Genomic DNA, 57671 nt, shown 5'->3' on the forward strand with positions numbered 1-57671 from the left:
TTTGCTTATCTGCCCAAATAAAACTAAGTATTTTATCATAGAAAAATTAATTTTACAGAAATAATCTCACACTCTCTTTTAACGTAAATTAATCTAAAATATACACTACACAACTTCTTCTGCCGAAGTCGTTGGCATTAGAATTGTAGCATAAATCAATCTTGTTACCCTTAATTGCACCGCCGGTATCTTCAGCACTTGCAACGCCGTACGACCATGAACCGTCGGCTGATGTTACATACACTTTTGAACCCAACGGAACAACGCTCGGGTCAACTGCAACTATACCGTATCCAAGCGGATTACCCATTGCAGAAACCGTATAACCGCCGTTTTCTGACGGTGAAGTCGAATAAGCTGTAGCAGTCATTGTGATTTTCTTCTTATATTTATATCCGTTTACAGTACCGCCGTTATCGCTTACTGTCGACTTTGTCGCAAAGGTGTCCTTAACGGTTGTATTCTTAGGTGCAGGTGTAGGTTCCATTGTACCTTTTGCAATAACTTTGTTACGCATTTCAGTTGTAACTTGTTCGTCTATCACCTCTCTTGTCGCCTCTTGACCGTCTTGGTATGTAACCTTGTAAGTGATTGTTTTCACACCGTCTTGTCCTTCGTCAACGACTTTTTCCTGTCCCTTGATCAAAGTCGCGTCATCAACATATTCAACACCTTTAGGAATTACTTCCGTTTCAGTTTCGTCTGTATGGCTTACCGATACAAGCTCGATTGTGTCACTGCTTGCAACAGTTTCGCCGTTGGCTGAAATTTGGTCATATTCGCCCGGAATATATCCTGCCTCAACAAGTGCGTCCTTAACGTCCGCCTTTGTTACTGTTACAACTTCTTCCGATTCACCGACTTTAATTGTAACACGCTTACCACGCTTGATAACAATATTTTCATTATCCTCAACAGGCTTTTCTGTTGAAACATTAATCTTATCGGTATCCGAAACATTCACGCCGTGTTCTTCAAGAGCACCCTCAACGCTTTCGCTTCTTGTCTTTACAGTTTTTGTTTCATTTGTTCCCGCAAATTCGTTTATTTCCGTAATTGTGATTTCCTTCGCCGATGCGCTGTATACACTACCGAATATTACCGTCATCATTGCCACAAGCGTAATAATTGCAATCGTACATCTTCTGTGTTTTGCTTTCAATTTTGCTTTTTTCTTTTCTTCGCGTTTTTCACGCAAATTCATTATCATTTCTTGTTTTGTCATCTCTTGTGTAGTCATAAAAGTTAAACCCCTTTCATTACTTGTTCCATAGTATACTACAAAATTGTTACATTGTCAAGCTTTTTATTACATTTTTATTACAAAATAATTTCAAATATTGCAATATGAATAAATATATTACTCGACTTTTCCCACATATTACTATTTATATGCACGATATTTACATATTATTACATTTATTTTTGATTAATGTTACAAAAATAAAGCAGGTATATACTTTTTCATAGTCGGAAATAATGGAAATAAAACAAATTGAAATGATTGGAGATTAGTAATGAAGGAATTGACAAAGAAAGTAGTTATTTTAAATAATTTTTCATCACCGTATGTGAGCCAAGCAATAATAATTCTCAAAGACTATAATCCAAAACTTGAAAGCAGAGCAATAGCAGACGCGGAAACAATAGTCAGTCGCTACATCGAACGAATACAAAAAAACGGACAACCCACAAAGGCTGTCCGCTCGAAATCTAAAATATTAAAAATATTGATTTGCTTAATTTTGATTGCGTCAATATGCTTTGCAATCAAATATCTTTCTTAAATTATTTGAAATTGCTGTCCATATAGTCAATATATTCAGTATATTTTTGAGCTGTTGAAGTCATTGAAGAATATGAGAAATCATAATATACCGCAATTCCGTTTTTCAACACGCATTTTCTGTGGTAAACAGTATCATCTGTTGTCACAGTGACTGCATACCAATCGTCACCGGCACGAGAATATGAAACTTCGCCGCCCGTTTGACGTGCATAGTCACGCATAAGGTCAGACGGAGCACCGCTCTTTCCCTCTTGCGAAACAGTCATAGTTGCACCGCCAAGCGCATCAGTCAAGTTAAGTTTTTGATTTCCTGTTGTCGGATTTGAATTAAAAGTAGACGGATAAACGCATGTTACACCGCTTATTGTCATTTTTGAATAACCGTTTTTGCTTGCTGAATTTGACGGCGATGATGTTGATGATACGTTGTTTGCTGTATCTGTTGGCATATTCGTTGCACTTGCAGGCGAATTTGTTGAAGTAGGAGCAGTGCCTAATCCGTTATCGTTCGGAGCCATCATATTATAGCCGATAATCACACTTACTATTGCGATAAGCAGTGCTACGATTATGAAAATCATAACACTTCCCTTACTTTTTCTACGTTTTTTATTACGGACTTGTTTTGCCTCTTTTTCCTGTAAACGACGTTTACGATTAAGACGTTCAGCCTTCAGTTCCTCGATTTCTTTGCGTTTTGTAGTTTGGCTGTTCTGGTTGTTTTTTCTTACTGATTGACCACATCTGTCACAAAAACGTGTTCCCTCTTTCAGTTGTCTGCCACAATTTTTGCAGTACATAAAACCCCTCCGAAATTACTTTTTTGCTATCTAAACTATTATACTATATATTGTATATAAATGCAAGTAATTTTCGTAATTTTGTTACATATAGATTACACATTAAACGCAAAATACGAAATATTTTTGAAATATTTGTTATTTAAGCGCAAAATTCCATATTTTTATTATAAGAAATTATCATATCATTTACATTTATCGACAAATTCTTCCCTCTATGATATAATAACATTCTGAAATGGTTGCAAACCATGCTGACACCACCTTAAAGGGGGTGTGCATATGAGTGAAGCTATTGTTTATTTAACTTTGGTTTTACTGCTTTGTATAGTGATAATAAAAAAATAGTTACCTATCTCACAAATAGGTAACTATTTCGTAGAAAATATTTCTTTCTACTAAATTATTAACATGCAGCATGGTTTGTTTACCATTTCTTTTATTATATTATCACACAACGCTAAATTTGTCAAGCAAAAAGAACGGTCATACGACCGTTCTTTTATTGCTTTATAAATTATTCAGTTGCAGATGTTGTTGCATCACTTTCTGTTACCTTGATATTATCAAGCATTGCACAATGGCTGTTGTTTATATAACCAAAAATATCAATTTGTGTTGCTTTTAAGTTTTCTGTTGTTGCATCAACAAAAGCCACATCTGTTGCTTTTGCTATTTCTGCACCATCTGCTTTATTTGTGATAGTATAGCTTACTTTCTTTGTTGATTGATTAACAACTACATTGACATGCATCCATTTATTTGTATAGTCACCTATAGCTTTAGAGCTGTCACCTTGAACTAATGCATTAGTTTTATTCGATCCTAAATTAAATATAGCACCTGTTGAATTGTAAGTAACTTTTGTACTACCACCAGTAGTTCCTCTTGTTGTTGCATCACCAATGCTCAATATTGCTCTACCACCGTTTGTATTATAATAATCAAAATCAAATGTTACTATATCTTTTGTTACTGTATCTGGTAATGCATAATGTGCAAATGAATATCCATTACCTGCATTACCTGCACAAGTGAATCCGACAACTTTTGAATTTAATGTAGCATCATCTTCAATTTTTACTGTAATTCTTGAATCTGCTTTGAATAATGGCTTTTCATCTTCAAACTTTTCATATACATTATATGATGCGTCTTTCTTGACAACAATTACAACTTTATTTTCTCCTGCTGCCAAAGTAATTTTATCAGTACCACCTGATACATAACTATATACATCATATAGTCCTGTGTCTGAATTTGTTACTACTCTTTCTGAAAGATATGATTCAGGAACAGTAACTTCATCTGCTTCAAATTTGTTATCGTCTTCAGTATATACGTCAACAGTTTCAACTACACCTGTTGTTTCATCACCTGTTGTATATATTGCCTTTAAAGTACCTTTGCTCTTTGCAACAACTTCAAAGTCTGCTGTTGCAGATATTTCTGTATCAGCGATTGTAGCCTGTACTTTGTATTTTCCGCCTATAACTCCGTTTGTTACTGATACAACACCATTTTCTACTGCAATATTAGCCGGTGTATCAACAACAGTCCAATTTACAGTCTTGCCTGTCATTACACGACCATCTTGGTCTTTAACTGTTGCTGTAAATGTAATAGGGCTTCCAACTACAACAATGTTATTTTCAGGAGACGTAATTTCAACTTTCTTTGCTTCATTTGCAACTACAGCAACATTTTCTGCTACAGCTGAATCTGCAACTTTTATAGAACCTGTTTTAATTGCATAATCAGCACTTGTTACTGTATATGTGTAATCACCTGATGGTAGAGCAACTTTTGCTACACCATCAGTATCAGTTGTTTCTGTTGCTACAACTGCATCGCCATTCTTAATTTCAACAGTTGCTTTTTCAACTTTTGTTTCGCCACTTGCAACATTAAAAGTTACCGCTTGACCTATTGTAAGAACTAACTTTGGAGCTTTCTTAACAACCTGTGTTCTTGCTGTTCCTACAGCTAATTCTAAAGAAAGTTTATCTGTTGTTGCAGACTTTACTAATGATGTAACAGGAACATTTGCTGTTACAAATGCACCGTGAGCTTCAGTGGAGGCTGTAGTTGCATCCTTTGTTCCTGTCCATACCTTTGTATCTGTTAAACTATCATTTCTTATACTTTGATAATCTGTATATACTGCTGTTGACGCATCCCAATCATTGCTTGAAAGTGCACCTATAAAGAAGTAAGAATCTACCCAACGTTTTTGATTTGCATCATAGCTTGTTGATGCAACATCAAAATTCAAATTAGCTGAAACAACTCTATCCTTATCTACATCTGATAGACCTGCATATCTAAGAAGTGTTGTTTCATTTGTGCTAAGTGTACCATCTTTACCCTTTGCCCATTGACCTAATTTTAGCAATTCATCACTGCCATGAGCTGTTGTGTCATCAGCTTTTACCCATGTTGATGCTTCTGCATCAAAAACTTTCATTGTTGGGTCTGCTGCATATGCAACTGTTACTGTTACAGGGTATGTAGGCATTGTGAACTTGCCTTCTGCTACAGTTACTGTTGTTTCGGCATCGTCTGTCTTTGTTACTGTAATTGTCGGATCAGCAGCAAGGTAACCCAAAGCAGGTGTTTTAGCTGTTATTGTAAGTTCTGTACCTTCTGCAACGCTTGTCAAATCTGTTGCGCCTGTTACTGTAGCAGTACCGCCTGTTACTGCAGTAGTTACTGCACTCTTAACTTTAGCAGTTGTTGTTACTGTGAATACACCTTCTAGATTGCCGCTAACTGTAATTTCTTGAGGAGTTACTGTTAAATCTTTGTAATCATCTTTAGCTACAGCTGATACTGTATATGTACCAGCTTTAACACCTGTAAATGTTACAGCTGTATCTTCGATTGTACCTGTAATTGTATTTTCAGCTTCTGCTTTATCTGTAAGAGTTACAGATTTAACACCTGCGTCTACAGTACCTGATACTGCATAAGTAGGAACAGCTGTTGCTGTCGGAGCCGGTGTATCTGTCGGAGCAGCTGTTTCTGCCGGAGCTTCTGTCGGCTCAACTGTCGGAGCACCTGTTTCTGCAGGAGCTTCTGTCGGCTCAACTGTCGGAGCACCTGTTTCTGCAGGAGCTTCTGTCGGCTCAGTTGTCGGAGCAACTGTTTCTGCCGGAGCTTCTGTCGGTTCAGCTGTCGGAGCCGGTTTAGCTGTAGCTTGAGCGGCACCGTTCTTTATTGTATAAGCACTTGCAAGCGGTGTCATAGTCTTTAGACTATCCCAAACCATTATCTTATCATTTGTTGTGAATGCATCTAAATCTGTTGCAGGAACTGTATAAGCTGTACCTGCCGTTAGAGCAACATTAACAACTTTCTTAACTGAATCCAATGTATTATCAGTTCTGTATGATGCTTGAACAAGAACTGCATCTGTATCCTTATCTGATGTCAATGTAACTGTATTTGCATTTTCATCAACGCTCATTGTAACCTTTGCAGGTATCGGAGCAGGTGTCGGAGCTGCTGTTTCAGTTGGAAGATACTTAGCATCAAGTGTATCTGTAATCTTATATGCAACTACATTATCAATCAAGGCTTTTGAATAAGCTGTACCACTGTCTGACTTTGTATTTTCAACTGCGAAGCTTGGAAGATGAGTTACTTGAGCTGATGTTGAACCGGAACCAACCTTAGTACCCTTAACTGCAGGGCTAAGTTTACCTTCACCATCTTTATATTTACCGTCAATAAATACTCTGTATGTACCTTCTGATACTGCAACAACTACAGTGTGCCAACCTTCTGTTACCTGAATACCGATTGGTGTATCACCGTTTGTATATCCGCTTGCATCTTCGGTTGTAATAACTGCAAGTATATCTCTTGCACAACCGTTACCATCAATATTTGTTGTGTTGTCAATCAAGAACAATCTCGGAAGACCACCTTCATCAGTACCCTTTGCGGCTGAAAGATATGTTGTAAATCCCATAATTGCAGTTTCGCCTGATGAAATTTCTTTTGTATCATCAAGAGTTACAACCGGTCCTCTACCATTTGTTGAGAATTGGTTTGCAGCAAGTTTTAGTGCATTATCGCCTGTAGCAACCTTTGCGATTGCGGCATATGTCTTTGTATCAGCACCTGTACTTCTTGAACCAACTTTAACTTTCATACCATCAACAACTGTTTTTGCATCTTGATCTTCTGTTTCGATTGATGCAACAGTTCCTACAGTAGCATTGTTAAAGTCAGCTGTATAAGCATCTGTTACTGATGCCGGGGCTGCAAGAGTTTGCGCTGAACCGGATACTGTTTCAGGTTCAGGAATTGGTGTGGCTGCTGCTACAACGCCTCTCAAACCATCTGTTGTAAGTGTTTCTGCCTCACCCGAATAAATTTTGATGTTATCAAGGCATACTTCACCAGGTCCTGTAACACTGTCATCACCACGACCGGCTGTTACATAAATAGTATCAAGTTTTGTTGCACTGTTGATATAATCAACACCATCAACTATTTTATTATTATTTACATCTATTACTGTTACTTTAGCTACATCACCTTTAACGTATGTCTGTACTCTAACCCACATATCATCAGCAATGCCTGTTACTGATGTATTATCAGCAGCCAATGTTTCTGTACCAGGGTCATTTACGATTGTACCGTCAAGTTGGTATCTTGCAGACAATGAAGATGCCACACCTGCTGTATATCCTTGACCTGTTTCAGTACTTGAATTACCGCCTGAGAACAATGCACCGTATGGGCCATAGTCTCTGGAGTCTTTAGCTGCATTTGACGAATCGATGAATGCAACTTGAGTATATCTTCCGTATCTACCCATACCATTTGACTTATGAAGTCTTGCATCGTATTCGATTGTGTAGCCGTCAGCACTTGTTAATTGTGCATCTGCAGGTAAAGTCAATGTTGCAGAATATGTACTGCTGCCATTAGCTTTAATTGAGAAATATTCACCCTTGTCATCACTCACTTGTGCAAGAGTTCCATTACCTGAAAAGCCTGTGATGTCACTTCCATCAAAGGTGTAAACAGGTGTTGCCGCGCTTGCTGTTACTGTCAAGCCTGCGAAAGCAGATGCTGACATAGCAGCGGCGCAAAGTAATGAAATTAGTTTTTTACTTTTCATTTCTTCTCTCCCTTTCTTTCCTTAACTTGTTTCCAAGTCTTGTTTAATTTAACAGGTACAGGATGTCGATTTGAGTAAATCTGCACAATCCTAACCCATCTATATGGTATATATTGTATCATATTTTTTTTGTATGTGCAATATTATTAAGAAACTTTGAACAAAAATATTGCACAAAAAAGCACATCATTTTTTATATAAAATGCAAAATTCAAGTTGTACATTTTTTATTTTTGTAGATTATTTTTACCAAAAAAGACCGCTTTCGCGGTCTTTTTTGGATTGTTTAGTATTCCGTTTGCAATTCACTTGCAAAGTTTATTCTGTATATTGGTCTGCACTGAATATTTCTATATTATCCATTGATACAGAACCGCCTGATGATTTACCATACTTACAATATAGTCCCGATAATCCTGTTGCACTTGTATCAGCCATATCAACTTCACCGTCAAAATAAGTTTTACTTGAGTCAAGTGATTTTGCTACTACATTTACTTTGTGTGTTGTAAAATCACAAACTGCAACTACCGATACCCATTCATTATTCGGAATTGTAGTCGTTTGTCCGTTTGCTGTGATTGCACCGTCCTTTGTTTGCTTCAAATACAAAACATATCCGCCTGTACAACCATAATTTTTATTTCCATCATTATAAGTCATATTTCCCGAATGAACGGCAAATTCATTAGGATCAATATTTGCTTTTGTAAACTTAATATTCATTGCATATACAAGTCCATTATCAGATGTATATGTTTCTCCGAATGATTTTTCTCCGCCTCTTGAATTAGTATTTGCTCCAAATCTCAAATAATTGCCAAGACTTGAATTTTCATCATACTCAACCGTCATTGCACTTTGTTGATTTGCACTAACCCATCCGTTTGCTGCCAACGTTGATGTTGTTAATGTTTTGAATGTTTCATGATACAAATAATTGTATTTATCCGGTTCAGATACTGTAAACACCGCCGTAAACTTCGCAGTGTCATGTGCTCTTACAGTAATTTCACTTGTGAATGCAAAGTTTTCATTACTGCCGTCCTTACGCCAAGCCAAAAGTTCATAGCCTTCATTTGCAGTCGCAGTCAAAGTCACCATATCGTTCATATCTACTGTTTTTTCAGTAGTTCCTGCTTCTCCTATATATGCACTTCCCATTGTATTGTCGCTTGATTCTACTGTAATTGTCTTTTTAGGAAGAGCTTCTTGTTCAAGAGTTCCTACCTTCAAATCAGATATTTTAACATCAACTGCCGCTTTACTTGCCGATAGCAAGAAATAAGTAAGTTGTGTAGGTGAAACTGTACCAAATGTACTGTAATTACTAAATTCATATGTAACAGGGTCGAAACCGTCTATTTGAATAGTGCCTGTTCCGTTATCCATATCAAGAATATATCTTACAGTTGACCATTTACCCTTATTTATTGAGCCTACTTCTTTACCACCAGCCTTAATTGAGCCGTTACTTGCCACATTAAATAGTGTAATTGACTGTTTTCCACCCGGATTTCTATTATCTATACCGTCTGTCAAGCCGAAATTAAGATCTCCGCCCGAAACGTATGACAAATCCATTTCTATAAGGTATTTTCCGCTTGTGCCTATTACTGTTTCCGATGAATCGTCTGCCACATCAAATTTCTTTGAAGCATAGAATGAACCATCTGAACTGTTATCAGCTTTCTTACCTGTCGATGCAAACTCGGCATATCTTCTGTTTATTACATCATCTGCACTTTCTGCACCAAGTTTTCCGGTATTTACAGCACTTCCTGCCAAAGCCCAATTACCGTTTCCTGCCAAATCTTCATCACCGCTATAAGTTTTACCTTCGTAATTAAAGTTTTCCGATATAATCGAACTCTTTATTGTCATAGGTTCATATACGGCTGAATATGTATCCGGATTATCTGTATCAACTATCAATCCTTCATCTCCACCCGCATCTTTTGCTCTGTAAACTACTGCAGTGTATGTATCACCTTCACCAAGAACAAGACCGTCTGTTGAAGTTCTGAATTCCGTAATTGTTTGTGTTCCGTTTACAGTGTTGTCAACCTGTGCATTTGCATAGATTTTACCCTTTTCTGTTCCGTCGGAATTTTTAATGGTAATAACTACAATACCGTATGCACTCATATCCTTTTCAGATACCGAATGTTTCAAAACATCAACAGATTGTATTGTTCCGTCTTCTGCAAATACTACATTTTTTATAGTAGTAGGATATTTTGTAGGTAGCAACGAAACATATACATCAGGATATGCCTTGTTAGGTGCAGCACCTGCTTTTACAACAGTTTCAGAAACTTCATACGGTGTTGCGGTACTTCTCATACCTGTTACAAGAGGTTTTATTGAATTTGCTTCTACTTCTGTAATCGCCGACTGAGCCTTGTTAGTTTGAAGTTTTAGTGCTTCTTGCATAAATAAGTATGCACCGTTATCGGCACCAGCGTCATTAGGGTGAGTACCGTCAATTCCGCCGCCTCGTACTCCACGGAAATAGTAGTCAACTGCATTTTTCTCATAAACTTCAGAACCGCGTATTTCCTTTACCTTTGCTCCGGCAGCTTTCATCCAATCAAGCCAAGGTTGATTTAGGTCAATAAATACTACATCCTTTGCTCCGGCTGCAGTAATACCCTTAGCAATAACCGTGTCTGCATACTCATAACCCGCATCTAATCCGTCTGACACTGCCTTAGCAACAAATTTATCTGCTTCTGTTTTTCCGCCTGTTATAAGCACTTCTGTATAATATTTTGCAGCTTTACTGAATCCGTTAAGTGTTGATTTCCATGTATTTGTTTCTGCATCAAATTGGTCTGTGTTATGACGGTCAATAGGTCCTACATAAATCGTTGTTGCTCCTACAGAATGAGCCTTTTCATAATACTTCGGTATTGCTTTTAAATATCCCAAAGGTCCGTCATCCTTATGGTTATGTCCGTATTGAACATATACAAAATCGCCCTTACCGATGTTTGCATTTGCCATATTCCAGTGTGCAGAATCAGTTGCATTTATACCTCCGTCACCTTGATTGGATATAGCAACTCCTGTCGGCAAATATTTCGATAAGAATGTACCTGTTCCGCCATAGTTTTGTAGCGGGAAGAACGGTTGTAATGCAGCATAATCACAGCCTGTTGAATCTGTATACATCCAAACAGTAGGACACGCTTCAACTTCTTCAACTTCTATCGCTGAAATTGCAACATTGTCACCAACTGCTACTACATTTAGCATATCATCAGCATATTTAAAATCTTTTGCTCCGTCACGTCCTTTTATGTATACGTTTTGAAGTGTTGCAGTAAATTTAACTTCCTTTGTTTCTCCTGCGGCAATTTTTTCTTCTGTTATAATAGGATGACGTCTTTCAGAAAATACAGTTGCAACAGCGTCTTTTGTCTGATTCAATCCCGTAACATAAACTTTTACTTTATAATAATGGTCATTTTCCGCATCCATACTGAAACGAATAGGATAATCACCCTCTATTGCAGGCTCGCCTTTTATCGGAGCACCGCCAACAGCCCCCAAAAAGTCATCTGTTGCAGATGTAACCGTATTCTTTTTACCTGAATTTACAACAACAACCTGTCCTTCTTGAGTATCTATACCATCGATATGAGTTCCTACTTCATATGCCTTTTCATCAGTTCCTAACAAACCAAACTTTTTACCGTCAGATGTCTTTGTGGTGTTTGTTGAATATGCGGTATCTTTTGTTACCGAATAATATCCTGTAGCCACATTATCGCTGTCGCCAAAGTCAAACTTCCACATTTTTCTCGGAACATTTACAGGCTCGATAAGCAACGGACGCATATTTTGCAAACTGTCCCAAAGCATTATTCTTGCACCTGAAGGTACGTTTATTTTACTTCCGTCAGACACCTGCTGATAATCAAGTTTTTGCAATGTACCATTATCAGAATCGTAAGATGCAATAATCGCATATGCATTACTCGATGAATGAATTGTTGCAGTATTACCGTCAAGCGTTACTGCATAGTTTCCGCCTGTGGTATCGTCTGCACTTGCCGTCATAGGCAATACGATACTTCCCGCAATCATTGCCGTTGACAATGCCGCACAAAGCAATTTTTTTAGATTGTTTTTCATAAAACCTTCTCCTTTTTTATAAATTTCCTCTCTCAAATTTGCCGTTATAAATTATATTATCATATTCTCTCAAAAAAGAAAAGCAGATTAATAAAAAAAGTAGTTTTTTTATTAAATCTGCTCTGTTTTTTTACTTTTTCTTTCTAAGCATTGCACCCTCGCAAACAGGCTGTGCCGTTTTAAACTTAACTATCTGCTCCGCATGGTTTGCAACTTCGATTTCGTTACCGTTTTCGTCGCACATACTTTCAACCGTCTGTACGAAAAACGGTTTCATAGGCTGAATTATCTCTATTTCGTCCCCCTTAAAGAAACGGTTTCTCTGCGTAATTGTCGCAATACCCGTTTTTTCATCATAATCCTTTACTATGCCGATAAGGTCATAATCTCTGATATACGAACTTGACGTGTAAACCTGTGAATTTTCATCCGGCTTGCCGAAATAAAAACCTGTTGTATACGGTCTGTGACTGACCTTGCAAAGCTCTTCATATTCCGCTTCATTAAACACATAATTTTCGGGATCGGCACAATATCTGTCAATCTCACGTCTGTATGCTCCGACAACCGTTGCAACATAATAAGAAGTTTTTACTCTGCCCTCGATTTTAAGGCTCGCAATACCGCTTTGCACAAGCTCAGGTATATGACGGATTGTACACAAGTCCTTTGAATTAAATATAAACGTACCTCTTTCGTTTTCAAACACGTCCATATATTCACCCGGTCTTGTTTCCTCGACAAGTTTGTAATTCCATCTGCACGGATGTGCGCAAGCACCCATGTTTGAGTCACGTCCCGTCATATAGTTTGACAAAAGACATCTGCCAGAATACGATATACACATAGCGCCGTGTATAAATGCTTCAAGCTCCAAGTCCTCAGGAATTTTCTTTTGAAATTCCGCAATTTCTTTAAACGACATTTCTCTTGCAAGCACGACACGCGTCGCACCCATCTTGTACCACTTTATTGCCGAGCGATAATTAATGTTATTTGCCTGTGTACTTACATGAATAGGTATTTCCGGTGCAAGTTCCTGCATCATATCAAACAATCCCAAATCTGCCACAAGCACTGCGTCAAAGCCGTAATTCTTTATATCTTTGACAAACTCCTCAAATTCTTCAATATCATCATTATGCGGAAGAATATTTGCGGTAAGGTACACTTTTTTGCCTCTGTCGTGAGCGTACTTTATACCCTCCTGCATATCTTCCTTTGAAAAATTTTCCGCCGCAACACGCAGCGAAAACATTTCACCGCCGATATACACCGCGTCCGCACCGTAATCTATCGCTGTTTTCAATTTCTCCAAGCTGCCGCCGGGAGCTAAAAGTTCTGGTTTCTTCATAAATATATTCCTACCCTTTATTATTTCTTTACCGATATTGTAACACCGTCACCAAGCGGTAAAAGCGATGTTTCAAGTTCCTTATGCTCCATAAGCATATCAATATATTTTCTAAGACGTTTAACTATTGTGATTTTTCTTCTCACAACGTGGTTATCATCCGCTGTCATTCCCTTGTAAAGCACATTGTCGGAAATAAGCACACCGCCTTTTTTCAGCAATCTCACGCACTCGTCAAGCATATAAATATAATGTGCTTTCGGACCGTCAAGGAATATCATATCAAAAACTTCATCATCGTCAATATACGAAAGATAATCCTTTGCGTCTGCCTCAATAACCGATATTTTTCCCGCATATCCCGAAGTTTTAATATTCTCCCTTGCGATACGCACCATATCTTCGTTACATTCAAGTGTTGCTATTTCGCAGTCATCATCTGTAGCCTGTGCCATTAATATAGAAGAATACCCAATCGCACAACCTACTTCAAGTATTTTTTTCGGTTTAACCGTTCTGCACATCACCGACAAAAACCTTGCCGTTTCAGGCTCTACTATCGGAACACTGTTTTCTTCCGCATATTTTTCAAGCGAGTGCATAAATTCATCGTTATGCACTGTTTTCGCACGCAAATATTCCGTTATATACGGCGGAACAATCGCGTCTTTATCATATTCTATCATTTATCAAACCTCTTTATTGTTTTAAACTGTCTTGATTTTCAATCGCACTGTCATCGACCGAAATATTTTGCTCAGTACTCTGCATTGCCGCAAGGTGTTCTTCATATGTCTTTGAAAAGATATGCGAGCCGTCCTTGCCAAGAACAAAGTAATACGCATCGGTTGCCTCCGGATAAAGTGCCGCCTCTATACATTCCGTTCCCGGATTGCATATAGGGCCTATTGGGAATCCCGCATACATATATGTGTTATACGGCGAATCTATCTGCGTGTCGGCAATAGAAAGTACAGGCTTTCTTTCACCTAAAATATACTGTACCGTTGCACACGATTGGAACTTCATACCCGAGTTTCTTCTATTATAAAATACTCCCGCAACTTTTGCTCTTTCCGTTCCGCTGTCCGTTTCACGTTCAACGATTGACGCCATAGTTATAACTTCATCAACCGTCAACCCAAGCTCTGTCGCACGTTCATAATACTCCGGTTTAAACTGATTGTCAAATGCCGCAAGCATTAAATCAACAATATCGTGTGCCGACATTCCGTTCGGAATTTCGTACGTTGCAGGGAACAAATACCCCTCCATACGTCCGTCACGTTCAGGCAAGTTTTTCAAGAACGCATAATCATAATCGTCTGGATTTAAAGCCGCATAAAAGTCCTGCCAGCTTACAATGCCTGCCTCATCAAGTTTCTGTGCTATCTGCTTGATTTCATAGCCCTCCGGTATTGTAATTTTCGCAGCCTCACGGCTCGGCGTTATTATAAGATTAAGTATGTCACTGTAACTCATTCCGTCATCAATCGTTGCCGCACCCGGCTGAAAATTACCGTCATATCCGCCGAGCTTTGACTGCACCTTAAACAAAAGCGGATACTTTATTATGCCGTTGTCCTTTAACAGTTTTGCAACAGATGACGTACCGTCACCTTCTGCAACCTCTATTCTCTTACTTCCTTCTTCTATTGAAACACCAAGGCTGTCGCTTAATAGTATGCCCGTTCCCGCAAGACTCAAAACAACTATAACAGCTATGATTATCACAGGCACTTTCCATTTGCCGTAACCTGTTTCATGCACCTTTACTGCCATAAAAGTGTCCTCCTTATTAATACATATTACTGCTATTCTATAACAAAATACACTTTTCGTCAAGTTTTGCGTTTTTTTTGTCAATTTATACGATAACTTTTCTTTAATTTTTACATATTCATAATTGAAAATTTTGAGAAAGTATTATATAATATTAATATGAGATTATTTTTAAGGAGGAGTTATCAATGGGATACAAGGAAACCTACAACCGTTGGCTTACAAGCGACGTGGTTGATGATGACACAAAAGCAGAGCTTAAATCTATTGAAAACAACGAAAAAGAAATAGAAGAAAGATTTTATCGTGAACTTGAATTCGGTACAGCCGGTATGAGAGGTATTATCGGAGCGGGTACGAACAGAATCAATATATATAACGTAAGACGTGCAAGTCAAGGTGTTGCGAAATACGTTCTTTCAAACGGTGAGGACGCCGCAAAAGCAGGTGTTCTTATTGGTTACGATACACGTAATTTTTCACGCACATTTGCTGAAGAAACAGCTAAGGTTCTTACCTGTGCGGGTGTAAAGACTTATCTTTTTCCTATCGTTCATTCAGTTCCGGAAGTTTCATTCGGTATTCGTGAACTTGGTTGCAGTGCCGGCGTTATGATTACCGCCAGCCACAACCCTAAAGAATACAACGGTTACAAGGTATACGGTCCCGACGGCGGACAACTCCCTCCGGACGCGGCTGATGTTGTTGTTGCCGCAATCGACAGCTACGATATATTTGACGACGTTAAGTTTATTTCGCTTGACGAAGCAAAAGAAAAAGGCTTGCTTGAAATCGTAAGCAGTGACCTTGACGAAAAATTCCTTGACGTTGTTCAAACACAACAGCAAAATCCCGAGGCAGTAGCAGAAGTTGCAGATACATTCAAGCTTATCTACACACCTTTCCACGGCACAGGCTCAAGACCTATCAAGGCAATACTTAACCGTATGGGCTTTAAAAATGTGCTTGTCGTTAAGGAACAGGATACAGAGGACGGTAATTTCCCGACTGTTAAGTCACCTAATCCGGAGGACAAGGAAGGTTTTGAAATCGCTATAAAAATGGCAAAGGAAAATGACGTTGACGTTATCATCGGTACAGACCCCGACTGTGACAGAGTCGGTATAGTTGTTCGTGACGCCGACGGCATATACAGAACACTTACAGGCAACCAAACAGGTGCTTTGCTTGTTGAATACATACTTTCATCAAAGAAAGCCAAAGGCACTCTGCCTGAAAACGGCGTTGTTATCAAGACAATCGTTACAACAGAGCTTGCCGCCGCAATCGCTCATTCATACGGTATCGAAATTATGAACGTGCTTACAGGCTTTAAGTACATAGGCGAAAAAATGACAGAGTTCGCAAAGACAGGCGACCATACATATCTTATCGGCTTTGAAGAAAGCTACGGTTATCTTGTAGGTACTCACGCACGCGACAAAGACGGCGTTGTTGCGACAATGCTTATCGCAGAAATGGCTGCTTACTACAAAACAAAGGGTAAGTCACTTTACGAAGCACTTATGGATATATACAAGAAGTACGGATATTATTCAGAAAAGACAGTTTCATTTGTAATGCCGGGTAAAGACGGTATGGAAAAGATGTCACAGTTACTTACAGACCTACGTCAAACACCGCCGACAAAAGTTGCAGGTATGGACGTTGTACTTTACACCGACTATCAGTCACAAACAATTAAAGATACAAAGGGCAATGTTTCACCTCTTAAAGGTTTGCCTAAGTCAAACGTATTGAAGTACAACCTTTCAGACGAAAAGACTTACTTTATCGTAAGACCGTCGGGAACAGAGCCGAAAATCAAGTTGTATCTCGGCACATTCGCAGAAAGCTTTGAAACAGCCGAAAAGACTATCGAAAAAGTTCTTGAAGATTGCAAAAAACAACTTGGACTATAAACCAAAATGCCTTTCTCAAAGAGAAAGGCATTTCAGATTGTAGACAAAACCGTTATGGTTTTGTCTACTTTGTTCTTGGGTGTTTGAGGTGCAACCTCAATTTATAATCATTTTTGGCGACCTGTGCGGCAGAAATGGCTTAAAATCTAAAGTTTCGACTTTGGAGGAACTTTATGATTTTTTCTCTAAAAACACTCAAAAATTACATCACAAGATGTGATTTTTGGAGCTGTCGACATTTTGTCGACAGACTCATTAACTTGTGGTATCATTAAATTATATTACACTTTGGGGTGATTGCAATGGGGAAATCATTTAATCAAAAGCTGAAATTACTGTACATAATGCAGATGTTAAAGGAAAATACAGACGAAAATCACGCAATGTCCGCAAATGATATTATTTCGGCACTTGCCAAGCAAGGTATAAGTGCCGAACGCAAGAGCATTTATGATGACATTGAACGGCTTAAATTATTCGGTTGCGATATTTTGAGCAGAAGAAGTGAGCCGAAAGGATATTATCTTGCGTCAAGAGATTTTGAAATTGCAGAATTGAAGTTATTGGTTGACGCAGTTCAATCTTCAAAATTCATTACAGAAAAGAAATCAAATCAGTTAATTCACAAAATCGAACAGCTCGCCAGCCGTCATGAGGCTCAAACGCTTCAAAGACAAGTCGTTGTTTCAAACAGAATTAAGACGATGAATGAGAGTATCTTCTATAATATAGATAAACTTCATTCCGCAATATCTTCAGATGTTAAAATCACTTTCAAATATTGTTCATGGACGCTTGCCAAAAAGCTTGAACCGAAAAAGGACGGTGCAAATTACACCGTAAGTCCGTATATTTTGATATGGGACGATGAAAATTACTATCTGATTGGTTTTGATGATGATAGCAAAGAAATACGCCATTACCGCGTAGACAAAATGCTTAACATAACAATAACCGCCGAAAAACGTGACGGCGGTGACCAATTCAGCAAATTCGATATAGGAAACTATTCAAAAAGAACATTCGGTATGTTTGCAGGTGACGAAAACACACTCGAAATTGAATTTGACAACAACCTTATCGGTGTTGTTATGGATAGATTCGGCAAGGATATTATTTTAAACTCAAATACCGAAAATACGTTCGTTGCCAAATTAAATGTAAATATCAGTTCACAGTTTTACGGTTGGCTTGCAGGACTCGGAACAGGTGTAAAAATCCTTTCTCCGCAGTCTGAAGCCGAAAAATATTTAAAATATATTAAGGATATATCCTCAAAATATACACATTTTTGATGTTTTGTTATATTGTATCCTGTAAGCATATAACTGTTAATACATTTAATGGTTATTTTTTCTTTCACTTTTCATAAAAAACATTTCGTATTAATCGGATTTTTTATCTATTTAATGGTATTATTATTCATTTTGTTGACAAATCAATCGACTGTGATATAATGTAGCCAATGTACAAAGTTGTGCATTTATTTTTATACCGCCGGGTATAGAAATAACGTATCTGGAAATAATCATATTGATATTTCCGAAGGATAGGAGGTTTTTACCATGAAACAATTTTCTTATACAATTCAAGGTGAACACGGACTTCACGCCAGATGTGCCGGCAAACTCGTACAAAAAGCACAAAATTTTACGTCGAACATTAGCATTGAATATAACCAGAGAATTGAAAACTTAAAAAGACTTTTTACAATAACTTGTCTTGGCATCAGTAAAGGTGATTTCGTTACAGTCAAAGTTGAAGGTAACGACGAAACTGAAGCCGCAAATGTTCTTGAAAATTATTTTAAAGAAAATCTTTAAAGACAAAAAGCACGTCTGATACAGTCGTGCTTTTTGATTTGTTTGCACAAAAAAATCGAAACAAGCATAACCTGTTCCGATTGGAGCTAATGGGGGGAGTCGAACCCCCGACCTACTGATTACGAATCAGTTGCTCTGCCAACTGAGCTACACCAGCGAAAATGAAATATAAGAGAGAGCCGAAGCTCTCTCTGTAATATTTTTAGTTAAACAAACTTTTAGCAATCGTGCTGACTGCTTTTCCGTCTGCTCTTCCCTTAACTTTCGGCATAACGTATTCCATAACCTTACCCATGTCTTTCATGGAGGTTGCTCCTACTGCTTTAACGCCTTCTTCTACAATCGGACGTAGCTCGTCCTCTGTAAGCTGTTTAGGAAGATATTCCATCAAGCATTCCATTTCCTGTTTTAACTGAGAGATTAAATCCTCTCTGCCACTCTTTTCATATTCAGGAAGAGAGTCCTTGCGTTGCTTTAATTGCTTTGCAATTACCTCCAAAATATCCTCGTCATCAAGAGTTACTTTGTTGTCCTTTTCAACCTGCAATATTGCAGTACGGACAAGTTGTACTGTATTTTTGCGTACAGTGTCTTTGTTTTTCATTGACGATTTTAGATCTTCTGCTAATTTTTCCTTTAAAGACATTATCGTCATCTCCTTATGTTGCTAATTAAAAATTAGAACTTTCTTTTTCTTGCAGCTTCTGATTTCTTTTTACGCTTTACGCTTGGCTTTTCATAGTGCTCACGCTTTCTGATTTCAGACATGACACCTGACTTAGCACATTGACGCTTGAATCTGCGAAGTGCGCTATCTAATGATTCATTATCTTTTACTCTTACTTCAGACATTGTTTCCCCTCCCTCCGGCAAGTCAATTCTAAAAACGGACTTGATGGACTCAGTTATACACTGTTTGTACAACAATATCTATTATACCTTATTTTACATAGATATGTCAAGATATTTTAGTGATTTTTATAAAGATTTGTTTGTTTTTTTAGCTGCCGACAAATTTATCGGCAGCTATATTTATTATTTCAATGTTTTTGACAAACGATACATCACTACGCAGGTCCAAAGTTTTGTATCATCAAGCCCCAATCCGCTGCCTGTGCCGACAATTATACCGTTATCCACGCACCACCGAACAGCCTCTTTTGCCCAGTCGGGCATATTATCATCGATATAATTATAAATCATAGGATTTTCGATTTTGTAAACCTCATTCTGCAAAACATCAACTCTTGCAGTCTGTTCCGAAATCATTTGTTTTAATTCTTCATATTGCGACATTGTAAGTTCCTCCTCCATTTTTTCGCCGACTATCGCGTCACTTATTGCCTCGGCAATTCTGTCTGCGCCGACTTCATTATATAAATCCGCGTCCGATTCGGTGTCGACAAAGCACACTTCTATAAGCATCGACCTCGCATTACTTCTGCGAATGACATACAAATTTGAGCCGTTTTTTATACCTCTGTTTATAAACCCAAGCTCCGCCATATTTTCACATACCAGCTCCGCTTGTTTAAAAACTTCTCCGTTATAGGTATAAACCTCAGTTCCTCTGCCGCCGCCGCTGTTAAAGTGTATCGAAACGAACAAATCAAGCGGCTGTGCATTTGCTTTATCAACAATCTTTTTCAAATTTCCGCTTACCGTAGAAGAATAATCATCAGTGCAATCAACCACCGTAACACCTTTTGCCCTGAGATACTCCATTACTTTATAACCGACTCGGCGCGTTTCGTTGCTTTCGTTAAGGAATCCGACCGCACCGCTGCCGACTGTACCGCTGACAGTGTGTCCGCAATTTATTCCTACTATCATATATCTCACTCCCCATATATTATATTCACTCACTGTCCGCACTGTTACTGTCACGAATTTGGAGCAATATATCTTTTATTGATTTCGGCATTCGCGGGTAAATCACCGCCACATTTTCCAACACACTTATACCCTCATTCGCTACGTAAAACATAATAACTATTTCCCGAATTGCAACATTGTCACCTGTAATCTGTTGCAGAACATTTGAAAGTGCTACTATAATTAATATAGTAATCTTTTTGAGTAATCCTTTAAACCCAATCTCACTTGACATTGTTTTTGTATAAATTGCTTTAATAACACCTGTCAAACAGTCAAGCACCATTATCACCAACAGTGCCCACAAAATACTGTCCCATTGACCGAAAATTGCGGCGAAATATCCGCCCACAATTCCGATAACCGTACTTGTCCAATTAAAAATCTTATCCATAAATTACTCCTCCGTTTTATTTATTTTCAGCTTGATTTTTTAACTCCGCCACCGTTTTTACAACCTCGATCGGCTCTTGGAAACCATAACTGCAAAGTGCATTATACATTTCATAAACATCGCTGATTATGTAGTCAAGTCCCGGATAATTAACTGAATTGCTTTTTTCTAAACCTCCGGCCACCCACTTCAGCAAATCCGTCACACGATAACTTGCATCTTTACCATTTACAATATCATTCGTGCCGACTTTTCCGCTTACAAGTTCATTTATTGCCCCAACAAACGAATCTCTGTTATTCGTTTTGAGAGCGTCAAGCGTGTTCAATCCATCAAATTTGATTATACCAGCATATATTTCGGCAACTTCCGCTTTCATATATGTTACATTCATCTTTGCAACATTACCCGATTCAGGCTGTTCCGTAACCTCCAAGCCCAAAGTACCGTTATCGCAGTCATATAACAAATTAATCCACTTTTCTCCTTCTTCACCTTTTTCCGCCGAAAACGAGGCAGAAATCGGTGCTGTTTGTATATATGCACGTCCGTCCCTAAAAATTTTAGTCTGCACGGGTAAGCTGTTTATCGTTACTGTACCGTTTCCGTTTCCTGCATTTATGTTTATAATAAAATCAGACTTTTTCAGACTGTGTGTTATCTTATGCGTAATATTCTTTTCTCTTCCGTACAACTCGGTTTTGTCTGCTTTTTCAAAAAATCTTGACTTGTTTTCTTCATTATCTGCCTGTCGCTCCATTTTTTCATATTCGATACGACCGCTCAATTCATCATCCGCCTCTTGACGCGAATTTACCTCGTTTGAAATTTTGATTTCAAGCGAATTGTCCGCTTTCTTTCTGTCCGACGTTTCCTTTGTTATTTTCTCAGTCAAATCATTACCTATATTCACACGTTGATTTATTTCTTCACTCAAATTATCCTCTAACGCATTATATTCGTCCTGCACCGTCTGAAAATTCGATTTCACCTGTTGCCACCATTTTTTCAGCAAAGTTTTTCCGTCAAAATTAAAATCTAATTTCATTCTTATTCTCCTTCCACCAATATCCTTTTACCGTTAATACACAACACACCGTTACTGTCCTGTGTAATAACATTATCCCCCACAATCAATTTTTCCGTTTCAAAATCACCCTTAAAATTCATATTGCCCTTGTCCGTAATATTCACAGCCGAATTACCGTTGTTGTCCGTAATATTAAACACAAACTGACCGTTCACATTGCCAATCTGCGTTTTTACGTCACCGCCCGTTGACACCTCAATAATGTCCGATAACAACGAAACCGTACCGTTTTCACCGTCTATTTTCATTCCGGACTGTGAAATAACACCGCTTACCGATTTCGCCTTGACTTTACCGCCTGTTGTCGATACTTTTTTGTAACGTTTTGCAAGAGTTCCTATTTGTTCAAGATAGAAAAACAAATCCTTTTTTACCCTGCCGACAGATATAACGGTATCGTCACTTTGATAAGGATAATATTCAAGCCTTATGACGCGTTCTCTAATCTCGTTTCCGCGGTCGATTACAGTCACCGTATCACCGATATTAATTTTCTCGTCCGCATAATCCGCCAGCTTTGAAATATCAGCATATCCGCCTGTTATATTAACACAAGGCACGTCAATTCTTTCCTCATTTTCGCTGTCAAACTCCCACTGTGCACGTCTTAATATTTTACTCGGTTCAATATAATCGGTATAATCACGATACCCCTCACGAACACCGTAAATATCGGCGTTTTCACTTATAATATACTGCTTTCCGCTGTTCACACTTCCGATATGTGCGTCATCTTTTCCGTAAGGGTACAACTTCGTCACCATATCGGTTATATCCCTTTCTATCGAAATATCTTTCATATTCTTTGAAAGGTCAAGCCTTAAACAGCTTTCACTGCCTATACGCTCCACAAGGGCAATCTTGTAATTGTCGGCATAAATCTCGCCTTTACCGCAGTTTTCGATAAGAGCCTTAACCGCCTCATACGGATTGGTCTTATCCATAGAAAAGAAATCAATCTTAAAACCGCTGTAATCAACTCGTTTCAATCCGACTTTTGTCAATTCACTGTCCGTCATAATCGAAAACTTCGTATTTTTAAATATCTGCCCCAAAACATAAGACGGAGTTTTTCCGATTAAATCGGGAATATTTTGAATATGTATGTTCGACGCGTCCGCATTGTAGACGTGACTGCATTCCGCCGCAATAAAATTCTTTTCACCGATTGTTTTTGACACCTTTATAATTCTGTATGCCTGACCCTCGCATACAACGATTTTATTTTCACTTATAATTTCCGACTTCTCGTTTATCGGATACGAAAAATCAAGCCTGCGTTCACCGTTTATTTCATATGTAACACGCACATCATACGCATCACCGATTACAATACCCTTGTCAAACGTGACACTGTTATACGGTAATATTCTAAGCATTTCCGTCACCCCATTCCAAGTCGTCAAAATGTTCACCGTACATAAAATACGGTGTATATGAAATTTCAACCGTCATATTCTGACTGTATGAATTTACGATATGAAGTTTGTTTCTTCCGGACGGAAATTCAAAAAAATCACCCGACACCAATATATTTCCGCTTGTATTTTTGACATTTTGTTTTTCAAAATCAATCGTTGTCTGACCGTTTGACATAAACGCAAGCAATTTGCCGTTCATAGACAGAGTTACATTTCTTGCACTCGCTCCAAGCTTTACAATCGGTCTTACAGGTCTGTCACCGAAATTGTATACACTTATATCACCGCTGCCGGAAATATTAAATTTAAACAAACACGAAATATCAACAGGTATATTTGCACCTAACATAAAAGGCATTTCCAAAGTCGGACCGTCCGTATTAAAAATACACTTGCAAAACGGTTCTGCCCTGAATGACACCTCCATAACAGCCTTACGACCGCTGTGTTCAGGCATATATATAACCTCTTCCGACACTTTCCCCCGCCATTTTGAAAATGGCATATCATCAAAAATCAACTCACCCTCACCGCAAAGCCACAGAGAAAGCAAAGACAGCTTCCTCTGTATTTCCGCAAGATTATCGGCATATATGTTAAACGTAACCGTGAATATCCTGTCATTATAAAACTCACGTCCGAAAGGATTAGCTTTTGAAAAATCATATCCGCCGTCACGGTACGGCAAATCGACAATATTCTCTTTTACGCTCGGCAATATCGGTCTTGATTTAGTCCTCACCGTCACACCGAAATCGGAAGAATGACGGTCTTTAAATATAAAACCATTCCTCATATAATCCCCCTTTAATTGTAATTACCGTATGATACAGCCAGTCCGACTCTGTTTTGAAGTGCGTTCAAAATATCACGGCTGTCCCCTCTTATGCTGATATTTCTGTTGTCAGAATAAGAATTTGACGATACCTTAATCGACTTTATCGCACTTATAGTCTGATTGAACAACGATGTAATCACACTTTGCATATTCTTTACGTCAAAATTCACGCTTTTCACGATTTTTTCTATATTCATTCCGTTTTTTTCGATAGTTGCAAGAAGATATTTCTTATTTGCCTCAACGGTGTCATAGCTGTTTTCAAGACTTGTTAAAGTTGCGGTATGTGTTTTTTGTAATTTGTACATTTCCTCTTCACGTTTTATCTTTTTCATCTGCTCCTGCAAAGATTTGTATGTATCCATACCTTTTTGAGTAACCGCATTTTTGTATATGCTCAATTTGTGTGATATTTCGGACTTTGACTCGTTCCTGTCCTCAACCTCCCACTTCGTGCCAAGTGCCTTTTCTTCACTTGAAAACTGTTCTTTCAGATTATTTATGTATTCCTTTTGCTTATCAAGAAGTGCGTCCGTTGCCTCTATTTTTGCATTATACAAATTCAAAACCGCATACATAGTATCGTCACTGTATTCCTGCCAACCTACAAAACCGCCGTCATACATTTCCTGAATACGTTCGATACTGCGTTCGTAAAACTGAATATGACTGTCGCCTGTTTCGTCCCAATCATCATATGTATCGCGGATATTTTTCCAATTCTTCGCGTCACTTTTCCACTTTTCATAAACGGCATAATTCTTTTCATTCTCAAGCTTGCCGATTTTCAAATCGACATCGGCTTTGTACTCATAGAAATCCTCCCAAATTTCTTTAATTTCCTCTGCCGAATATGCGGTTGAAGTAACCATTTCCGACACCATAGCATTATAGTTGTAAAGCTGTCTTTTGTACGATTCAATCTGCTCGTCAACGCCCATATCATTCACTTGCGCCTGATATTTAATCCAAGCGTCGGAATGTTTTTTGTAGTTTGAAAGTGCGGTTTCACTCGCCTTTTTTTCTTCTTTCCAAATTTTCTTCTGCGACGCGAAAATCTCCTCTTGAATTTCTTTCACAACCTCGCTGTCATAACTGAATTGCTCCATCAATTCATTCCAAAGCCTTAATTCCTCTGTCGGAGATACATCGTTTGTTTTTTTGTAATGGTTTAAATCAGCCTTTTTTATTTCAAACATTTCATTGTTTTTGCCGGACGCATAATGCGGAATACCCATACCGTTCATTATCGCCTTTGTTTCGTCAGCCGTATAAACCTTGTCACCTTGCGACAGCGGAACAACCACATCACGCCCGCTAAACATCATAAGTCGCCCGTTATGCTCGATAAGCTCACGCGGATCACTTACGCCCCTTTCATCATTTACAACCGCCAAATCGCTTTTTGCATATTGTGTTCCGTCTGCCAGTTTCGGCATTCCCTGCACATTGTACTTAACAGTAACATTGACTGTTCTGTCCTTCAAACTGTTTATACTTGCTCTTGCCGAACTCACACCGCTTGCGGTATTGTCAACTGCGGTAATATTGATTTTTGCGTTTTTGCCGTCAAATTCACTCATTATTTTACCTGCCGATGAATTAAGTGTAACAAGTGCATTTTGTGCCGTTGCCAAAGCATTTATAAGTCCCGACGCGTCACCCGTTATGCTGACCGATAAATTAGCCGCCTCTGCCATAACTATACCTCCTCTCCGTAAAACATTCTCAAATGTTCGTTATCGTAATCCTCTGTATCTTCATTCAATCCGTCAAGCATTTTAAACAGTACCCACGGATTTTGTCTGCCAACTTCGTCAGGCAGTATGTGGTGGTACGTTAGGAACATCGTATAGATGTCCCTAAGCACCCCGCTGCCGCCTGACGTTACTCGTTTTTTGAAGAAAGAGCGTCAACGTAAAACCCCCAAAGTGCAAGACACATCTTTGCACGTTCGTTCACGTCAACGGAATCGATAATATCCTGAGTTGCGTCCGTACCCTCAAACATATAGTCAAGTGCATCTCTGCAAATGCTGAGCGGACCTTTCTTATTTTCATCATTATGTGCGTCATTAATAATGCACATCGCCTCAAAGTCAAACGGCTTTGAAACGTATTTAACCTTATCTTTTACAAATGTTAATGTATGTTGCATAATTTTCTCCTTATACCGTCTGCGGATAGTAATTCATATCCGTAAACCACTTGTTTTCAAATTCATCTCTTGTGATATTTGACGGCAAATCGCTTTCATCAAAGTACGCATAATAATTGTTGTCAAAATCACGTTGTACCGCCGTGTATGTTGCCTTAGCGGTTTGCTTGTCGATACTTCCGCTTGACGGCTTTGTCTTTCCTCCAACATTCGATGCAAAACTGTATGAACCCTTGTAGTATCTTACATAACGGTACGAGCCGTCGGACTTCAAAATTCTCCATGCCACACCGAAATATACTGTTTTAACATCGTTTCCGACTTCAACCACACCGTTTTTGCGTGTCAATCCACGCCACATTGCGTCAACCTCCGGCGGAATATCGGCATTTGTAATATCGTGTCCCAATTTTTCGATATAGCTTGACGCCTCATACGCACCGTTGTCCGCATCAAAAACATCACTGCCGCCGCTGTCGGTCGGTGCAATTTCAACCGTTCCTTTCAAATTATACGCTTCTCCGTATTCCGTTCCGCTAACGCTGTCCTCATTCACTTTAAAAAAAGTATACTTGTCCACACCTATTGTAGGTAAAGGTTTCTTGTTCATAATTTTTCCTCCATTTTTTCATATTTTGTCTTAAAGAGATATATTTTTATAACGTAAAATACTTCTGAAATCTCATTGTCTTATGATATATTTTTTTATCATTTTCGGGAATGTCCATAGACATCTCCCTCACCCAACTGTCTTTTGTCATTACTTCATTGACCTCTGCCGCCAAATCACTGCATTCTTTCGGAATTTCCGCCCATATGTCAATTTGAATATGCCCGTCTTGAATACTCTCGTCATTGTCGGCATAAAATCCGCCGCACTCCGTCACCGTATAATAACTTATAATCGGCAGATTATTAAAATTTTTCGGATATTGAAATACTGCCTTGCATTTAACATCACTGAGTGACTTTTCAGCCTCCGCATTAATATCAATCATATAATCACCCCTTTATCGCCTCTGCGATTGCAGACAATATTGCTTGCGTGTTTGATAAAAGTGCCGGCACAAGATACGGCTGTGCCGCCATTTTCGACGTACCGAATTCAACAAATACCGCATATTCCGTATCAGCCGATATAACCGCCGTATTTCCGCCGGGCTGTACATTAATTGATGACTGCAGCCGTCCCGTATCGACAGGGCAAAGACTTTTTGCACTTTCACATACCGTTTGAGCACCCTGACCGATTATATCCGCAAAATTATTTTCTATATTATTTGCAATATCCGAAAGTCCGTTATCATAATTAATATCAATCTGCATTTTTCTCACTCCGCATCATCGCCGTCATACCGAAATTCCAACATTCAGCCTTTATAATCTCAAAAAATTCGTCACCGAATTTAGCATATCTGCCTATTTTTATAAGGTCTGTTTTGTCACAGAACACTTTATATTTTTTATTTTCGGTCAAACCGTATATACGGTTTTCGAGTTCATTTTCATATGGCTGAATATCACACACAACACTCCCCAAAAGTGTTTTTTCACCCTTTTTTTCATATGTATTTTCACCGACTTCGTACACCTCGATTTCGGTGTCATAAAATCGTTCAAACGGATTTATCATCGGCAATCACCTCCGACGGCACTTTAACTTTTCTGCTGACAAACGGCTTTAGACGTATTGCATATTCTTTCAAATAATCATAGTTGTCGTCAGAGTATTCGACCTTCCTCTCCCCCTCCGTAACCGACTTAACACCGCCGTTTTGATTTGCCGTATATCTCTTGACCGTAAGCGTCGGAATAAAGCTTACAATCTGTCTTGGCAGAACATCAATACGACAGTACGCCAGCACAGAATTAACAGTATCCTCAATCAAAAGCATAAGAACACCGTCCTTGTCATTGTCTTTAATTCCGAGCAGTAATTTCACCGCGTCAAGAATTTCATTTTTAGTGTCCCCCATTTTCAACACAGCCTTTCTGACCTATTCTTATTCGGCAGTTTTAAACACATAAATCGCACTCTTTTTATTTTCAAGCACAAATGCGTCATAATACACTCTGCCTTCAACCAGCCAGCCGTTGATTCCCGGCGGATTATCGTGGATTTTGTATTCCGACAATTTAACCGGAGAAGTCGTTGCGGCTTGATTTGTGATAATAAATTCTACGTTTTCAGGGAAGTAAGACTTCGGCACAACGATAAGCGGAATACCGTCAATCGTTCCGACTTGACCTTTAATCAAAATTTCCTGCGACATATCGCCGTTTCTGATAAAGCTCGAATCCTCCTTAATGTTCTTGTAAAAATCACTTGATACAAATGCACAACTTCCGACAAGCGGAACATTATTTTCAATAAGAGTTGTTGCACCGGTCAAAAATGCGTCATAAGCATTTGCCTTTGTCACCTTACCTGTAACGGTAGTTTTTGCCCCTTCGCAAATTTTCCCAAAACGATACTTGTCGATTTCAGGCACAACCACTTCTCTGATTTGTCTTTGAAGTGCCGCACCTGCCGCATTTGACATTTGAGTATCGTTATATGTCCCCCTGTCAATAGTGAACGTGAAACTTCTGTCACGCGTCATAGTCATTTCCTGTACAGTGTTTTCGATTTCCTGCGGTGTACCGTATCTGCTTGTGCCTGATACCGAATAGTCGTTCATCTCTGCGGTAGGCACTGAATATACGTTTACCGTCTTAACACCGACAAAGTCGTAATCATTGTTTACCGCCGCCGAAGTCATAGACTCCCTTGCGAATTTTTCATCAATTTTTTGAGCATACTTACTTGCATAATTTATAGCCATTGTATTCATCCTTTCATAATCACGTTATTTATTACATTCCCAAACCGCTTAAAAACGGGTCTGTTAAATTTTCTTTTTCTCTTGAAATTTTCGGCGGAACACCCTTTAATCTTTCGGATAAACCGCTTTCGATTGCTTTCATATATTCTGCTTTAAATCGCTCGATATTTTCCGCCATAATGTCCTTGTCTGCATCTGCGACCATTCTTGCGAAATTCACAGGCAGATTTTGAGCCGCCAATTCCTTTGCCGCCTCAAATTCGGCTCTTTCGGATACATACTGCTGTCTTTCATTTTCAAAATCCTTTTGTCTTTTGTCCATTTCAGCCTTTGCTCTGTCCTCTGCCGACATTGTAGCCATCTTCGCGGCGTCCTCTCTTTCCGATACGATTCTGTCTGAAAAATCTTTTTCCCACGTTGCTTTTTCGTTTTTAATCGCCTCCGCAACATAGCCTGCAATGAGATTTTTTAGTTCATCGTTTTTGTGTCCCCCGTTTTCGTTTTTCGTGTCACCGTTTAGTGTCCCCTGTTTCTTCTTTTCGTCCATACTTTTTTCCTTTCTTTACATTAAAATAAATCACTATGTTTTTTATTCTTGAATTATTCCTGTACATATTTTAATTTTTCGCTAAGCATTTTTTCTTTTGCGGCAAGCTGTGCCTCTTCCTTCGGATCGCCCACAAATGAAAGCTGTGATAAAAGAGTTTCGCTTGACGCAATACCGACTAAGTTGTTTACCATCTGTGAAATCTCCAACTCATTAACAGGCAAATTTCTCGTAAACACAACATCAATGCGATGTATCGGCACATACTCCATAGCACCTTTTAACGACAGAAAATTAACATACAATTCAAATCTCTGTTTTAAAGCTTTCGTCAAGTATCGCTCCTTGTTTCTGACGTGCTGTTCAAAACCCATAAGCTTATACTTAATCGCGACACCCGATAAATTTGTACCGAACGTCTGGTCTGATAAATCGGGAATCATAGAAAATCTGTGAATATCGCTTTTCAGACTGTCCTTTAACACTTCAATATCGCTTTCGGACATAACCTTTGAAAGATATTGAGCCTCCGCACCCTCATATCCCATCAAAATGCGTTCTTCCCTAAGTTTCTTCGCCTGCTCACTGTCAAGGTCGATACCGGTAAGGAATAAGAATGCGTCAACAAACTGTTCCTTGTCGTTAACTCTGTCCGACTCCAAAATATTGTAAGCGTCAATCAGCGGAATCATCTGTTCAAAATCACCTTGCTTTTCTTCATTGTTGCGATACTCCACCATAGGCATTTTACCGAAATAGTGGTGCTGAGAATTTGTCATAGTCATATGCAAAAAACTGTCCGCAGTGTTTTCATATGTATAAATCATCTCCCTGTCACACACAATACAGCAAACACCCGTAACCGCGCCGTCAATGTCACGCTTTTTGTAATAATGTATGCCGTACAGCGGAATTTCGCCAACGCCCGCACCGTATACAATAAACGTGTTGCTCGGCGGCAAACATACACTTTTCGGCTGTGATTGCTCGTCCGCATAAACCAATTCATAAGCTTTACCGAAAATGCTCATTGTCTTTTCAAATTCCGCGTCCAAACTCGGCATATCCTGAACGGCAAAGCAATTTTTAACCGCCTCAATATCGTATCCGTCCGAACAGCTGTACGCCACAGGATTGCCTACAAGATAGCTTTTTGCAATATCCACGATATACTTCGCGTGATTGCACACAATTTTGTTGTTCGCGATATTGTCGCTTGAACGTCTGCGTTCACAAATTGCGTGTTTGCCGATATAATAGTTGTAAAGTTTTTCGTATCGCTCCTGTTCAAGCGAATGTTTCCCAATCAGCTTAGCAAGCAACACCTCGTCTATACCATCCTTTAAAATATCCTCGTCAATTATCATAAATCAAGTTCACTCCTTTTAATTACCCTCGCTTTTTTCTTTGTGATTTCGTCCTCAAGTGCATAACGTACCGCATCAATGGTGTGATTGTTCTTGTCGGGATAAACCGACTTAAATTCCCCGTCCGTATCGCGTTCAAGCTCATATTCCGAAAATTCTCTTGTGACATTCGGACACCTTTCGGGATCAATCACGATTCTTTCAAGACTCTGCAAAAATCTGATACCGTACTCGATACTGTCCGGACCTTTCCTTGCACCGCGGACACGCAAACCGAACATTCGCAAATCATTGATACTTTTCGGCTCGGCACTGTCGCATACAATCAATTTATTAGCAAACCCTTTTTCAAAAATCTTTTCAGCCGCATTGTGATTTGTCATCCCTTTCGCGTAAATTTCGTCAAAGATAAACAACTTATTGTTGTGATAAAAACACACCACATACACAAACGGATCTGCCGCGAAACCGAAATCGACACCGCATTTAATATTGTCAAAACTTTTTACTTCCTCATCGCTAAGTTTTACAACTTCAAGATTATCAAAAATTTCACCGCCTGTTCCCGTCACTTCGCCGAGATATTCGTGATTATACTGATTAATATGTAGCTTTTTAAGATACTTTGCTTCTAAAAAAAATTGTTCTCCCAACCAGTTTTTCGGTACATCAAGATACGTACTCTTATGCACAAGCATATCGTCACGCTTTTTGAGTGCCTCACGGTTTACCCAACTGCGTCGGTTTTGCGGAGGATTGTACGAATAAAACACGGTAAATTTTTCACCGCCACGCATCATCGACTGATTTATCGAGCGGATTTCTTTCATACCGCAAAACTCGTCTAACTCCTCATACCAAATATATCGAATATATCCGTGCGTAACCTTTGTGGATTTCAATTTCTGCACCTTGTCCGCACCGCGAAACAGTATTTTCTGACCTGTTTTTTTGTAGACCATTTCCGGCACACTCGCCTTTATATCCCACATATCCGATACGCCGAGCTTTTCAATCGCCCATTCAAGCTGAGAGAATACGCTGTCTTTTAAGTAAGCACCGACCTTACGCAGTACAACCGCATTTGTATCGGCATTTTTCATAATACCGAGTATAATTTCAACGCTCACAAAACTTGATTTAGTCGACCCACGACCGCCGCAAAGCCAAAAATGCGTATAATCTTCAATAGAGTTATGCACCTTGTAGAAAGATGGTGCAATCAGCCTGTCAAGACTGCACTGCATTTTTCCGCTCCTTGATTTGTTCGGCTTTTTCGATATTATCGACGATTATAACATCACCGCCTCCGCTTTCGCTCTTGCCTCCGAACATTCCGTAATGCTTACCCAAAAGCTCCGCCGCTTTAAATGAATCCGCCATACGAATTGCCTCATCTTCACGACGCATTATGTACGTTAGAAATTCAAGAATTTCCCCTTCATTTGCAATGCCCAATTTAATCACCCTCTTTTTCATTTAATATTGATTTTTCATCAATACATAACGTCCGACTTTCTGACACATTCGCTGCAGCCGATACATTCTTCATCATCATTGATATAGTAATGTTCCGGTTCAAAAGCACCGCATACGGGACATACCGTTTCCCCGTCATATGAGTCATACTCACCGTAATTATCCGTCCTTGCAATTTCCATTGCCAAAATTGCCATTGGATCATCATTTGAATAAATCATAAGCACTCCTTTCTATCTTTTTAAGATACTTTATTGTTAAAAAATATATGCCAATCATTTGGCCATCTCTTTAAGACACCGTTATTATATCTCATCAAGATACTTTTGTCAAGTATAAATTTCTTTTTAGGATACTTTTAACAACATTTTGTTTACTTTTTAGATACTTTTATGTACAATGCTTGCAAAAAGTTTCAAAATATGATACTATATAATCAGTTACGAAATATGATTAGAAAGATTTTGGTGATTAAAATGACTACGGGCGAAAGAATTAAAATGCTCAGAAAAGAGCATAATTTAACCCAGGAGGAGCTTGGAGCAAAAATCGGTGTGCAAAAAGCGGCAATCCAAAAATACGAAAAAGGGACAGTAAAAAACATAAAACGCGACTCGCTTATAAAGCTTGCACAATGTCTTGATACTTCCCCCGAATATCTTCTCGGTTGGGAGGATATGCCGAATAACGTTGAAGTAGCCGATACGTCAAACTATGTAAATATTCCGATAATCGGCAGAGTTGCGGCGGGTCTGAGCTGCTTTGCCGAAACAAATATCACAGATTACGAACCTGTCAGTAAAAATGACGTTCGCGGTGACGAACCGTTCGTTTTTCTCCGTGTTGTCGGTGACAGTATGTATCCGCTTTTTATGGAGGGCGACCTTGTGCTTGTCAGATGTCAGTCGTCGGTTGACAGTGGCAGTTATGCGGTTGTTATGATAGATGAAGAGGACGGCGTTGTAAAGAAAATCGTATACGGACCCGATTTTATCGAACTTCACTCCATAAACCCAATGTACCCTGTCAGACGTTTTGAAAACGAAGATGTTACACGTATTCGTGTATTTGGCTTGGTACGCGAGATAAAGCGAAAATTTTAGTCGAATTTGGAACAAATCAGTATAAATTTACGTCTAATAATATATATGATAAAGGAGTATAATATTGTATCAATATAAAACACTTTCAAACGGTATAAAAGTAGTTGCCGAAAAGATTGATTACCTAAAGTCAATCTCAATCGGAGTATGGGTAGGCAACGGCTCACGATATGAAAATAAAGAAGTAAACGGAATTTCTCATTTTATCGAGCATATGCTTTTTAAGGGAACGAAAAATCGGTCGGCGGCACAAATTGCACACGAAATAGATTCGGTCGGCGGTCAGCTTGACGCATTTACTTCGCGTGAATATACTTGTTTTTACACAAAAACACTTGATTCGCATATTCCGATTGCACTTGAAATTCTTTCGGATATGCTTTATAATCCGAGTCTTTCACCTGATGATATGGCACTTGAAAGACAGGTTATAAAAGAAGAAATCCGTATGTATGAGGACAGTCCGGAAGATCTTGTGTATGACCTTTCGTCATACGCCGCATGGGGCGACACACCTATGGGCAGAACGATTCTCGGCACATATGAAAGTCTTGACAGCATAACGCCGGATATAATGAGAAACTATATGAATAATCATTATACAAGTGCGAATACTATAATATCAGTATCAGGAAATTTTGACGATACGTTTTTTGAACTTCTTGAAAAGTATTTCGGTACAAAAAAAATGCTTGACACAAAACCGTATCTTCCCGACGCACCTTATATAAGCAAGAATAATATCGTAAAAGAAAAAGATATTGAACAAGTCCAGCTTGTCGCAACGTTCAAAGGCATTGATGTTATGGACGAATCGGTGTACAGTCTGCTTGTGTTTAACAACGTGTTCGGCAGCGGAATGTCGTCAAGATTGTTCCAAAACATACGCGAACAGCGTGGTTTGGTGTATTCGATAAGTGCGGGACACAGTGCGTATATCAATACGGGCGTATTTGATATTTCTGCCGGAATGAGTCCCGAGAGTCTTGGCGAAGTCGCACATCTTATTTCAAAAGAAATCAATACGATTAAACGCAATAAGCTGACATCGGCAGAAATCACAAAAGCAAAAGAACAGCTTAAAGGTAATTATATACTTTCAAGCGAAAGCACAGGCGCAAGAATGCAAGGCGCAGGTCGCTCATTGCTTTTGAATAAACCGATATACACACAGGAAGAAGCACTGAAAAAAATCGACGCAGTAAATGCCGATTCGGTTGCGGAAATAATAGACAGAGTTCTCGACAGTTCGACTATGTGTATTTCAGCAGTCGGACCTGTCAATAACGTTGAGAATCTGTTTGAACTCGATTAAATAATGTATAAATATTAATTTATTATAAAATTTTAGCTAAAGCACTTGCAATTTTATTGTATTTGTACTATGCTATAAATAAATGATATGCTATTTTTAGCAGAAAGGGTGAATATCATGGAATTTAACGAAACAATGAAAATCAACCTTGAGTTTGATAAGGAAAAGGAAGTCAGAGAAATAGTTGCCAAAGTATATGAGGCACTGAAAATCAAAGGCTATGATCCTATCAGCCAAATAGTAGGATATATCCTTTCAGGCGACCCGACCTACATAACAAGCTATAACGGTGCAAGAGGTCTGATTGTTAAAATAGAACGTGACGAACTTTTAGAGGAGTTTGCAAAAACATATATTAAAACGCTTTAATCAAATAAAAGGTATTTTATACATACCTTTTATTTGTACGCAAAAAATCCGTCAAATGACGGATTTTTTTAGTTTCATCACAATATTTTCTTTAATACCTGCATTACACCCTCATCATCATTTGACGGTGCGATGTATTTTGCAACTTTTTTAATTTCATCGTGTGCATTTTCCATGGCGTAACTTTCGCCGCAATTTTGGAGCATTTCATAATCATTCATATAATCACCGAACGCAACACATTCTTCGGGCGAAATACCGAAAATTTCCTGAATAACCTTAATTGCGTTGCCCTTATTTACATTTGCATTAATAACATCAACCCAACTTTCCGCCGATAAAACAGCTTTCAAATCACCGCTTATATCCGCGAGTTTGGGAAGTATATTATCCTTTGCTCTTTTGTGGCAGTAAAGCGCAAGATTTAAAATATTATCCTTGCCCACCACCGATTTTATGTCATCAACAGTTTCCAAACGCACATTATATTGTGCGACATCGTTCATAACATATTCAGGCGGGTTTTCTATATAAGATGTCTTTTCGCACCCAAGCACAGGATAAATCCCTTTGTCCTCACTCACCAAATCAAGCACTTCCAAAGCCTTATCGTCAGGAACGGGCATAATATGAATAACCTTGTCCTTTTCCATTATAATTCCACCGTTTTCAGAAATAAAAATCAATTTATCCTTAATCGGATTAAATATATTCAAAAGACTGTAATACTGCCTGCCGCTTGCGACAACAAATTTCACGTTGGGATGTGACTCAATCATTTCAAACAGACCTTTCGGCAAACGCAGTTTACTGTCTAAAACAGTTCCGTCCATATCAAATGCAACAAGTTTTATTGATTTTTCCACACTAAAAAACCTCCTTTTGCTTATTATATACCGCAAAGGAGGTAATGTAAACATTTATTTTTTGTCAGTCTTTTTTATTTTAATTATGTATTCCGTTCCCCATTCAAAAGAATTTTCTTCGATTCTTGCGTCTATGCCGCTTTTTTTCATCAAATCAACCGCACGTTTTACGGTGTTTTTGAATACTTTAACATCTTTTGCAGTTGTTATGCGAAGGTCATTGATAGGTTTCGGTTTCGGAATATTCATGGTGCGTACAAGTTCTTCTGCTTGTGTAACATTCATATTGTCACGGCAAATAAGTTTGACAGCCTCAAGCTGTTTTTCTTCATTGTTAAGCAACAGCAAAGCTCTCGCGTGACGTTCCGTAAGGTCGTAATCTCTTATTAATTTTTTCACAAGCGGAGGCAGTTTTAATAATCGTATTTTGTTTGCAACCGATGCTTGACTTTTTCCTACTTTCAAAGCCAACTCCGTTTGTGTAAGTCCCTGTTCACGAATAAGACTTTTATAACTTTCCGCTATCTCAAAAAACGATAAATCCTCTCTCTGCAAATTTTCAAGTAAAGCCAAAATTGCCGATTTATCATTGTCAGCCTCAATTATAACCGCCGGTATTTCGTCAAGTCCCGCCATTTGTGCAGCACGAAAACGTCTTTCACCTGCTACAAGCTCATATTCACCGCTGCGCCTGCGTACCGTTACCGGCTGAATTAAACCGTATTCCATTATAGAATTTTTCAATTCCTCCATAGCTTGCGGTTCAAAATATTTTCTCGGCTGATTAGGATTTGGTGCTATCATATAAAGCGGAAGTGATACAATCCGCATTTTATCTTGTACCGTTGATTTTCTAAGGAAACTAATCATGGAAATTTCTCCTATGCTAATTTACATTATTTTACACTGAATAGTTAAAAAATATATCCCACACACCCTTTGTTTGTCCATGTGCGTTTTCTGAGCCTCGCGAAGAAATTCTCGCACGGACATTTTAATCACTACTCTTTTTAAATTCTTAATTTATTAAGAATTTAAAAAGAGTAACCAGCGATAATGTTCGGCATTGATGTTTACACTTGATGTAACAACATTATCGCTGTTTACCCTCGGTGGTGGAAGGTGTAAGACATTTTGGGGGTAGAACAAGGCCTTGGGGAAACCTTGTTAGAAATGTACCGTATCGATACTATCTGCCTTACATTTACTATTATAGCATAACATTTCCATATTGCAAGCACTTTTTGCAATTATAATTCGACAATATTCAATTTAATTTTTTTATTTCACCAAATTGTAACAAGTTCCGATAGGAGTTTTTGTTGCAATACCCGGTTTTCTCGGATATTTAAGCGGAGTTTGTCCTACTTTTTTTATAACTATTATCTTGTGTTTCAATTCGGTGAACGGAATTTCCGCCTCAACAATGTCCTCAATCTGTCCGCCGAGTATTTTTATGGCACGTTTAGCGTCCTTTACTTCCTGCTCTGCCAACGGGCCTTTCAAAGCAAGGAAGTAACCGCCTTGTTTCAAAAACGGAATACACCACTCCGAAAGCACAGTCAAATTAGCCACTGCACGCGACACAACGGTATCGAACTTACCTCTGTAATCTCTGTTTTTACCGCCGTCCTCCGCACGCGAATGGACAAATTCCACATCATTTATATCAACTTTTTCACAAACGTCCTTTAAAAAGTTAATTCGCTTATTAAGACTGTCAAGCAAAGTCAGCTTAATTTCAGGCTTTGCGATTTTCAGCACAAGTCCGGGGAAACCCGCACCTGTTCCGACGTCAATCACTTTTCCCTTGACATATCCCGTCTTTATTGCGGTCAGCGAGTCAAGAAAATGTTTTGTTACAATGCCCTCATCATCTGTTATCGCAGTAAGATTAATCTTTTCGTTCCACTCAACCAAAAGACGCGCATATTCCATAAGTTTATCAACTTGCACATCATCAAGCGGTATATCAAGCTGTCTGCTTCCGTTTATAATTAAATCCTTCATCATTCACCTATCCATTTTATAAAGATTTCAGCCAAGGTATCATCGGCTCAACATAAATAGCCTGATAACCGAGTTCGTTCGGATGAGTGCCGTCACCGTCAGGCTTACTTTCTGTTCCAAAATACAGCTTGCGCATATCATCGTCACGCACATTTACACCTGTATCGGAATTATTTTTTGCATACAAATCAAGATACGAAACATCCCACTTGTCGCATACTTCTTTTATACGCTCATAATACGATTCAAAATTACCTTCGGCGTCATATGTAAACGGATCATGTGTAATAACAAACCCTACTTTCGAGTTAGGAAAATCATTTCTAATTTCAAAAAACATTTTTTCCATACCGCCGGTCATTGTGTTTTCATCAAAATCACCGCTGAAACCGTCTGTAATTTCTCCAAGTTCCGAATGGCCCCAAAAATCATTCAAACCGCCCTCGGCAATGATATATTCATAATCGCCGTCAAGGTTATCGAGCATATCCGTAATATACGGTCTGTATCCGTCTGAATTTTCCGACCAATGCACATTGTCAGCAAGAGTAGCACCGCCCTTGCTGACATTTGTAACATTCATATTATATTGTTCCCCAATCAACTTGCCGTAACCGCCTTGCCAATTAGTGCCGTAACTGATACTGTCACCAATAAATGCAATTCTTTTGCCGTCAAGCGGATTTTCACCTTTAAAACTGCACGACGTAACAGTCATAACAGCAGTTATCATTAGTGAAATTATTTTATCCATATTTCTTACAACCACTTTTATCCCAAGATTTTTTCAATAAGTTCTGCAAGTTCCTCAGCTTTCTTTGTGATGTATTCTTCGTCCTTACCCTCAATCATAACACGAACAAGCGGTTCAGTACCCGAAGGTCTGATAAGGACTCTGCCCTCGCCGGCAAATTCATCTTCAAGAGCCTTGCAAGCCGCAGCTATTTCTTCATTTTCCATATAACTGTTTTTATTTTCAAGTTTTACAACGGCATTTCTAAGCACTTGCGGCATAACCGTTACAATGCTTGCCGCCTCAGACGCTTTCATACCTGTCTTTTTAAGTACCGATAAGAATTGCAAAGCACTTACAAGACCGTCACCTGTTGTGTTGTGGTCAAGGAAAATGATGTGACCGGATTGTTCACCGCCGATATTGTAACCCTTTGCAAGCATTTCTTCAAGTACATATCTGTCACCTACTTTTGTTCGCGGAATGTTGATACCGATTTTTTCACCTGCCATAAATAAGCCAAGATTACTCATAACCGTTGCAACAAGAGTATTTTGCTTCAATGTACCGTTATCACGCATAAACTTTGCACAAGCCGCCATAATCTGGTCACCGTCAATAAGCTTGCCGTTTTCGTCCACAGCCAACATTCTGTCCGCGTCACCGTCAAAAGCTATACCGATGTCCGCACCGATTGAAGTAACGTAAGCCTGTAAACTTTCCATATGAGTAGAACCGCACATATGATTGATGTTTACACCGTCAGGAGTGTTGTGTATAGCCTCAACGTTTGCACCAAGCTTGTTAAGAGCTTTGAAAGCAGTTTCATAACTTGCACCGTTTGCACAGTCAACAGCGATTTTCATACCGTCAAGACGGCAGTCAATCGTAGAAACAGCAAACGCAACATAATCCTCAACAGCGTTGTGGTTAGCACTTACATAACCGACTTTGCCGTGAGTAGGCAATTCTTCGATCGCCTTTTCACCAAGTATATAACTTTCAATTTCGTTTTCAATTCCGTCACTTAGCTTGTATCCGTCACTGTTAAAGAACTTTATACCGTTGTATTCGCATGGATTGTGAGATGCAGAGATAACAACACCTGCATCAGCCTTGTAGTATCTTGTAAGATATGCAACAGCCGGTGTAGGAACTACACCCAAAGGAATAACCTTTGCGCCCATCGAACAAAGTCCGGCAGTAAGAGCCGCCTCAAGCATATCACCTGATTTTCTTGTATCTTTACCAATAAGTATTCTCGGTCTTTTTGAAGAATGTTTTGTAAGCACATATGCACCGCTTTGACCTGTTTTAAAAGCCAATTCGGCAGTAAGGTCTTTGTTGGCGATACCTCTTATACCGTCCGTTCCAAATAGTTTTCCCATTCTTAATTTCCTCCTAATTAAACTAATCCTATTATATTATTATATAATAAAGATATACAAAAGTAAACCGTTTTTTGACAAAAAAAACTGCCGTTTAAAACGGCAGTCAGATTGTCGACAAATTGTCCGGAACGTGCAAGATATTATTTTTATATTTTATAATTTAATTTATAGCTATAAAAAATAACAGGCAAGCCTATCTTCGATATACGGCTTGCCTGTGCACTTTTTGCGAAAATAAACTCTAACGTACCCATGTACGCCGACGAGTTCATTTTCACAAAATCCGAACTAATTTCTCGACCTCTGCTATCGTGTCGGTATTTTTCCGACAGATTTAATTTTCTTATTAAAGGTCCGTAAACTTCTTACCGCCCATAAGGTGAAAATGTAAATGCGGAACAGTCTGACCGCCGTCCTCGCCACAGTTGTTTACAACTCTGTAACCGTTTTCGGCAAATCCCAATTCAGACGCAATCTGCGGTATCTTTTCCCATATAGCCGCAACATACTTTACGTTTTCCGCATTAATTTCATTCGCACTTGCAATGTGACACTTCGGCACAATAACAATGTGCTCCGGTGCTTGCGGATTGATGTCACGGAATGCTAACATCATATCATCTTCATATACCTTATTTGACGGAATTTCTCCGTCAATTATTTTGCAGAATAAACAATCCATTTTATTCACTCCTTTGTATTTCACACCACCCCTCAGTCGGCTTTGCCGACAACTCCCCTCTTTGGGAGCCTTTTTGCCTCTCCTTAAGGAGAGGTGGCACGCAGTGCCGGAGTGGTGACTCATATCTATTCTCTATTATCTTTTCTCTCTTATCTATTATATCTTTCGTACGGGCGGTCATCGGCCGCCCTTTTAATACCTCAACATTGCGGGCGACCAATGGTCGCCCCTACAATACAATAGTCCAAACCGTTTACGCTATTCTCAATTACTTAATCTGTTCCGCAACGATTTCGTCAACCTTAGCCAACGCGTCATCAATCTTGCTCGCGTCACTGCCGCCGCCTTGCGCCATATCAGGCTTACCGCCGCCGCGGCCGCCTGCAACAGCCGTAATATCCTTAATAATCTTACCGCAATGAACGCCCAGCTTAACAGCCTCCTTTGACGCCATAGCAACAAACGTAATCTTACCGTCAGTTTCAGCACCCATAACAGCAACACTGTTCGGAACTTCCGCCTTAATCTTATCAGCCATAGACTTCATTTCATCAGCACCCATACCGTCAACCTGTGCGGTAATCAAGCTGATTTCGCCGATATGCTTAATACCTGTCATAATGTTGTTTGCCTTTGCGGCAGCCATTTTTTCCTTAAACGAATCAACAGCCTTTTCAAGCTCACGGCACTGTGCCATAACGCTTTCAGCCTTGTGATCAATTTCATTAATTTGATTAATCTTTAACGCAGCCGCAGTCTTTTCAATAAGTCTGTCACTGTTATTGATATATTCAAGCACACCCTTACCTGTCACAGCCTCAATACGTCTTACACCTGCCGCAACACCGCTTTCAGAAATAATCTTAAACAAACCGCATTGAGCAGTATTTGTAAGGTGAGTACCGCCACAGAATTCAACACTGTAATCGCCAACAGAAACAACTCTTACAACATCACCGTACTTTTCGCCGAACAATGCAATAGCACCAAGCTTTTTAGCCTCTTCAATAGGTAATTCCTGTACAGTTACGTCAATGCTTTCAAGAATTTTTTCATTAACAATAGCCTCAGCCTGTTTAATCTGTTCTGTTGTCATAGCCTCAAAGTGAGAGAAGTCAAAACGAAGTCTGTCACTTTCAACAAGCGAACCTGCTTGCGCAACGTGTGAACCAAGTACGTCACGAAGTGCCTTGTCAAGAATGTGAGTTGCGGTATGGTTACGGCAAACGTCTGTTCTGTGTACTTTGTCAACAGACATTGTAACCGTATCGCCAACCTTAATCGGTGTAAGCTGAACTTCTGTTTCGTGAAGATAATAACCGTCCTCAGTCTTTGTTGTATTAACAACATTGGCAGCCTTACCGTTTATTGTAATAGTACCGATGTCGCCTACCTGACCACCCATTTCAGCATAGAAAGGAGTTTTGTCTGTAACGATAAATCCCTTTTGATTTTCGATTATTGTATCACAAACACCCTCGTCTTCAACAACAATGCCTACAACTTTTGCGTCTGTTTCAAGTGTATCGTAACCGACAAATACAGTCGGCTCTGCATTTTCAAATTCAAATGTTTCGTTGCCGTCCCAGCTTGAGCCTTCGGTGCGAGCGTCCCTTGCAGTATCCTTTTGTTCCTGCATAGCCTTGTTAAAGCCGTCAACATCAACTTCAAGACCTTTTTCTTCAGCCATTTCTATTGTAAGGTCAACAGGGAAACCGTATGTGTCGTGAAGCTTAAATGCCTCTTTGCCTGTAAGTTCTTTTCTGCCCTCTTTTTGAGCCGCTTCGATATATCCGTTAAGCACGTTAAGACCATTGTCGATTGTAGCGTCAAAGCGTTCTTCTTCTTTCTTGATTATGTTTCTGATATAATCTCTCTTTTCCTCAAGTTCCTGATAAGCACCCTTTGAACAGTCGATTACAGTATCGGCAACCTCAAACAAGAACTGCTTGTTTATGCCAAGCAATTTACCGTGTCTTGCGGCACGTCTTAAAAGACGGCGAAGAACGTAACCTCTGCCCTCGTTTGACGGAATAACACCGTCCGAAACCATCATAACCGTACTTCTGATATGGTCGGTTATAACTCTTAGAGAAACATCTTTTTTATCGTCCTTTTTGTATTCAATATTTGCGATACGGCAAATATGTTTCATAACGTCTTGAACAGTGTCAATCTCAAAAAGATTGTCAACACCTTGCATAACAACGGCAAGTCTTTCAAGACCCATACCCGTATCAATGTTAGGATTCGGTAAACGGTTATAGTTGCCGTCCTCGTCTTTGTCGAACTGCGTAAATACAAGGTTCCAAACTTCCATAAATCTGTCACATTCACAGCCGACACCGCAGCCTGGCTCACCGCAGCCGTATTCTTCGCCGCGGTCAAAATATATTTCCGAACAAGGACCGCAAGGGCCTGTACCGTGTTCCCAGAAGTTGTCCTCTTTACCAAGCTTAACGATGTGAGTAGGGTCAACGCCAACTTCATTTACCCAAATATCTCTTGCCTCGTCATCTTCTTCATACACTGAAATCCAAAGACGTTCCTGCGGAATTTCCATAACCTTAGTGAAGAATTCCCACGCCCAAGCAGTTGCCTCTTTTTTAAAGTAATCTCCGAAAGAGAAGTTACCGAGCATTTCAAAGAAAGTGCCGTGACGTGCAGTCTTTCCGACATTTTCAATATCACCTGTTCTGATACATTTCTGACAAGTCGTAACTCGTCTTTTAGGTGCTGTTTCAGGGTTTTGGAACCAAGGTTTCATCGGTGCCATACCCGAATTTATAAGTAGCAAACTTGCGTCATTCTTCGGTATAAGCGGAAAACTTCCAAGTCTTAAACAACCTTTTGATTCAAAAAAGCTAAGAAACTTTTCACGAATCTCATTTACGCCCATTGATTTCATAATTTATCTATTCTCCTTTGTTTTTATACTAACTTATCTTATTTATTATATAAAATATCCTGTGCTATGTCAAGCTGAATACAACATTAAAGCACAATTTCCGTTTTATAAAATTCTTTTATCATTTTCACCATATATTCCGTATCACGACTTCCCGCCGTTTCATATGACGAGTGCATGGCAAGCTGTGCAAGACCGATGTCTGCGGTATTCAGCGAAACCTTTTCATTTGAAAGATTTCCAAGCGTTGAACCGCCCGGAATATCACTTCTGTTTGCATACATCTGATACGGTACACCTGCATTTTTGCACACATACTTAACAACCGCCTCCGATACCGCATCAGTGGTGTATCTTTGATTTGCATTGTACTTAATCACAATACCGCCGTTCATATACACACGGTTTGTACCGTCCGACTTGTCCGCAAAATTCGGATGCACCGCATGAGCATTGTCGCACGATAACATAAAGCTTTTAGCAACGGCTCTTTTGTACGTTTCCGAATTATTGCAAATTCTTTCAAGCACATCACGCAAAAATGACGATTTAGCACCTTGCTTTGTACCGCTGCCGACTTCTTCATTGTCAAACGCGGCGAAAACAGTTACATTATCATCACTTTCGGAATTTAAAAATCCCTCAAGTGTACTGTACATACACTGTAAATCATCAATTCGCGGTGCGGAAAAATATTCTCCGTCCGTGCCTAAAACAGTACCGCGCATACGATTGTAAAGCGACAAATCAAAACCCAATATTTCCTCTTTATCTACGCCGACATTTTCTGCAATAATATCCTCAATTCTGCCGTTTTTCTCCGACGCTATCGGACACATATCACGTCTTATATTAAATTCATAACCCTTATTAATATCTCTGCTCATATGAATTGCAAGTGACGGAATAACAAGTAAATCCCTGTCTATATTGACAAGTTTCGTTTCAACCTTACCATCCTTTGCCGTAACAATTCTTCCGCTTATCGACAGCGGTCTGTCAAGCCACGACGACATTATCATACCGCCGTAACCCTCAACACTCAACTTTATACAGCCGTCCGCATTTATTTCAAAATCAGGCTTTAGCTTGAATGACGGCGAATCGGTATGAGAGGCACAAATCATAAACGCACCGAAATCCTTTTTCGGCATTTCAAACGCAATTATTGATGACGAATTTCGTATAACGTAATATTTACCGTCGTTTTGTACATCCCACTTGTCACCCTCAAAAAGTTCCGTAAAACCGTTTTCGTCAAGCCTGTCCTTTGCGGTTTTGACCGCATGGTAACAATCCGTACTTTTTCCGATAAAATCAATTAAATTTTCTGTATAACCCATTGTTAAGCCCTCTTTATTCAAATCTGATGTTTCCGCCGCCCGCATTCGCTTTAACCGCTGTACCGCGTCGTTTCAAACCGTATATGTCGGTAAGTTCGTATTCAAAAATATAAGCTCCGTCTGAAATATTTGCTTTTTTCACACCGCCGAACATTTTTAAAGTCCATGAACCTGTTATATTGTCGTTTGAGTTGTGTTCCGCGTCATATACCGTAAGAATAGGAGTTATTTTATCAAAGAAACCAATCTTTTTCAAATTCGTATATGCTCTGCCGTTTGTCGAATCAAGACCGCCCCAAGCACCAATAATTTTGTAACTGTCTTTTTCGGTATCGTGCATAATGCGAACATTGCTTCTTTTGCCGTTTAATATAATCGGAGCCGAATAAATCTCATAACCGTCATATTTTCCGACAAGATTAACCGATATATTTTTACCGCATAATCTAAGCATTTTGCCGTTAAAATCATCTTTAAAAATACCTGCATCCCAGTCACCGTCCAAATCGCTGTATTTACCTATATATGTATAGTTTCCGCTCTTTTTATCCGCCTTATACACGTTTATATCCACACTTTTGAACATATCCATATTGCCGAGAATATTCAGTTCATACGAATTGCCGTCCAAAATAGTCTTATATTCCATAGTCTGCATATCTTGATTATATGTATTCCACGCCCAGGAAGAATTAAAATCTTCTGTATTTGACGTATCTTCTACATTGCACCGAGTACATATCTTGCGTAGAAATTCCTTATATTTAACACTGTTTGAAATCTCCATATACTCTTGAAGTTCGTCATTGTTTTCCCAAAGCGGATAATATAGTGCAAGACCTGTCGAATTAGCTTTTCTCTCACCGCACACTCTGTATAAAACGGTTTCATTTAACGTGTTAATAAGCACGTCCGACGTGTTTCCGACAAATTCACTTGTTTTAACCGCCATATCGCCTAAATCAACGGAATTTGAAAATCCCTCATCAACCGTTGCACCGCCGTAAAGCTGTACACCGCTTATCGCCTTTGAAAGATTGACATAATTTAAAAGGCTGTCCGTTGCGGTAAGCATATCACCTGCCATACCGTCAAACGCCTGATTAAGCGTAGACATATTGTCTAAAGCAACGCAAGACATTGCCGCGTCTTTGTCAGTGCCTTTTTCTTCACACTTTGCATAATATCCGTCACACACTGCCTCACCGATACCTTGAGAATCAGTTGACGGATTGTCGGACAAATACTGTAAAACATATTCATAATTCCATTCATCATTTCCGATAACGTCCTGCGGTGCAGTCATATAATCGGCACACATAGACATCTCCGCCGCAATTTCAAGACTTCCCATAAGCGACGAATCGAAAGACAGCATATCAAAATTTACGCCCGCCGCACTGATTCCGTATGAAATTTCTTCAAGATTAAGGCTGTCGTTGCCGTTAAGCTCGTCATAAGCCATACCGTTCATCAATCCGCCGCCTGCACCTGATAAAATAAGCATATAATGGTTTGCTTTATACTTTGACGTACCCCATGATATAAAATTAGCAAGAGTATTGTAGTCACCCATATTTGCCGCCATAGACTGATCCTCAAGATAAAGCTTATTCTTACCGGCTTTAAATCTTTGACAATAATCGCTGTATATATTCTTAGTGTGCCACTTACTGCTGCCGCCTGTTTGCACAATGACATTTATATTATCCGAATAATTTACATTCATAATTTCATCAAGTTTTTTTGAATAATCACCGTTTACGGATTCATCGTCACCGCCGCACATATATATAAGAACAGTCCAAGCCTTGTTACCCGCTTGACTTTCGGTATCACTTTCATAAACCACCTTATTTGAAGAACACGCCGTAAGCATAAGAACCGTCAAAACGGCAGTTATTATAAGCGTAACTCTTTTCATAGCCTTACCCCTCCATAAATTTATATAATGTAAAAAGGTGTTGCAAAGATTTCTCTTATACAACACCTTCTCAGTTCATTTTTAATTACGCTTGTGCAGGAGCGCCTACCGGACAGACACCGGCACATGCACCACATTCGATACAAGTAGCGTCATCTATAACGTATTGAGTGTCACCCTCGCTGATTGCACTTACAGGACATTCAGCAGCGCAAGCACCGCATGAAATGCAAGCATCAGAAATCTTATATGCCATTGAAATACACCTCCTCATTTGATATTGCTGATATGATTATAACACGAAAATTGATATACTTCAATAGTTTTTCAAAATATTTTACTCACCGATTTCTTCCTCTGAAGACTCGTTGTTTTTGCCTTTTTTGAGAACTTTAACGTCCGCAACATTAAACTCTTTTAAAGTTTTTTCGTTTTCGTCGTCAAGTTTAACTTTAACCAGACCTTTAAGCAAGCTGACATATTCAACACTGCCCGTACCTTCGGGAGTTTTTACGATAGCACCCTGTTTCGGTGTAACCTTTAAAAGTTCCTCATATGTATCCTGTTCATATTTCAAACAACACATAAGACGTCCGCAAGCACCCGAAATTTTAGTCGGATTAAGTGAAAGTCCCTGTTCCTTTGCCATTTTTATAGACACCGGAGCGAACTCACCGAGGAACTGACTGCAACATAAACCTCTGCCGCATACACCGATACTTCCGAGAGTTTTCGCCTCATCTCTGACGCCGATTTGACGAAGTTCAATTCTTGTCTTAAAGACCATAGCCAAGTCTTTTACAAGTTCACGGAAGTCAATTCTTCCGTCCGCGGTAAAATAGAATAAAATCTTGTTTCCGTCAAATGTGTATTCAACTTCGACAAGTTTCATTTCAAGCTTGTGATTTTGAATTTTCTCCAAACATATCTTGTAAGCCTCTTTTTCAAGCTCTCTGTTCCTTTTGCTTTTTTCGGTATCTTCTTCGGTTGCGATACGGATAACACCCTTTAAAGGTTTCTTGAATTGGTCGTTATCAATAGCCTTTTTGCTCATAACGACTTCACCGTATTCAATACCTCTTGAAGTTTCGACAATTACACTGTCGCCTTGTTTTATATCAAAATCAAGCGGATCAAAATAGTACGTTTTGCCTGCCGGCTTAAATCGTACCCCTATCACGTTTACCATATTATAAAACCATTCCTTCCAAAATGTTTAAGCTTTGCTGTTTTTCGCTCTGCTCTTAATCTTTTCAGCCATTTTCTGCGACGGCTCAAAAACAAGCATATTTTCTATTCTGTTCTTTTCGTAAACAACGTACCAAACCTTTTTAGGCGAAAATACACTCGCACGCATATTGTATATCGTTTTCGGAGTTTTTTTCGGTTTTTGTCTGGTAACAGACTTCACGTCCGATATATAAAATTCAACTTCTTTGTTTCTGTGACCGATTGCACGGTTTACGCGCACAATATCGTCTTTAACGCTGTAAGTAAATATCGCCGCATAACGCGTCAGAACAAAGAAACCCAATATACAAAATAAAAGTATCGTTATTATCGTACCGATTATTTTGTAGCTTGGCAAAATAAAAATTATATATTGTCCTAAAATCATAAATATGACAGCCCATAAAAGCGAAAATATAAATTCTTTTCCGCCGCCTGTTCTCTTTTCTTCCACTCCCGAAAACTCCTTAAAACATCATTTTCTAATCTAATTAATTATAATATAAAACAATAAAATTGTCAACTCTCCGCATAAATAGCGATTGATGACCTCAAGCCACCGCTCCGTCACTTCGTGACACCTCTCCTCAAGGAGAGACTTTTTTATATATGCCCTCTTCCGTAAGGCTCCCCTTGAGGGGAGCTGTCGGCAACGCCGACTGAGGGGTGGCTTTTCTGTCTATTATTTTCCTCTATTATCTACAACACGGGGCATTGTGGCACCGTCCCATACTTTCACACAATCCGCATCTCATTCAAAGCGGGCGACCAATGGTCGCCCCTACACACCACCATATACTGCACTTACTTCGTAGGGGCGGTCATCGGCCGCCCTATAAGGCTCCCCTTAAGGGGAGCTGTCGGCAACACCGACTGAGGGGTGGCTTTTCTGTCATTTTCTTCTAAGCATATTAATCATTTCCGAAATCGTCTTAATCCCGTAAGCCGCAAAACCGTCGGGAATTTTCACACCTCTAAGCGATTGTTTCGGCACAATCGCCGACTTAAACCCCAGTTTAGCCGCCTCATTAATACGCTTTTCAAGCTGCGAAACACCTCTAAGTTCACCGCCAAGACCGACTTCACCGATAAATATCATATCCGGCGGCAGAGGAATATCCGCCTGACTTGTCGCGACAGCGGCACAGATACCCAAATCAACCGCCGTTTCATCAATACGAAGTCCGCCTGCAACATTAACATAAATGTCTGAATTTGACAAATTCATTCTTGCACGTTTTTCAAGTACCGCGATAAGCAACAGCACACGATTAACATCAATACCGTTTGTCATACGACGCGGATTACCGAATCCGGTCGGTGTAACGAGTGCTTGAATTTCAGCCATGACACCACGACTGCCCTCCATCGTACACACAATCGCACTGCCCGATATATCAACATTTCTGCCCTCCAAAAGCATCATTGACGGATTTTCGACTTCTCTGAGACCGCTGTCACACATTTCAAATACACCGATTTCGTTAGTCGAGCCGAAACGATTTTTAACCGCTCTTAAAATCCTGAACGAAAGCTGTCTGTCACCCTCAAAATAAAGCACACAGTCGACCATATGTTCAAGCACTCTCGGACCTGCGATTGCCCCCTCTTTTGTAACGTGACCGACTATAAACATAGAAATGCCGAGCGACTTTGCAATGTGCATAAAAGCGTTAGTAGCCTCTCTTACCTGCGGAACACTTCCTGCCGCAGAGGCAATATCCTGTCTGTTCATCGTTTGAATTGAGTCAATAATAACAATGTCGGGTTTAATTTCGTTTATACATTCTATAACCGTTTCAACATCTGTTTCGGAAACAAGATATAGATTTTCCGTTGTAACGCCCAATCTTTCAGCACGAATTTTAATTTGTCCCTCCGATTCCTCACCCGAAACATATAAAATTTTTCTTTCTTCACCGGCTTTTTGGCAAATTTGCAAAAGTAATGTTGATTTACCGATACCCGGGTCACCGCCTACAAGTATTAATTCACCCTGTACAATTCCGCCGCCAAGCACTCTGTCAAGCTCCTGTAAACCGGTTTTGTAACGTGTTTCATATCCGACTTTTACATCACCGATTTTTTTCGGCATACGCACACTTCCGCCGTTACTTATAGACATTGCACGCGTAGCAGACGTTTTCTTTTCCGTAATAACAGTTTCCTGTATGGTGTTCCAACTGTTACAGCCTGGGCATTTTCCCAGCCACTTCGGTGATTTGTACCCACATTCACTGCATATATATGTCGTTTTTGTTTTCATTCCTATTCCTTTCATTTATCAGTATTGCCACCACAAAAATTATATCCATAATTTTATAACTTTCCACCCACACTGTCAAGCCACAAATATTACGCTCACATTGCGGTTTGCATAATTTACATTACAGCAATGTTACAGCTGTGTTAATATCCACTCTATCCACGCACTTATCCACGCAATTCACGCCCGATTTATCCGTAAATATCAAAGTTATCCACGCGTTATGCACCCAACGTGGATAACTTTATTAACACATTCACAGTTTACATAACCTTTTCTGTCCCCAAAATTTTTATATTCCGAAAATTCAAAAAAATAATACTTATAACGTCAATATTTTTCGGAATAGCCTTGACAAACACCGTCAGTTTTTATAAACTATATGTATATGTAATTATGTAATAATTTGAAAGGATGACTTTTTTATAATGAATAACGCAGATAAAACAATGGACAAAATCGTAGCGCTTTGTAAAGGCAGAGGCTATGTGTACCCAGGCAGTGAAATTTACGGAGGTCTTGCAAACACTTGGGATTACGGTCCTCTCGGTGTTGAATTTAAGAACAACGTAAAAAAAGCTTGGTGGAAAAAATTCATACAGGAATCAAAATATAATGTAGGTCTTGACTGTGCAATCCTTATGAACCCAGAAACATGGGTTGCGTCGGGTCACGTCGGCGGTTTCTCGGATCCTCTTATGGACTGTAAAGAATGTAAATCACGTCACAGAGCGGACAAGCTGATTGAAGACTTTGCACACGAAAAAGGTGAGGACATCACAGTTGACGGTTGGAGCAAAGAAAAGATGGTTGAATACATCACAGAAAATAACATTGTCTGCCCAAAATGCGGCAAGCAAAACTTTACTGATATTCGTGAATTTAACCTTATGTTCAAGACATTCCAAGGTGTTACAGAAGATTCTTCATCAGTAGTATATCTTCGTCCGGAAACTGCACAAGGTATTTTCGTAAACTTCAAAAACGTACAACGTACAAGCCGTAAAAAAGTACCTTTCGGCATCGGACAAATCGGTAAATCATTCAGAAACGAAATCACACCGGGTAACTTCACATTCCGTACAAGAGAATTTGAACAAATGGAACTTGAATTTTTCTGTGCACCGGGTACAGACCTTGAGTGGCACGCATATTGGAAAGAATACTGTATGAATTTCTTACTTAACCTTGGTATAAGAAAAGAAAACTTGCGTTTCAGAGATCACTCACCTGAAGAACTTGCATTCTATTCAAATGCAACTGCCGATATTGAATTTGTATTCCCATTCGGTTGGGGTGAACTTTGGGGTATTGCAGACAGAACCGATTATGACTTAAAGCAACATATGGAACACAGCGGTGAAAGTATGGAATATATGGACCCAATCACAAACGAAAAATACGTTCCGTATTGTATTGAGCCGTCACTTGGTGCAGACAGAGTTGCACTTGCATTCCTTGTTGAGGCATATGACGAAGAAGAACTTGAGGGTGGCGACACAAGAGTTGTTATGCACTTGCATCCGGCACTTGCACCGATAAAGGCTGCCGTTCTTCCGCTTTCAAAGAAACTTGACGAAGGTGCAACAGCTGTATACGAACAGCTTTCAAAGAAGTTCAACTGTGAATATGACAATGCCGGTTCAATCGGTAAGCGTTACAGAAGACAAGACGAAATCGGTACACCGTACTGTATCACATATGACTTCGATTCAGCAGAAGATAACTCGGTTACAGTCCGTGACAGAGATACAATGGAACAGCAGAGAATTAAGATTGACGAACTTGAAAAGTTCTTGGAAGGAAAATTAGAATTTTAATAATGTTGTTGGTGGGGGTAAATTGCTATGAAATTTGTTGATGAATTTAAAGATTTTATATCTCGCGGAAACGTAGTTGATATGGCAGTCGGCGTTGTTGTCGGCGGTGCATTTAAAAGCATTGTCGATTCACTTGTTGCCGACATTATCGACCCGGGTATTGCATACGTTGTATCTCTTATAACAGGTGCACTCAAAACAGCCGCTACAAGTACAGTCGGTGACACAAGTGCCGTTGAATCGGTTATGGATATGTCTAAATGGATAATTCCGGGTACATCAATAAATATCGGTAATTTCCTTTCGGCGATTATTAATTTCCTTATCCTTGCATTTATAATTTTCTGCGTAGTTAAGGGGCTTAATAAACTAAATGATAAATTCAAAAAGAAAGTTGAGGAAGAAGTCACTCCTGCAGGTCCTACCCAAGAAGAACTTCTTGCCGAAATACGCGATTTGTTAAAAGACAAAGAATAATACAAAACCCAATCGAACGAAATTCGATTGGGTTTTCTTTTATTTTTCTATTTGCTTTACCTCTGCATACGGCTTCATATTTCCATTCCACACATACACATCTATACCGTCATATTCCACATCATTCAAATCGACCTCCGCCGTCATATTATGTATGTCAGGTGTCACAATCTTTTTAAGTTCATTACCTTTTCTGAACGCAACATACATCAATTCGTCATCTTCTTCAAAATTAAGCGATACGATAAGTTTGTTATCTTTTATTTCACACTCAATTTTATTGTTCGTTAAAACAGTCGGCATTGGTGTGACTGTCGGACCAGCCGTTGGTGTTGCCGTTGGACTTGACGTTACTGTCGGCATCGGTACTGTCGTAGGCATTGCCGTTGGACTTGGTGTTACTGTCGGTACTATCGTTGGTGTTGCTGTTGCTTTTACCGTTGGTGTTGCCGTTGGACTTGGTGTTACTGTCGTAGGCGTTGCTGTTGGTTTTACCGTTGGTGTTGCCGTTGGACTTGGTGTTACTGTCGGCGTTGCTGTCGGTTTTACCGTTGGTGTTGCCGTTGGTGTCGCTGTCGGCATAATTGCCTTAACCGCATTATACGCATTCAATCTTCCGCCGCTTATAACTTTACCTGTAAGCGCCGAAAGCTTGTCTGAACTCGAACACAAAGTTTCTTTAATTTCTTTTGCCGAAATATTCGGATTTACTGCACGCATTACCGCAACAGCACTTGCAACCATAGGTGTAGCCATAGAAGTTCCCGACATTGTTCCGTAACTGCTTGTCGGAATTGTACTGTAAATATCCGTACCGGGTGCGGCAATATCAACACTTTTCGCACCGTAATGTGACGTACTGCTGAGTTCATCACTGCTTGTCGTGTTTGCAACAGAAATTACATTGTCGAGGTCTTTTGTAAGTTGTGACGGATATACCGCCACTTTGTCATTATTAGCTTATGATGCACTTGTTGTATTTCCCGCCGCAATAACGAAAAACATATCAGGCACAGCCGCCATTGCAGATTTGATTGTGTTCACAGAAGAACTTCCCCAACCAGTACCGCCAAAACTGCAATTAATAATATTTATATCATTCTTTTTCGCGAAATTAATCCCTTCTATTATATAAGATAAAGTACTTTTACCACTGCTGTTAAAAATCTTTATTGACGCGATTTTGGCATTACGTGCAACAGACGCCACACCCTTGGAATTATTAGTCGCCGCACTTATAATCCCCGCAACGTGAACACCGTGTTCGTCCACATATGACACATCACCGTTACTGTCACCGCAATTCCAACCATATATGTCATCAATATAGCCGTTACCGTCATTGTCAATGCCGTCACCGGCAATTTCGCCCGTATTCACCCATATATTGTCAATTAAATCTTCGTGATTTGTCTGTATACCCGAATCCATAACTCCGACAGTCACATCAGAGCAATCAATATCAAAATCCCAAAGCTTTTTTGCACCGATTAAATCAAGCACAGCTTGTTTTCCGTTTTGATAGTACGTGTCATTAGGTTCGGAAAACTCATATACATTGTAGTTAGGCTCTGCATATTCAATATTCGGCATAGCCTTTAATTTTTCAATCGTATCTATAACATTTTCACGGCTCGGATTTTCCAAATCAAGTACATATATAATAGGCTCTGTTTTATCAGAAAACAAACTGATACTGCTTGCATCGTCACCGAAAATACATTTTGCATCACTGATATTCAATTCTTCAAACGGGTCTGAACACATTGAAACAGCATCGGTAATCTGCGGTTTTAACTGCACAAGCACACTTCCGTAATCAAAATCCAACCCGTCATATTCATCTGCATAAACATTAATCCCCAGCCACATCATAGCCAATAACGCGGCAAAAAATATATATCTGAATCTTTTCATAACCATAGCTCCGTTTTTCAAATTGCTTTAATTTCAGTATATCACTCAATTTTTATAAAGTCAATTTAAACCTCGTTTTTCGCTTGACTTTTTTGTTTTACTATGGTAAAATATTAAGGTACTTTTGGAGAAGTATCGAAGCGGTCATAACGGGGCGCACTCGAAATGCGTTTGCCTTAACAGGCACGTGGGTTCGAATCCCACCTTCTCCGCCAAAGAGAATGCTGATTTTTAATCCGCATTCTTTTTTTACTATGTGAATTTTTATAAAGGAGTAAAACAATGCAGACAGAAGAAAAACAAATGAAGATGAGTTATCTTATAAAGCGCTTTGTACCGTATTTCAAAAAATACAAATGGATACTGATACTCGATCTAATCTGTGCGTCACTGACAACGGTTTGTGAGCTTGTATTCCCAATGCTCGTGCGTTACATAACAAATATGGGTATCAATAACATAGCAGGATTAACCGTCGGAATAATCTTAAAAATAGGACTTTTCTATCTGATTTTAAGAATAATCGACTCTGCGGCAAATTTCTATATGGCTGACACTGGACATATTATGGGAGCAAAAATCGAAACAGATATGCGCCGTGACTTATTCGCGCACCTTGAAACGCTTTCACATTCATACTTTGCCGAACACAAAGTCGGACAAATTATGGCACGAATAACAAGCGACTTGTTTGATATAACAGAATTTGCGCACCACTGCCCCGAAGAATTTTTCATCGCCGCACTGAAAATAATCGTTTCATTTATAATTCTTTGCGGAGTAAACGTACCGCTTACGGTTATTGTGTTCGCATCACTTCCGCTTATATTCTGTTTTGTAAAATTCTTTAATACGCGTATGCGTAAAGCGTTCAAGAAACAGCGTAACCAAATCGGCGAAATTAATTCACAGGTTGAGGATACATTGCTCGGTATAAGAGTGGTAAAGTCATTTGCGACAGAAGAACTTGAAGCTGAAAAATTTGAGGACGGCAACAAAAAATTTCTTGACACAAAAAAACTCGGATATTTCTATATGGCAGGTTTTCAAACATCAAACAGAGCCTTTGAGGGTGTAATGTATTTGATAGTCGTTGTTGCGGGTGCGTTGTTTATGATTAACGGCAAAATCTCCCCTGCCGACCTTACCGCATATCTTTTGTATGTAAGCACGCTCCTTGCCACTTTGCGTACAATCATTCAATTTACCGAACAATTCCAACGCGGTATGACAGGTATTGAGCGTTTCCTTGAAATTATGGACGCACCTGCCGAAATAACAGAAAAAGAAAATGCCGACGAATTGAAAAATGTTCAAGGAAATATAACGTTTGAAAACGTCGGATTTCATTACAGTGACGATGACACAAACGTGCTGTCAAATATAAATCTTAACATCAAGAAAGGCGACAGCGTTGCACTTGTCGGTCCGTCAGGCGGCGGAAAAACAACGCTTTGTAACCTTATCCCACGTTTTTATGACGTCACAGAAGGACGTATTTTAATTGACGGCAAAGATATAAAAAACGTCACATTAAATTCGCTCCGAAATTCAATCGGTGTCGTTCAACAGGACGTTTACTTGTTCTCGGGAACGGTCTTTGAAAACATCGCTTACGGATTAAGCGGTGCAACACGCGAAGATGTTATAAACGCCGCCAAGCTTGCAGGCGCACATGAATTTATTTCAAACCTCGAAAACGGATATGACACATATGTCGGCGAACGTGGAGTTAAACTTTCGGGCGGTCAAAAGCAAAGAATAAGTATCGCAAGAGTATTCTTAAAAAATCCGCCTATACTTATTCTTGACGAAGCGACCTCCGCACTTGATAATGAAAGCGAAAAAATCGTGCAAGACTCACTCGAAAAACTTGCAAAAGGCAGAACAGTATTCACAATCGCCCATAGACTTACAACAATCCGTAACGCAAATATGATTCTTGTCCTCACCGAAAACGGTATCGAAGAACAAGGCACACACCAAGAATTGATTGATAAAAAAGGATTGTACTACAACCTATACAGTATGTACACCTCACTATAACAAACAAAAATGCGGTCTGTATGACCGCATTTTTTTATAGTAGTGGTGCTACTAACCTTATAATATGTCCTAAAAGCTTTGTGAAAATATTAAAATGTTTAACGTCCTCTAATGTAATCTTCTGCGACAATTCAAGCGTGTCTTTGAAATCACGTTCAATATCCATAACCGCCGGTACATTAAGCATATAAGCCGCACATTCATAGTGAAGATACAAACTTCTGTAATCGTGGTTTACCGTACCGACAATGGCTTTTTTACCGTCACTTATCGACATTTTCGCGTGAACAAAACCGGGTGTATATTCGTATATTTCTATACCTGCTTTCAAAAGTTCCTTATAATATGTTCTCGCAAGATAGAACGCATATTTCTTGTCAGGAATATGTGGCATTATAATCTTAACGTCAACGCCCCTTTGAGCCGCATACTTCATACACTCATACATCTCGTCATCAATAACAAGATACGGCGTCATTATATAAGTATATTCCGACGCATTGTTCAGATTATTTATATACGCAC

52 protein-coding genes, 2 tRNA genes and 1 pseudogene (1 of these 55 running past the window's edge) are annotated in these 57671 nt (G+C 39.3%); 11 read left to right on the forward strand and 44 right to left on the reverse strand.

Annotated elements, in window-relative coordinates; genetic code table 11:
* Positions 1 to 88: 88 nt before the first annotated feature.
* Positions 89 to 1240, reverse strand: a complete 1152-nt coding sequence (locus tag LKE05_RS08555; RefSeq protein WP_308456545.1) for a resuscitation-promoting factor — start codon at positions 1238 to 1240, stop codon at positions 89 to 91.
* A 277-nt stretch (positions 1241 to 1517) separates the two neighbouring features.
* Between LKE05_RS08555 and LKE05_RS08560 the strand changes: the two genes are divergently transcribed.
* Positions 1518 to 1787: a hypothetical protein gene (locus tag LKE05_RS08560; RefSeq protein WP_022229328.1), complete on the forward strand. Its 270-nt coding sequence runs from the start codon at positions 1518 to 1520 to the stop codon at positions 1785 to 1787.
* Between the two features lies 1 nt (position 1788).
* On the opposite strand, the gene LKE05_RS08565 is transcribed toward LKE05_RS08560, so the two are convergent.
* The 6 genes from LKE05_RS08565 to mltG all read right to left on the reverse strand — a co-directional run bounded on the left by LKE05_RS08565 (position 1789) and on the right by mltG (position 15008).
* Positions 1789 to 2589 carry a zinc-ribbon domain-containing protein gene (locus LKE05_RS08565; protein ID WP_308456546.1) on the reverse strand — a complete coding sequence of 267 codons (801 nt, stop codon included), beginning with the start codon at positions 2587 to 2589 and terminating at the stop codon, positions 1789 to 1791.
* A gap of 517 nt (positions 2590 to 3106) precedes the next feature.
* On the reverse strand, positions 3107 to 7729 hold the full coding sequence (locus tag LKE05_RS08570) for a hypothetical protein (protein ID WP_308456547.1): 4623 nt from the start codon (positions 7727 to 7729) through the stop codon (positions 3107 to 3109).
* A gap of 318 nt (positions 7730 to 8047) precedes the next feature.
* Positions 8048 to 11872, reverse strand: a complete 3825-nt coding sequence (locus tag LKE05_RS08575) for an InlB B-repeat-containing protein (protein ID WP_308456548.1) — start codon at positions 11870 to 11872, stop codon at positions 8048 to 8050.
* A 130-nt stretch (positions 11873 to 12002) separates the two neighbouring features.
* Positions 12003 to 13226 carry a peptidase U32 family protein gene (locus tag LKE05_RS08580; protein ID WP_147514707.1) on the reverse strand — a complete coding sequence of 408 codons (1224 nt, stop codon included), beginning with the start codon at positions 13224 to 13226 and terminating at the stop codon, positions 12003 to 12005.
* Between the two features lie 20 nt (positions 13227 to 13246).
* Positions 13247 to 13912, reverse strand: coding sequence for an O-methyltransferase (locus LKE05_RS08585; protein WP_308456549.1), 666 nt, complete (start codon positions 13910 to 13912; stop codon positions 13247 to 13249).
* Positions 13913 to 13925: 13 nt separating this feature from the next.
* The gene (mltG, locus tag LKE05_RS08590) at positions 13926 to 15008 is read right to left on the reverse strand and encodes an endolytic transglycosylase MltG (RefSeq protein WP_308456550.1); all 1083 of its coding nucleotides are present in this window, start codon (positions 15006 to 15008) and stop codon (positions 13926 to 13928) included.
* Between the two features lie 188 nt (positions 15009 to 15196).
* Here mltG and LKE05_RS08595 point away from each other — a divergent pair, with 188 nt between their 5' ends.
* The 3 genes from LKE05_RS08595 to LKE05_RS08605 all read left to right on the forward strand — a co-directional run bounded on the left by LKE05_RS08595 (position 15197) and on the right by LKE05_RS08605 (position 18753).
* The gene (locus LKE05_RS08595) at positions 15197 to 16930 is read left to right on the forward strand and encodes a phospho-sugar mutase (protein ID WP_022228872.1); all 1734 of its coding nucleotides are present in this window, start codon (positions 15197 to 15199) and stop codon (positions 16928 to 16930) included.
* Between the two features lie 302 nt (positions 16931 to 17232).
* Complete coding sequence (locus LKE05_RS08600) at positions 17233 to 18225, forward strand: helix-turn-helix transcriptional regulator (RefSeq protein ID WP_308456551.1); 993 nt, start codon at positions 17233 to 17235, stop codon at positions 18223 to 18225.
* Between the two features lie 270 nt (positions 18226 to 18495).
* Complete coding sequence (locus LKE05_RS08605) at positions 18496 to 18753, forward strand: HPr family phosphocarrier protein (protein ID WP_022228874.1); 258 nt, start codon at positions 18496 to 18498, stop codon at positions 18751 to 18753.
* Positions 18754 to 18834: 81 nt separating this feature from the next.
* On the opposite strand, the gene LKE05_RS08610 is transcribed toward LKE05_RS08605, so the two are convergent.
* The 22 genes from LKE05_RS08610 to LKE05_RS08715 all read right to left on the reverse strand — a co-directional run bounded on the left by LKE05_RS08610 (position 18835) and on the right by LKE05_RS08715 (position 32967).
* Positions 18835 to 18910 (reverse strand) — tRNA-Thr (locus LKE05_RS08610).
* Positions 18911 to 18955: 45 nt separating this feature from the next.
* On the reverse strand, positions 18956 to 19399 hold the full coding sequence (locus LKE05_RS08615) for a GatB/YqeY domain-containing protein (RefSeq protein ID WP_022228875.1): 444 nt from the start codon (positions 19397 to 19399) through the stop codon (positions 18956 to 18958).
* 32 nt (positions 19400 to 19431) lie between these two features.
* Positions 19432 to 19605 carry a 30S ribosomal protein S21 gene (gene rpsU, locus LKE05_RS08620; RefSeq protein ID WP_022228876.1) on the reverse strand — a complete coding sequence of 58 codons (174 nt, stop codon included), beginning with the start codon at positions 19603 to 19605 and terminating at the stop codon, positions 19432 to 19434.
* A 183-nt stretch (positions 19606 to 19788) separates the two neighbouring features.
* Complete coding sequence (locus LKE05_RS08625; RefSeq protein ID WP_117966630.1) at positions 19789 to 20586, reverse strand: N-acetylmuramoyl-L-alanine amidase; 798 nt, start codon at positions 20584 to 20586, stop codon at positions 19789 to 19791.
* Between the two features lie 25 nt (positions 20587 to 20611).
* Complete coding sequence (locus LKE05_RS08630; RefSeq protein WP_022228878.1) at positions 20612 to 21022, reverse strand: phage holin family protein; 411 nt, start codon at positions 21020 to 21022, stop codon at positions 20612 to 20614.
* Between the two features lie 16 nt (positions 21023 to 21038).
* Positions 21039 to 22070 carry a hypothetical protein gene (locus LKE05_RS08635; RefSeq protein WP_022228879.1) on the reverse strand — a complete coding sequence of 344 codons (1032 nt, stop codon included), beginning with the start codon at positions 22068 to 22070 and terminating at the stop codon, positions 21039 to 21041.
* A gap of 2 nt (positions 22071 to 22072) precedes the next feature.
* The gene (locus LKE05_RS08640) at positions 22073 to 23491 is read right to left on the reverse strand and encodes a phage tail spike protein (protein ID WP_308456552.1); all 1419 of its coding nucleotides are present in this window, start codon (positions 23489 to 23491) and stop codon (positions 22073 to 22075) included.
* A complete protein-coding gene (locus LKE05_RS08645) occupies positions 23484 to 24329 on the reverse strand; it encodes a phage tail domain-containing protein (protein ID WP_308456553.1) in 846 nt (281 codons plus the stop codon). The genes LKE05_RS08640 and LKE05_RS08645 overlap by 8 nt, the downstream gene beginning before the upstream one ends.
* 11 nt (positions 24330 to 24340) lie before the next feature.
* Positions 24341 to 26071 carry a hypothetical protein gene (locus LKE05_RS08650; RefSeq protein ID WP_308456554.1) on the reverse strand — a complete coding sequence of 577 codons (1731 nt, stop codon included), beginning with the start codon at positions 26069 to 26071 and terminating at the stop codon, positions 24341 to 24343.
* A 2-nt stretch (positions 26072 to 26073) separates the two neighbouring features.
* A complete protein-coding gene (locus LKE05_RS08655; RefSeq protein WP_022228883.1) occupies positions 26074 to 26241 on the reverse strand; it encodes a hypothetical protein in 168 nt (55 codons plus the stop codon).
* Between the two features lie 17 nt (positions 26242 to 26258).
* Positions 26259 to 26528 (reverse strand): hypothetical protein, encoded by a 270-nt coding sequence (locus LKE05_RS08660; protein WP_022228884.1) that lies wholly within the window; start codon positions 26526 to 26528, stop codon positions 26259 to 26261.
* Between the two features lie 10 nt (positions 26529 to 26538).
* Positions 26539 to 27138, reverse strand: a complete 600-nt coding sequence (locus LKE05_RS08665) for a major tail protein (protein WP_022228885.1) — start codon at positions 27136 to 27138, stop codon at positions 26539 to 26541.
* A 46-nt stretch (positions 27139 to 27184) separates the two neighbouring features.
* Positions 27185 to 27526: a hypothetical protein gene (locus LKE05_RS08670; RefSeq protein ID WP_308456555.1), complete on the reverse strand. Its 342-nt coding sequence runs from the start codon at positions 27524 to 27526 to the stop codon at positions 27185 to 27187.
* A 4-nt stretch (positions 27527 to 27530) separates the two neighbouring features.
* A complete protein-coding gene (locus LKE05_RS08675) occupies positions 27531 to 27854 on the reverse strand; it encodes an HK97-gp10 family putative phage morphogenesis protein (protein ID WP_117966657.1) in 324 nt (107 codons plus the stop codon).
* Positions 27844 to 28161 (reverse strand): hypothetical protein, encoded by a 318-nt coding sequence (locus tag LKE05_RS08680; RefSeq protein WP_022228888.1) that lies wholly within the window; start codon positions 28159 to 28161, stop codon positions 27844 to 27846. The genes LKE05_RS08675 and LKE05_RS08680 overlap by 11 nt, the downstream gene beginning before the upstream one ends.
* Positions 28145 to 28504 (reverse strand): phage head-tail connector protein, encoded by a 360-nt coding sequence (locus LKE05_RS08685; protein WP_308456556.1) that lies wholly within the window; start codon positions 28502 to 28504, stop codon positions 28145 to 28147. The genes LKE05_RS08680 and LKE05_RS08685 overlap by 17 nt, the downstream gene beginning before the upstream one ends.
* Before the next feature lie 27 nt (positions 28505 to 28531).
* A complete protein-coding gene (locus LKE05_RS08690; protein WP_022228890.1) occupies positions 28532 to 29353 on the reverse strand; it encodes a major capsid protein in 822 nt (273 codons plus the stop codon).
* 31 nt (positions 29354 to 29384) lie between these two features.
* Entirely contained in the window at positions 29385 to 29900 is a 516-nt protein-coding gene (locus LKE05_RS08695; protein WP_308456557.1) for a DUF4355 domain-containing protein, read from the reverse strand.
* 53 nt (positions 29901 to 29953) lie between these two features.
* Positions 29954 to 31267 (reverse strand): phage portal protein, encoded by a 1314-nt coding sequence (locus tag LKE05_RS08700; protein ID WP_308456558.1) that lies wholly within the window; start codon positions 31265 to 31267, stop codon positions 29954 to 29956.
* Entirely contained in the window at positions 31264 to 32514 is a 1251-nt protein-coding gene (locus LKE05_RS08705; protein WP_308456559.1) for a PBSX family phage terminase large subunit, read from the reverse strand. The genes LKE05_RS08700 and LKE05_RS08705 overlap by 4 nt, the downstream gene beginning before the upstream one ends.
* Complete coding sequence (locus LKE05_RS08710; protein ID WP_308456560.1) at positions 32498 to 32725, reverse strand: terminase small subunit; 228 nt, start codon at positions 32723 to 32725, stop codon at positions 32498 to 32500. Before LKE05_RS08710 ends, LKE05_RS08705 begins: the two co-directional genes overlap by 17 nt.
* A gap of 38 nt (positions 32726 to 32763) precedes the next feature.
* Positions 32764 to 32967: a hypothetical protein gene (locus LKE05_RS08715; protein ID WP_117966678.1), complete on the reverse strand. Its 204-nt coding sequence runs from the start codon at positions 32965 to 32967 to the stop codon at positions 32764 to 32766.
* 228 nt (positions 32968 to 33195) lie between these two features.
* Between LKE05_RS08715 and LKE05_RS08720 the strand changes: the two genes are divergently transcribed.
* The 3 genes from LKE05_RS08720 (at position 33196) to LKE05_RS08730 (ending at position 35533) form a co-directional block, all read left to right on the forward strand.
* Positions 33196 to 33849, forward strand: a complete 654-nt coding sequence (locus LKE05_RS08720) for a LexA family protein (RefSeq protein WP_308456561.1) — start codon at positions 33196 to 33198, stop codon at positions 33847 to 33849.
* 64 nt (positions 33850 to 33913) lie between these two features.
* Positions 33914 to 35164 (forward strand): M16 family metallopeptidase, encoded by a 1251-nt coding sequence (locus tag LKE05_RS08725; protein WP_308456562.1) that lies wholly within the window; start codon positions 33914 to 33916, stop codon positions 35162 to 35164.
* Between the two features lie 117 nt (positions 35165 to 35281).
* Positions 35282 to 35533, forward strand: a complete 252-nt coding sequence (locus LKE05_RS08730) for an IreB family regulatory phosphoprotein (RefSeq protein WP_022228898.1) — start codon at positions 35282 to 35284, stop codon at positions 35531 to 35533.
* Positions 35534 to 35610: 77 nt separating this feature from the next.
* On the opposite strand, the gene LKE05_RS08735 is transcribed toward LKE05_RS08730, so the two are convergent.
* The 13 genes from LKE05_RS08735 to radA all read right to left on the reverse strand — a co-directional run bounded on the left by LKE05_RS08735 (position 35611) and on the right by radA (position 50901).
* Positions 35611 to 36399, reverse strand: a complete 789-nt coding sequence (locus tag LKE05_RS08735; RefSeq protein WP_308456564.1) for an HAD family hydrolase — start codon at positions 36397 to 36399, stop codon at positions 35611 to 35613.
* Positions 36400 to 36453: 54 nt separating this feature from the next.
* Entirely contained in the window at positions 36454 to 37269 is an 816-nt protein-coding gene (locus LKE05_RS08740) for a ParB/RepB/Spo0J family partition protein (protein WP_147514725.1), read from the reverse strand.
* A 411-nt stretch (positions 37270 to 37680) separates the two neighbouring features.
* Positions 37681 to 38412 (reverse strand): 16S rRNA (guanine(527)-N(7))-methyltransferase RsmG, encoded by a 732-nt coding sequence (gene rsmG, locus LKE05_RS08745; protein WP_117966694.1) that lies wholly within the window; start codon positions 38410 to 38412, stop codon positions 37681 to 37683.
* Positions 38413 to 38425: 13 nt separating this feature from the next.
* Positions 38426 to 39163 (reverse strand): SGNH/GDSL hydrolase family protein, encoded by a 738-nt coding sequence (locus LKE05_RS08750; protein ID WP_147364929.1) that lies wholly within the window; start codon positions 39161 to 39163, stop codon positions 38426 to 38428.
* A gap of 17 nt (positions 39164 to 39180) precedes the next feature.
* Positions 39181 to 40530: a phosphoglucosamine mutase gene (gene glmM, locus LKE05_RS08755; protein ID WP_147514727.1), complete on the reverse strand. Its 1350-nt coding sequence runs from the start codon at positions 40528 to 40530 to the stop codon at positions 39181 to 39183.
* A 349-nt stretch (positions 40531 to 40879) separates the two neighbouring features.
* Positions 40880 to 41215 carry a histidine triad nucleotide-binding protein gene (locus tag LKE05_RS08760; RefSeq protein WP_022230837.1) on the reverse strand — a complete coding sequence of 112 codons (336 nt, stop codon included), beginning with the start codon at positions 41213 to 41215 and terminating at the stop codon, positions 40880 to 40882.
* 268 nt (positions 41216 to 41483) lie between these two features.
* Positions 41484 to 44123 (reverse strand): alanine--tRNA ligase, encoded by a 2640-nt coding sequence (gene alaS, locus LKE05_RS08765; protein ID WP_308456565.1) that lies wholly within the window; start codon positions 44121 to 44123, stop codon positions 41484 to 41486.
* An 86-nt stretch (positions 44124 to 44209) separates the two neighbouring features.
* Positions 44210 to 45511, reverse strand: coding sequence for a M18 family aminopeptidase (locus LKE05_RS08770; RefSeq protein WP_308456566.1), 1302 nt, complete (start codon positions 45509 to 45511; stop codon positions 44210 to 44212).
* Entirely contained in the window at positions 45480 to 47390 is a 1911-nt protein-coding gene (locus LKE05_RS08775; protein WP_308456567.1) for a clostripain-related cysteine peptidase, read from the reverse strand. Before LKE05_RS08775 ends, LKE05_RS08770 begins: the two co-directional genes overlap by 32 nt.
* Positions 47391 to 47475: 85 nt before the next feature.
* Positions 47476 to 47646: a 4Fe-4S ferredoxin gene (fdxA, locus tag LKE05_RS08780; RefSeq protein ID WP_308456568.1), complete on the reverse strand. Its 171-nt coding sequence runs from the start codon at positions 47644 to 47646 to the stop codon at positions 47476 to 47478.
* A gap of 81 nt (positions 47647 to 47727) precedes the next feature.
* Complete coding sequence (locus LKE05_RS08785; RefSeq protein ID WP_308456569.1) at positions 47728 to 48579, reverse strand: PSP1 domain-containing protein; 852 nt, start codon at positions 48577 to 48579, stop codon at positions 47728 to 47730.
* Positions 48580 to 48606: 27 nt separating this feature from the next.
* Positions 48607 to 49074, reverse strand: coding sequence for a DUF6106 family protein (locus tag LKE05_RS08790; RefSeq protein WP_308456570.1), 468 nt, complete (start codon positions 49072 to 49074; stop codon positions 48607 to 48609).
* A 438-nt stretch (positions 49075 to 49512) separates the two neighbouring features.
* On the reverse strand, positions 49513 to 50901 hold the full coding sequence (radA, locus tag LKE05_RS08795; protein WP_308456571.1) for a DNA repair protein RadA: 1389 nt from the start codon (positions 50899 to 50901) through the stop codon (positions 49513 to 49515).
* Positions 50902 to 51314: 413 nt separating this feature from the next.
* Here radA and LKE05_RS08800 point away from each other — a divergent pair, with 413 nt between their 5' ends.
* Both LKE05_RS08800 and mscL read left to right on the forward strand, forming a co-directional pair.
* Positions 51315 to 52706, forward strand: coding sequence for a glycine--tRNA ligase (locus LKE05_RS08800; RefSeq protein ID WP_147514734.1), 1392 nt, complete (start codon positions 51315 to 51317; stop codon positions 52704 to 52706).
* A gap of 27 nt (positions 52707 to 52733) precedes the next feature.
* Positions 52734 to 53183 carry a large conductance mechanosensitive channel protein MscL gene (gene mscL / locus LKE05_RS08805; protein WP_022230846.1) on the forward strand — a complete coding sequence of 150 codons (450 nt, stop codon included), beginning with the start codon at positions 52734 to 52736 and terminating at the stop codon, positions 53181 to 53183.
* 39 nt (positions 53184 to 53222) lie between these two features.
* On the opposite strand, the pseudogene LKE05_RS08810 reads toward mscL, so the two are convergent.
* A pseudogene (locus LKE05_RS08810) lies at positions 53223 to 55106 on the reverse strand (S8 family serine peptidase).
* Between the two features lie 120 nt (positions 55107 to 55226).
* Here LKE05_RS08810 and LKE05_RS08815 point away from each other — a divergent pair.
* Together LKE05_RS08815 and LKE05_RS08820 are read left to right on the forward strand one after the other, a co-directional pair.
* Positions 55227 to 55315, forward strand: a tRNA-Ser gene (locus tag LKE05_RS08815).
* 67 nt (positions 55316 to 55382) lie between these two features.
* Positions 55383 to 57146 carry an ABC transporter ATP-binding protein gene (locus tag LKE05_RS08820; RefSeq protein ID WP_022230848.1) on the forward strand — a complete coding sequence of 588 codons (1764 nt, stop codon included), beginning with the start codon at positions 55383 to 55385 and terminating at the stop codon, positions 57144 to 57146.
* A 34-nt stretch (positions 57147 to 57180) separates the two neighbouring features.
* Here LKE05_RS08820 and cls read toward each other — a convergent pair whose 3' ends face one another.
* Positions 57181 to 57671, reverse strand: partial view of a cardiolipin synthase gene (gene cls / locus LKE05_RS08825; RefSeq protein WP_022230849.1) — the final stretch only. Its footprint extends 1045 nt past the window's final position; only the last 491 of its 1536 coding nucleotides appear in the window; its start codon lies off the right edge, out of view; its stop codon occupies positions 57181 to 57183.

The organism is Hominilimicola fabiformis, assembly GCF_020687385.1.
In the GTDB taxonomy this organism is placed as follows: domain Bacteria; phylum Bacillota; class Clostridia; order UBA1381; family UBA1381; genus Hominilimicola; species Hominilimicola fabiformis.

Excerpts from the sequence above, each read along its gene's own strand:
- LKE05_RS08625 (WP_117966630.1), bottom strand. The coding sequence starts at position 20,586 with ATGATAGTAGGAATAAATTGCGGACACACTGTCAGCGGTACAGTCGGC.
- LKE05_RS08680 (WP_022228888.1), bottom strand. The coding sequence starts at position 28,161 with ATGATAAATCCGTTTGAACGATTTTATGACACCGAAATCGAGGTGTAC.
- glmM (WP_147514727.1), bottom strand. The coding sequence starts at position 40,530 with ATGGGAAAACTATTTGGAACGGACGGTATAAGAGGTATCGCCAACAAA.
- LKE05_RS08695 (WP_308456557.1), bottom strand. The coding sequence starts at position 29,900 with ATGGACGAAAAGAAGAAACAGGGGACACTAAACGGTGACACGAAAAAC.
- LKE05_RS08580 (WP_147514707.1), bottom strand. The coding sequence starts at position 13,226 with ATGAAGAAACCAGAACTTTTAGCTCCCGGCGGCAGCTTGGAGAAATTG.
- LKE05_RS08585 (WP_308456549.1), bottom strand. The coding sequence starts at position 13,912 with ATGATAGAATATGATAAAGACGCGATTGTTCCGCCGTATATAACGGAA.
- alaS (WP_308456565.1), bottom strand. The coding sequence starts at position 44,123 with ATGAAATCAATGGGCGTAAATGAGATTCGTGAAAAGTTTCTTAGCTTT.
- LKE05_RS08555 (WP_308456545.1), bottom strand. The coding sequence starts at position 1,240 with ATGACTACACAAGAGATGACAAAACAAGAAATGATAATGAATTTGCGT.
- LKE05_RS08820 (WP_022230848.1), top strand. The coding sequence starts at position 55,383 with ATGCAGACAGAAGAAAAACAAATGAAGATGAGTTATCTTATAAAGCGC.
- LKE05_RS08690 (WP_022228890.1), bottom strand. The coding sequence starts at position 29,353 with ATGGCTATAAATTATGCAAGTAAGTATGCTCAAAAAATTGATGAAAAA.
- LKE05_RS08600 (WP_308456551.1), top strand. The coding sequence starts at position 17,233 with ATGGGGAAATCATTTAATCAAAAGCTGAAATTACTGTACATAATGCAG.
- rsmG (WP_117966694.1), bottom strand. The coding sequence starts at position 38,412 with ATGATGAAGGATTTAATTATAAACGGAAGCAGACAGCTTGATATACCG.
- LKE05_RS08715 (WP_117966678.1), bottom strand. The coding sequence starts at position 32,967 with ATGATTTATTCAAATGATGATCCAATGGCAATTTTGGCAATGGAAATT.
- LKE05_RS08650 (WP_308456554.1), bottom strand. The coding sequence starts at position 26,071 with ATGGCAGAGGCGGCTAATTTATCGGTCAGCATAACGGGTGACGCGTCG.
- LKE05_RS08760 (WP_022230837.1), bottom strand. The coding sequence starts at position 41,215 with ATGGATTGTTTATTCTGCAAAATAATTGACGGAGAAATTCCGTCAAAT.
- LKE05_RS08685 (WP_308456556.1), bottom strand. The coding sequence starts at position 28,504 with ATGGGGGACACTAAAAATGAAATTCTTGACGCGGTGAAATTACTGCTC.
- LKE05_RS08575 (WP_308456548.1), bottom strand. The coding sequence starts at position 11,872 with ATGAAAAACAATCTAAAAAAATTGCTTTGTGCGGCATTGTCAACGGCA.
- LKE05_RS08660 (WP_022228884.1), bottom strand. The coding sequence starts at position 26,528 with ATGCAACATACATTAACATTTGTAAAAGATAAGGTTAAATACGTTTCA.
- LKE05_RS08645 (WP_308456553.1), bottom strand. The coding sequence starts at position 24,329 with ATGAGGAATGGTTTTATATTTAAAGACCGTCATTCTTCCGATTTCGGT.
- LKE05_RS08775 (WP_308456567.1), bottom strand. The coding sequence starts at position 47,390 with ATGAAAAGAGTTACGCTTATAATAACTGCCGTTTTGACGGTTCTTATG.
- mscL (WP_022230846.1), top strand. The coding sequence starts at position 52,734 with ATGAAATTTGTTGATGAATTTAAAGATTTTATATCTCGCGGAAACGTA.
- LKE05_RS08630 (WP_022228878.1), bottom strand. The coding sequence starts at position 21,022 with ATGGATAAGATTTTTAATTGGACAAGTACGGTTATCGGAATTGTGGGC.
- LKE05_RS08720 (WP_308456561.1), top strand. The coding sequence starts at position 33,196 with ATGATTAGAAAGATTTTGGTGATTAAAATGACTACGGGCGAAAGAATT.
- LKE05_RS08770 (WP_308456566.1), bottom strand. The coding sequence starts at position 45,511 with ATGCGGGCGGCGGAAACATCAGATTTGAATAAAGAGGGCTTAACAATG.
- LKE05_RS08670 (WP_308456555.1), bottom strand. The coding sequence starts at position 27,526 with ATGATTGATATTAATGCGGAGGCTGAAAAGTCACTCAGTGATGTTAAA.
- LKE05_RS08565 (WP_308456546.1), bottom strand. The coding sequence starts at position 2,589 with ATGTACTGCAAAAATTGTGGCAGACAACTGAAAGAGGGAACACGTTTT.
- LKE05_RS08705 (WP_308456559.1), bottom strand. The coding sequence starts at position 32,514 with ATGCAGTGCAGTCTTGACAGGCTGATTGCACCATCTTTCTACAAGGTG.
- rpsU (WP_022228876.1), bottom strand. The coding sequence starts at position 19,605 with ATGTCTGAAGTAAGAGTAAAAGATAATGAATCATTAGATAGCGCACTT.
- LKE05_RS08615 (WP_022228875.1), bottom strand. The coding sequence starts at position 19,399 with ATGTCTTTAAAGGAAAAATTAGCAGAAGATCTAAAATCGTCAATGAAA.
- LKE05_RS08800 (WP_147514734.1), top strand. The coding sequence starts at position 51,315 with ATGAATAACGCAGATAAAACAATGGACAAAATCGTAGCGCTTTGTAAA.
- fdxA (WP_308456568.1), bottom strand. The coding sequence starts at position 47,646 with ATGGCATATAAGATTTCTGATGCTTGCATTTCATGCGGTGCTTGCGCT.
- LKE05_RS08675 (WP_117966657.1), bottom strand. The coding sequence starts at position 27,854 with ATGCAGATTGATATTAATTATGATAACGGACTTTCGGATATTGCAAAT.
- LKE05_RS08595 (WP_022228872.1), top strand. The coding sequence starts at position 15,197 with ATGGGATACAAGGAAACCTACAACCGTTGGCTTACAAGCGACGTGGTT.
- LKE05_RS08605 (WP_022228874.1), top strand. The coding sequence starts at position 18,496 with ATGAAACAATTTTCTTATACAATTCAAGGTGAACACGGACTTCACGCC.
- LKE05_RS08635 (WP_022228879.1), bottom strand. The coding sequence starts at position 22,070 with ATGAAATTAGATTTTAATTTTGACGGAAAAACTTTGCTGAAAAAATGG.
- LKE05_RS08570 (WP_308456547.1), bottom strand. The coding sequence starts at position 7,729 with ATGAAAAGTAAAAAACTAATTTCATTACTTTGCGCCGCTGCTATGTCA.
- LKE05_RS08785 (WP_308456569.1), bottom strand. The coding sequence starts at position 48,579 with ATGGTAAACGTGATAGGGGTACGATTTAAGCCGGCAGGCAAAACGTAC.
- LKE05_RS08750 (WP_147364929.1), bottom strand. The coding sequence starts at position 39,163 with ATGGATAAAATAATTTCACTAATGATAACTGCTGTTATGACTGTTACG.
- radA (WP_308456571.1), bottom strand. The coding sequence starts at position 50,901 with ATGAAAGGAATAGGAATGAAAACAAAAACGACATATATATGCAGTGAA.
- LKE05_RS08665 (WP_022228885.1), bottom strand. The coding sequence starts at position 27,138 with ATGAACAAGAAACCTTTACCTACAATAGGTGTGGACAAGTATACTTTT.
- mltG (WP_308456550.1), bottom strand. The coding sequence starts at position 15,008 with ATGGCAGTAAAGGTGCATGAAACAGGTTACGGCAAATGGAAAGTGCCT.
- LKE05_RS08560 (WP_022229328.1), top strand. The coding sequence starts at position 1,518 with ATGAAGGAATTGACAAAGAAAGTAGTTATTTTAAATAATTTTTCATCA.
- LKE05_RS08640 (WP_308456552.1), bottom strand. The coding sequence starts at position 23,491 with ATGCTTAGAATATTACCGTATAACAGTGTCACGTTTGACAAGGGTATT.
- LKE05_RS08740 (WP_147514725.1), bottom strand. The coding sequence starts at position 37,269 with ATGATTAGTTTCCTTAGAAAATCAACGGTACAAGATAAAATGCGGATT.
- LKE05_RS08700 (WP_308456558.1), bottom strand. The coding sequence starts at position 31,267 with ATGATAATTGACGAGGATATTTTAAAGGATGGTATAGACGAGGTGTTG.
- LKE05_RS08730 (WP_022228898.1), top strand. The coding sequence starts at position 35,282 with ATGGAATTTAACGAAACAATGAAAATCAACCTTGAGTTTGATAAGGAA.